This window comes from Flavobacterium tagetis (assembly GCF_016735615.1).
Taxonomy (GTDB): domain Bacteria; phylum Bacteroidota; class Bacteroidia; order Flavobacteriales; family Flavobacteriaceae; genus Flavobacterium; species Flavobacterium tagetis.
The window spans coordinates 1,095,756-1,153,426 of sequence record NZ_JAERSF010000002.1; the positions used below are offsets into that span (position 1 = coordinate 1,095,756).

Consider the following 57,671-nt stretch of genomic DNA (forward strand, 5'->3'; position numbering starts at 1 on the left):
CAATAATCACATTTGCCACTTTCTCTGGCTGAGAAATAAATACCACGTGGCTACCTTTAATTTCAGTGATTTTGGTGTTAGAACGTTTGTACATTGCTTGCTGAATACTCGGAACAATACTTTTATCTTCAGTCGCTACGATTCCGTAAGAAGGTTTAGTTCTCCAAGCAGCTTTAGTTATCGGAGTTAAAAAGCCTTGCGCATGAAAAGCACCTTGCGAACCATACATAAAATCGGCTTGTTCTTTGCTCAAGTCTCCCGCAAAACCAGCATGGAATTTAGCTTTGTCATAATACGCAATTCCTTTTTCATCTGGAGGCAATACACCATTTTCTGGAGCTGGAGGAGCAGTTTGCAACCACTGAACAGAATTTTCGCCATTATCAGGCTGTAAAGCCGCTACATAAACCAAAGCCGCTACTTTAGGGTGATTTCCAGCTTCTGTAATTACTGTTCCTCCCCAAGAATGTCCAACCAAAATAGTTGGTCCGTCTTGTTTGTCTAAAGCTAAGTTTGTGGCTTTAACATCATCTTCCAAAGAGCTCAACGGATTCTGAACTATGGTTACATTATAGCCTTTTTTAGTCAAAACCTTGTATAAACCTTGCCATCCAGAACCATCTGCAAATGCGCCATGAACCAATACGACATTTTTAATTTTAGGAGTAGTTTGTGCGTTTACGTTTGTGAATGCTAAACTAAAAATTAGTATTGCGAATGCTAAAAAGCTTTTAAATATTGTTTTCATTTTTATAAAATTTTAAATTGTTGGTTTTAGAATTAAAACAAATTCCAATTTTGAAATTCCAAATTCCAATTTTCCACCGAGAGTTGGAATTTGGACCCGAGCGATAGCGAACTGGCGAAGCAAATCTTCGCAAGAAACTCCACAAAGATTTGGAATTTGGAATTTATAAGAATTGGAATTTAATTAAGTGTAACTGATAAAGTAATCTCTGTATTCAGTAATTTAGAAATTGGACAAATTTCTTTTGCTTTTTGAGCAGTTTGCTGAAAGTCTTCTGCTGAGATTCCAGGTACTTTTCCAGTCAATTCTAACTGAATTAAAGTAATAGTTCCGTCTTCAAAAGTTACTTTAGCTGTTGTATCTAGATCTTCTGGAACATAACCAGCTTCAGACAATAAAAAGCTTAACTGCATTGTAAAACACCCAGAATGTGCCGCTGCGATTAATTCTTCAGGATTGGTTCCAACACCTTGCTCAAAACGAGTTTTGAATGATAATTGGGCATTGTCTAAAGTTGTGCTTTGTGTACTGATGGTTCCTTTTCCTTCCATTCCTGTACCTTTCCAGTTTGCGTTTGCTCTTCTTGTAAATTTCATGATTTCTATTTTTTAAGTTATTTTTTAAGATGTTCAAATCATTTCTTTGATTTTGATGAGACAAAGGTATAGGGAAGGTATTTATTAATCAAATTAATAATTTTTAGTATTTATAAAAATATTTTATAAGTATTGATTGTATTGAGGTTAGAACACAAAAGACCTTAAATAATAATTTTTTCTAAAACTTTCTTATGAAAACGAGAACTCCTAGCCCTGATAGGAGCGGCATCCTTTTGTGGCGGGGTTCGCCATAAAAGATATAGCGGATAGCAGGAAATAGCTCCTAATCAATATCAATGCTTCATTTTAGTTTTTATAAGGACAGATTAAAATCTAGGTTCGTAAAAAGAAGGATTATTTGGTTTCAAATTATAATCTGAAACAAAGTAAGCGGCTGATTTGTAGTTTTATTTATGCGGTGAATTTAATTTTATAGGAAAGAATTTTATACGATGATCGAGAAAATAAATTTTCAATGAATAATCTAACTTTTAAATTTATGAGAAATGCTTTTCTAATAATTGGAGTTTGTTTGAGTGCAATTTTGTTCTCCTGCAAAAAAGATAAAAATACGGAGCAGTCAAGTTCTGAAACTGGAAAGTCTGAAACTGCCGACTCGACATTAATTGCAGATCGGGGTTGGCCTCGTGAGGCTGAAAACAACGGTACAAAACTGGTTTATTATCAGCCTCAGGTAGACGACTGGAAGGATTTTAAAGAGATCACAGCTAGAGTAGCTTTTTCGCTGACTCCAAAAGACGGAAAACAGGTTTTGGGTGTGGCTTCTTTGAAAGCGGAAACATTGGTAGACAAAGATAACCGAAGCGCTTTTATAAAAAATCTTCAGGTAACCGATGTGCGTTTTCCGGCTCTTGAGGAAAAGAAAGTTCCCGAAATGGAAAAGCTGTTTAAAGAAACGTTGCCTCAGAGCGGAGATCCTATTTCGGTAGATCGTATTTTGGCAGATTTAAGTCATACCAAAAGTCCGCCAAAGGGAATTGCTGCTAAAAACGATCCTCCTGCGATTTTTTACAGTACAAATCCGTCGATTTTGCTTATCGTGCAAGGCGAACCGGTTTTGGTGCCTGTAGAAAAAACGGATATTCAGTATGTGGTAAATACCAATTGGGATTTATTTTTTGATAAAACCACAAAAGATTATTATTTATTGGTGGAGAATATTTGGCTGACTTCGAAAAATGTCGCGGGCAAATGGACTAAAACAACCAAATTGCCTTCGGGTTTGCGCCATCTGCCTTCGGGACAGAATTTTGATGATGTTAAGAAAATGATTCCACCTCCGTCTTCTGGTGAAGCTCCTGAGGTTTTCTACAGCAACAAACCTGCAGAGTTGATTGCGATAAACGGAAGTCCGAAATTCGTTAAAATTCCAGGAACTAAATTGTTATATATTGATAATACCGAGAATGATGTTTTTGCCGATGAAAACAAGGGTCAGTATTATGTATTATTGTCTGGAAGATGGTTTAAGTCTAAAGAATTAACTGGACCGTGGAGTTATGCTAGTAATAGTCTTCCTGCTGATTTTGCTAAAATTCCAAAAGATTCTCCGCGTGCCAATGTATTGTCGTCGATACCAGGAACTCAGGAAGCGAATGATGCGGTAATGTTATCACAAGTTCCGACAACAGCTATTTTGAAGAAATCGGATGCTGAAGCGAAAGTAAAAGTATCGTATGATGGCGGAACGCCTCAGTTTAAACCTATCGATGGAACGAAAATGCAATATGCAAGCAATACGCAAGAGAAGATTATAAAAGTAGGCGATTTATATTATTTGTGTTTTCAGGCGGTTTGGTTTATGTCGACAAGTCCGAATGGGCCTTGGAAAACCTGCGATTCTGTTCCGCAAGAAATTTATACGATTCCGCCAAGTTCGCCAGTGTACAATGTTACGTATGTAACGCAAACCACAACCGATACAACTGTTGAAAGCAGTGCAACGGCAGGTTATTTGGGCGCTTTTATTATTGGCGCTACATTTGGCGCTATATTATCGTACGGTACAGGATGGTATTATCCGCCGTATATGTATTATGGCGGACTGTATCCAATTTATCGTCCGTGGCCTTATGCGTACGGTGGTGGTGCGGTTTACAATCCGTGGACGGGAGGTTACGCTGCGGGAAGACGTGTTTACGGGCCTTATGGTGCAGCTGGAACTTCGGCTTGGTATAATCCTGCAACGGGAAGATACGGACGTTCTGCAAGTGTGCAAGGATGGTATGGCGGACGCACGGCTGCAAGCACATACAATCCGTGGACGGGTAATTATGCGAGAACCAATCAAGGGCATAACGCGTATGCACAATGGGGACATTCGGCAGCGACAAACGGGAATCAGTGGGCACAGACAGGACATATCACTACACGACGAGGAACAGCAATTGGTTATGAAACTTCGGGCGGAAATAAAGGTGTAATCACCCATAGAAGAGGCGGAGGAACTACGATTCATACCAATAATAATCTCTATGCTGGTCACGATGGACATGTTTATAAAAGAGATGCCAACGGAAACTGGAGCCATTACAATAACGGAAACGGCGGTTGGACGCAAGCAGGAACTCTAGGTTCATCTAAAAAAGCAGGTGAAGGAATTCAGAATAGAGCAAATAAAGGTGTTGGAGCAAACGGAGCTGGAGAACGAATTCAGCGCGATAATCAAGGACTCGGCGCAAACGGTGCAGGAGAGAGAATTCAACGCGATAATCAAGGGCTTGGTGCAAATGGAGCAGGAGAACGTATGCAGCGCGACAACCAAAATCTAGGAGGCGAAACTAGAATGGGTGACGGAATACAACGAGACAATTTCCCGAAAGCAGATCAAACGCTTGGACAGCCAAATAAACCGCTTGGTGATGCAGGTCGTCCTGATGTTACACATGATTTAGACCGTTCGGCTATTTCGAGAGATCGCGGAGAAATGCAAACCCGAAATTTCCAAAATATCCAAAGAAGTGGAGGCGGATTTAATGGAGGCGGCTTCGGTGGTGGAGGTTTCAGAGGCGGCGGCTTTAGAGGAAGAAGATAAATAAGTATAAAGGTTAATTTTAATTCGAAAAGATCAGGATGGTGGTAAAACACTAATCCTGATTTTTTTTTGCTCATTTTGCCACAAAGGTACGAAGTCGCAAAGTTTTTTATACGTTGTTTATTTAACCGCAAAGTTCGCAAAGGTTTTACGCAAAGCACACAAAGATATTTTTAGAGTAAACTTATTAAAAGTGTTAAGAGCGCAAAGATGTGAGAATAAAACTTAGCGATTTTGCGTCTTTGCGAGATTAAAAACTTAGCGAACCTTGCGTAAATCCTTGCGTCCTTTGCGGTTAATCTCTCAAACATTTCACATCTCACAATACACAACTTACAGCCTGTCCGTTTCACCCTGAAGTTTGTCCGTTTCGCCTATTTTCTGATTTCGTAAGAAGGGTTATCGAAATACTTTTGACGAAGAAATTAACAGAAAACAAATAATTTAAATCAAAAGTTATGGAAACGAAAAAACAAAAAATATGGGTTATAATCGCAATTATTGTTTTAGGAATCATTGCCTTTTTAGTTCCAAATCAAATTACAGCGCAAGGAGTAAAACGCATCGATTTACAAAAACATGATCTAAGTACTCCAGGAAAAGAAATGGTTCAAGCTCGAATCGATTTTGACGGACATTCAGCTTTCGGGAAACATTCTCATCCAGGCGAAGAAGTCATTTATGTGGTTGAAGGTTCGCTGGAATATCAAATAGAAGACGAAAAACCTGTAACACTAAAAGCAGGCGAAGTACTTTTTATTCCAGCTGGTGTAGTACATTCTGCTAAAAATAATACAAATGATAAAGCATCGGAACTGGCAACTTATATTGTGGAAAAAGGGAAACCGATATTGACTATGAAGAAATAGTTTCAAGTTTAATGTTTCAGGTTGCATGTTGAAATGCGTGTGGCGTTTAACCGCAAAGTGCGCAAGGTTTTTTGCCTATAAGACTTTGTAAAAAAACGCAAAGAGCGCAGAGCTATATGAATAAAACTTTGCGTCTTAGCGACTTTGCGAGATTAGAAAAACCTTGTGAACCTTGCGTAAAACCTTGGCGTGCATTGCGGTTAAATTATTTCAATATAAAGCATGTCCGCTTCACCTCAAACTTTGGCCACTTCACCTTTTTTTACCTTTTAAAACAAGCATTGTCAAGATACCTTTGACGAAGAAATTAACTGATAATCAAATAATAAAATAGAAATAATCATGAAAACACTATCAAATATTCTAATCGCTATTCTTTTTATGAATGCAACTTTCACTCAAGCACAGACTTCACAGAAAGAAACAATTGAAGTAAGCAGTTCACTTGGAACTTTAAAACAAATCAATGCTGGATTATTAAACGTTGGTTATACCGAAGCAGGTCCATCAAACGGAACACCAGTAATCTTGCTTCACGGCTGGCCATACGATATTCACAGCTACAACGAAGTGGTTCCAATTTTGGTAGCAAAAGGATACCATGTTTTCACTCCATATTTACGTGGATTTGGGACAACAACCTTCCTTTCTAAAGACACTTTCAGAAACGGTCAGCAAGCAGCTTTAGCAAGTGATATTATCGCTTTTATGGACGCGCTGAAAATTGACAAAGCTGTAATTGGCGGTTTCGATTGGGGCGCTAGAACAGCAGTGGTAGTATCGGCACTTTGGCCAGAACGCGTAAAAGGTTTGGTTTCTGTAAGCGGTTATTTAGTAGTGAATTTAGAAGCAAATTTAAAACCGCTTCCTCCAACAGCCGAATTAGGATGGTGGTACCAATATTATTTCGCTACCGAAAGAGGAAAACAAGGTTACACTCAGAACACTTACGATTTCAATAAATTAATCTGGAAAATTGCTTCTCCGCTATGGAACTTCGACAAAGCAACTTACGATCAAACGGCTCAATCTTTTGATAATCCAGATCACGTAGCAATTGTGATTCATAATTACAGATGGAGACAATCTCTAGAAGCGGGAGAATCTAAATACGATGCTTTAGAAAAACGTTTGGCAGCAAAACCGGAAATTAAAGTTCCAACCATTACAATAGGAAGTGATTTTGATGGCGCTTTCGCGGATGGAAAAGCGTATGCAAACAAATTCACAGGAAAATACGAACACAGAATTTTAAAAGGAATCGGACACAACGTTCCGCAAGAAGATCCAAAGGCATTTGCACAAGCGATAATTGATGTTTCTAAATAATGGTGAATAGTTAATTATTCTAGCGCATTTCACTTTTACATTCCACAAAGCAATAACATTAAGCATATAAAAATTTACAATTAATAATTTACAATTAACAATTAATAACATGAGCACAAAAATTTTATACACAGGAAAAACACACACAACAGGTGGTAGAGAAGGAGCTTCTCAAAGTTCAGATGAACAATTGAATATCAAATTAAGTTCACCGGGATCTTCGCGTCCGGGAACAAATCCGGAGCAATTGTTTGCAGCAGGATGGTCGGCTTGTTTTATTGGTGCTTTAGGCATCGCAGCTTCTAAACTCGGAGTTAGACTTCCAGCTGAAACCGCTGTAGACGCCGAAGTTGATTTATGCGTAACAGAAGGCGAATATTCTCTTCAGGCAAGATTAAATATTAGCCTTCCAGGAATTGATATTCAAACCGCAGAAGCTTTGGCGGCACAAGCGCATCAGACTTGTCCTTATTCTAAAGCTACTAGAGGAAATATAAACGTTGAGATTAATATTCTTTAAATGTAAGTTGTGAAATGTTAGATGTAAAAGGTTTGCATTTTACATCTAACATTTCACAACTTACATTCCACATCTAAAAAATCATGTTATGAAAAAAAAACTAATGGGCTTAATAATGTTGTTTTTCCTAAGTGTAAACAGCATTTTCAGCCAGAACTCAGATAAAAAAGGTTTTGCACTTTTAGAATTATATACTTCAGAAGGCTGTTCGAGTTGTCCGCCAGCAGATGAATTGCTGGGAAAAATTCAGAATGAATATCGAGATAAGAACGTTTATGTTTTGGCTTATCATGTAGATTATTGGGACAAACAGGGCTGGAAAGACATTTTCAGTAATGCTGATTTTACAAAAAGGCAATACAATTATGCTCAATTTCTAGGAAAAGAACCAATCTACACGCCTCAAGTAATCATTAATGGAAAAACAGATTATATCGGTTCTCAGGAAACGAGTCTGCGAAACGGAATTAAATCGGCACTTTCTAAAACAGCTTCAGCAAGTTTAAATTTAGAAGCAAGTCAAAATGAGAATTCAATTTCTATAAATTATAATGTTGAAGGCACTTCAAAAAACAGCCGTTTATTGCTTGCAGTTGTTCAGAAAGAAGCCAAAAGTAATGTTAGAAGAGGGGAGAATGCCAATCGGGTTTTATCGCATTATCAAATTGTGCGTCAATTGCAGACTGTTAATTTGAATAAAGGCAAGAAAGGAACGGCGACAATTTCTCTTCCTAAAAATTATAATGCACTTGGATTTGAAGTTATTGGCTTTGTTCAGGATGCGGATTCTGGTGTTATTTTGGGAGTTAAACGAGTTTAATTTTTTTATTTCACGCTCCCGATAGCTATCGGGATTAAATGATTTTAGCAGATTTTGCCGATGATTTCTGTTTGTTTTTAATCTCGCAATCCCGATAGCTATCGGGAGCAGAGACGCAAAGTTTTTATTCTCATTTTTTGTCATTTCGACGAAGGAGAAATCTTCGCGAGAAACTCCACATAGAATTTCGCCAATCTTTGTAGAGCTACTCGCGAAGATTTCTCCTTCGTCGAAATGACAAACTGTACTTGGAATAAGGAATAAAAAAGAAATCGAAATTCTGCTAAAAATCCTTTTCAAATCTGCGTGAAATCTTTTTCAAATAAAACTATCTTTGACTATATAAACTACAACTATGGAAAAAACAAAACGTTTTCAGGTTTCGCTCAAAGTAATTTGGGGAAGTTCGATTGCATTGGCAGTTATGGCTTCGATACCTAAATTATTTGATGCCGATTCTACACCTGGAGACCTTATTATAAATTCTTCGATTACGTTGTTGTTTTCCCTTTTTATATGGTATTACAACATTTATAGCTTACCGAAATTTTCTTCGAACAAAACAACCAAAAGTCTCTTTAATTGGAAACTTTTACTAAGTGTTGTATTAGGGATTTTGTTAATGGTAATTCTGGTTATTGCACATCAGGAATTGTTTCAGGTTTCTAAAATGGATGCACCAATTATGTTCGAACTTCGCGGAGTTTTGATCAATCTGATTGTGTATATGTTTCTGCATCTGCTTTTTCAAAATTATCAAACCCAGCAAATGGGAGTCGAATTGGAACGCACAAAAGCCGTTAATCTTGGCGCTCAGTACGAATTACTGAAACAGCAGATTAATCCGCATTTTCTTTTCAATAGTTTGAATACTTTGAAATCGATGGTGGATATGAACGATGAAAATAGTTCCGATTTTATTCTGAAATTATCCGATTTTTACCGTTTTACCTTAGAAAGCCGAAAATTGGATTTGATTCCGCTTCGCGAAGAAATTCAGATTCTCGATTCGTATGTTTATCTTTTGAAAGCCCGTTTTGAAGACGGTTTTGTTTTAGAAAATGAAATTGAAGAAAAACAATACGAATCGGTTATTCCGCCTTTTGCTTTGCAGTTGTTGATTGAAAACTGTATCAAACACAATGTCGTTTCTTTAGACAAACCTTTAAAAATTAGGCTTTACAGCGAAAAAGATTTTTTGGTAATCGAAAATCCGATTCAGTTGAAGAGAGGGGCTATAGTTTCTACAGGCGTTGGATTGGATAATATCAATCAGCGTTTTATGCATTTGGTTCACAAAGAAATCGAAATTGACAAAAACGAAACCACTTTTAAAGTAAAAATACCACTCATTTATGACCATCGTAATAATTGAAGATGAAGTAAAAACGGCCAAAGCTCTTGGTCAGCTTATTCTGAGCATCAGACCTGATGTTCAGATTTTGTCGTATATACAAAGTATTGACGGCGCTGTGAGTTATCTTTTAGAAAACGATCAGCCCGATTTGATTTTTATGGATATTCAGCTCGCAGACGGCCAATGTTTTGAGATTTTTAAGAATGTTGAGGTTTTGTCTCCTGTAATTTTCTGTACCGCTTTTGATGATTATGCCATCGAAGCATTCAAATCAAACGGAATTGATTATGTTTTAAAACCTTTTTCAAGAGAAAGCATTTTGCAAGCTTTGAAGAAGGCGGGAGAATTGAAAAACTTCTTTCAGAGAAATAAAAAAGCAATGCCCGATTTCGATTATTTGCTTACGCGAAATGGAGAAAATAAAGGGAAAAGCAGTTTTTTGGTTTTCAAAAACAATAAATACCAAACTGTTTTAACGGAGAACATTGCGTTTTTTTATATCAAAAACGAAACGCCAACAATTATGACTTTAGATAAAAACGAATATCCGTTAACACAATCTCTGGACGATATTCATAAACTTTTATCGCCTATTCAGTTTTTTAGGGTTAACAGGCAGTATTTGGTTAATTTTTCGGCTATTAGGGAAGCAGAACATTATTTCTCACGTAAAATAATTGTGAAGTTGAGCGTGCCTACAGAAGAAAAAATATTGGTTGGAAAAGAAAAAGCAACTGCATTTTTAAGCTGGCTAGAAAACAGATAAAACCAATTAACTTATCATTTTCTGAGATAAATTAATTGGCTTGGTTTTACAATCCAGGAAACATAAAACAGCTTATAAAAAACAAAGCTGAAAGTATAATGCAGAGAATTAGAATAATCTTTTTCATTTTTATTTGTATTAATAAGAATAATAAAATGCCTAATATTGAATTATTAGGCATTTTTATTTTGATGTAATTTTGTTTTAATTGATTTCTGATGGAGCGTAAGTCGCTGTGTATAATTTTCTATACATTGCATAAGTTACGCTTACCATTACAAAGGCGATTATAGCATCTGTTGCAGCGCCAAAACCTAAGACAGCGATTTTTGAAAAGAATGCAAAAATGATGTCGAAAAATACGCCTGCGAAAACCCATTCTTTCAATCTCAGTAATTTATTCGGAATTAAAAGTGTAATAACTCCCGCTAATTTAAAAACTCCAAGAATATAAATAAAATGCGCTGGATAACCCAATTGCTGTGTTATTCCCCAAACCAATGGATTATTTGTTAATTCGAAGAAACCGCTTGTGCCAAACCATAAAGAAGTTAATACTGCGCCTGTCCAATAGATAATTTTTGTTGTTTTTGAGTTCATGATTTTGATATTTAAAGTTATTTAACGGTACAAATGTGCGTTGAAAGCCTTAAAAATGAAATCAGAATCTTGTTGAAACGGACAAACTTCGGGGTGAACTGGACGCTGCTGGGCTTGGTATTTTTTAACGCAAAGTACGCTAAGTTTTTTTTTCTGTAGATTGTGTTTTAAGTTCGCAAAGTTTTGTGAAGAAAATCGATGTTTTTTTACGCAAAGTACGCTAAGTTTTTTTCTGTGAAATTCTCGCAAAGTCGCAGAGGCGCAAAGTTTTTTTATCTCTCGCTGATTTAACAGATTCAGCGGATTTTTTCATATTTAAAATATAATCTGCTCAATCTGCGAGAGACAAATCCTTTTAATCTTTTTAATCTGTGGCTTTAAAATAAAAATTCTTTGCGATTTCGCGACTTTGCGAGATTAAATAAACTTAGCGTACTTTGCGAAAATCCTCCGCGTACTTTGCGTTAAAAAAAACTACACCGACATTTCAGCAATTAGAGCCTGCATTAATTCGCTGGCTTTGTGGTATTTTAAATTACTTGTGTTTTGTCCCGACCAAAAACTAACCATATCGGTTCTTCCTTGAGCGAGTGAGGCGACTTTTAAAGGTGCAATCAATTTGGTTTGAAGCGGGAAAGGAAGTACTTCAGTTTCAAAAGGAACAGCATCTGAGATTTTGTTACTGATCATTCGACCCATTCTACCTGTAAGTGATTTTGAAACCGTAGTTGGAACGTTCGGATTCTTAAATAGCATTTCTTTATGAACAGAAGTCGCACCAGATTCATTGGTAACCATAAAAGCGGTTCCCAGTTGTACGGCATCGGCGCCTAAAGCCATTGCAGCTTTTATTCCTTTTGCATCTATGATTCCGCCAGCAGCAATAATTGGCGTTTTGGTTTTGGCTTTTAATTGCTGTACAAGTGTGAATAATCCAGTAAAAGAATCTTGAGCGGGTTTTAAGAACGATGGTCTATGACCTCCGGCTTCAAATCCTGCAGCGATAATAGCATCAACTTCGGCATCTTCAAGAGCTAATGCTTCTTCTAAAGTGGTTGCTGCGCCAATAGTTTTAATTCCGAGTCTTTTACTTTCTTGAAGGATTTCTTTAGACGGAATTCCGAAAATGAAACTAAAAACAGCGGGTTTGAGTTCGAATAAAACTTCGACTTGTTTTTCGAATTTCGAAGGAATGTCAGAAGAAAGATCAGGAAGCGGAATCCCTAATTCGTCAAAATAAGGTTTAAAGAGAATTTTGATTTTTTCTAATTTTTCAGAAGAATAATCAATCAGGGTTTTATCAACATCATTTACCCATAAATTGATATTATAAGGTTTTGATGTTGCTAGTTTTATTTCTTTTCCAGCTTCTCGAATTTCGTCAGGAGTTAAGGTATAAGCACCATAACTGCCCAATCCGCCTGCATTGCTTACAGAAGCCAATAAAGCGGCAGTTGAAAAACCACCGCCCATTGGACCTTGTAAAATTGGATACTCAATGCCTAGTAACTGTGTTATTTTGGTTGAATTCCACATTGTATTTTAATTTACTTTAGTTGCTAATTTGTTACTGATGACCCATTTGCCGTCAACAACGATAAGACTTAATAGGTCATAATAATTATACTCAAATATCGGAACTTGAACTTTCGCGACAGCGGTATTATTGATAATTTCTAAAGATAGGATTTTCATTTTGAATTCTTCTCCCAATTCCTGCGGACTTTTACGATTTTTTACACCTTCCAAATATTGATTTACGGTTTTAAAATGAGTTTCTCCATTTAGATCAAAACCTATTATCGCTTGAGGATGAAAAACACTTTGTAGTAAAGGAACATCACCGTTATAAATTCCGTTAAAATAATTCATGAGTACAGCCGTAATTAAAGCTGCGTTTGTACCAAAATTTTCCATGATTTTAATTTTTGAAGTTATCAAATGCTGTGTCCAGCAACATGTCCGCCATCTAAATTAATGATTTCGCCTGTTACAAAATTACTTTCAGCCAAATAAAGAGCCAATTGTGCTACATCACTGGTTTCTCCAATGCGGTTTAATAAATGCAATCCAGCCAAACTATCGGCATTGTCTACGCCAGTTTTAGCCTGAAGCGGACTTCTAATGATCCCTGGAGCAATTGCATTTACACGAATATTGTTTTTTCCGAATTCAGCAGCAAGTTGTCTGGTAAAAGCATGAATACCACCTTTACTTGAAATAGGTGCTGTGGCAGGAAATCCGTCAATAGCATGGTCAACCAAAACGGTTCCGATATTAATAATAGCCCCTTCACCTTGCTGCAACATTTGTCTAATCGCTGCCTGACTTGTAAAGTAAGTTCCTTTTAAATTAATGTTTAAAAAACGATCCAAGTCTTTTTCTTCCACATCTAAGAAAGATTGAGGTTGAAAAATTCCTGCATTATTGATTAATACATCAACGCTTCCAAAACGTTCTAAGGCCGTTTGCACTAATTGTTTTCCAGTAGCAATAAGGCTTACATCGCCATGTACCATTGCTAATTGATTAGTGTGTCCTAATTCTTGATATGTATTTTCAAGGTTCTTTAAATTTGCGGAGTTGATAACCACATTATAGCCTTTTTCTAAAAATAATTGTGCTGTTGCTTTACCGATGCCTGTAGAAGCACCGGTTATGATAATTGTTTTCATTTTTTCTAATTTTAAATTATTTCTTTTGAGCCGTGACGCCTTTTTCTCGCAATACCGAAACTTGTTCTCCTGCAAATCCCCAATCGTCTAATTCTATTTCCTGAATGACAATATGAGTTAGATTGGGATCTTTGTCTAATACTTCAGTGATGAGTTCTGTAATACCAGAAATCAACTGTTGTTTTTGCTCTCTGGTAACGCCTTCTCTCGTTAATTCAATTTTTACGTATGGCATGATTTCTAAGTGTTAAGCAAGTTTTGCTGTAAGGTTAACGTCTAGTTCAAATTCGTTGTAAATCAAAGTGTCGCCAAGATTGGTAAAGAAGTTTCCAGAACGGAATTTCATATCGTATTTAGTACGGTCAATGATGATTTTACCAGAAGCTTTCAGTTCATTGTTATTGTTTTTTACTTCCAAATTGAAATCAATTGGATGTGTAATGGCTTTAATCGTAAGATTGCCTTCAATAAAATAGTTAGATTCAGCTTGTTTAGAAACAGTTGTAATGTCTAAAGAAGCAGTTTTAAATTTGTCTGTAGAAAAGAAATCGTCTGATGCGAGATGTCCAGCAAATTGCTGATTTGTTGCGGAATCGGTTACGTCAAGAATTGCGATAGAAGTGGTGTCAATTACAACATTTCCTCCGGTTAGTTCGTCATTAGAAAAAGTAAAATTACCCTCTTCAATATTGATTGTTCCGTTGTGTTGTCCGGTAATTTTTTTTCCAATCCAGTTTACTTGACTTTCTGTATTCGAAATTTTAAAATTTTTAGTTTCCATTATTTTATACTTTTAAATCGTTATTAATTTATAGTACAAAGTAATGGCGAGATTCAAAATTGATTATGTGATGTAGATCACATTCGTCAATGCGGCTTAGAAGCGTTGTATAATCGGCTTAAAGTTTCTCTAGAAACACCAAGATAAGCGGCGATTAAATGTTTAGGTACAGTATTGTATAAGGCAGGATAGAGCGAAAGCAATTCTTCGTATCTCGTTTTAGTATCATTGTTCATAAAAGAAAGCAGCCTTTTCTGAGAAGCCACATAACCGCGATTGGTTCTCCATCTAAAGAAATGTTCTACTTCGTGTATTTCTCTGCAGATTTTTTCTCGGTCATTATTCGAAAGAGAAAGAATTTCAACATCCGAAATACAATCAACATTAATAGTGGCTTTGGTCTTGTTGTAAAGTGCTGCATAATCAGACGCCCACCAAGTAGACATTGCAAACTGCAGAATATACATTTTTACTTCATCATTAACATAGAAAGACTTTAGACAACCAGAAACGACAAAATATTCTTTATCGACATTCTGACCTTCAGTAATAATAGTTTGCCCTTTCTTAAAAGTTTCTGTTTTAAAATGAGAAAAGAAATAATCAAACTGTTCGTCTGTTAAGACAACTATTTTTGAGACATGTTCTTTTAAAAGGTTTTTGGCATCCATTATTGAAGTTTTAATGATAAGTAAAAATAGTAAATATTAAAACTGCCCGACTTGATTATTTGGATCGTTTTTAAAGTAAGAAACAAAAAAGGAAAGTCTATTTTTTCAGGAATGATATTTTACGGTTGGGTGGTGAAAAATGATTATTCAGTGATATAAAAAAGCTTTAAAGCATTAAAATGAGCAATTTTGCAAGAAAGCTTAATTACTATTTTATGATTTCACCTCTTACTATAATCGCCGCGACAAATTTTTCTGATATTGCAAATAACGCTGTTGCTTATGCAGCAGGACTTGCTAGAGCTACTGGCGCAAAATTGGTTTTATTTAATTCATTTTCTTTAAGTGTACACAGTGCAAACTCACACATAACTGCAGATGCCATGCAGAAGCAGATTGATAGAGCAATTGCTAGGTTAGAAAATTTGGCAAAAGAAACAGCCGATTTGTTTAGAATTGAAACCGAAGCAATCTGTACATATTCTTTTTTAGAAGACGAGCTTCCGAAAATTATCAAAGAAACAAATGCAGATGTTGTGGTAATGGGAATGGCGGAGCGTTCTTTTGAGCAAGAATTATTGGGAAATTCAACTACAACGGCGATTAAAAATTTGCAGATTCCAGTTTTAGCCGTTCCTGAAAAGGCACGTTTCCTTAATATAAGAAAGGTTTTATATGCTTGTGACAATTTAAGTTTTTCGGCTATTAAAAAATTCAGCTGGATAAAAAATGCTTTAGGAGATTTTGAAGCCGAAATTGAATTTTTTACTGTAGATGATAAGTTGGATGATTTGAAAGAAGAACAACACAGAATTTTATTGAATTCGAATATCGAAAAAGAATTTGAAGACGTAAAATATCTTTATAAAACGGTAAGATCGAATGCTGTTATTAATGAAATAAGAAAAGAAATTAAGAATTATGAGGCCAATCTTCTGATTATGGTGCCTCAAAAATACGGTTTTTGGGATTCTTTGGTTCATAGAAGCAAAACTAGGATTCTGGCAGCAGGGCTTGAGATCCCATTATTGTCGTTTCCGAATTATTAAAGATTGATTTGATTTAAAACTAATGATATAAAAATTATAAAGTTTTTTTGAGGAAATAGTATCAAAATAAAATTTAACAGTTTTTTTTTTGATTTTAGAGATTCAATAATTTTTTTGGCCTGTTGCCTAATTTCAAAATTATATTATAACATTTAAGCCAGTTTTGTTAATTATTCTTAATTGTCTGCTGGTTTCAGATTTTTTTAAATTAATTTTGTGGCACTCTAAAAACTTAAATGCAAATAGGTTTTTTTATCAGTATGGCAACAGCTATAATTGAGAATTATCTACAAACTGAAATAGCATTGTATGATTTTAAAAATAAGATAAATTAAAGATTTTATTCCACGTAAATACCGAGAGAACACTTGGTGTAGATTTTTAATTTATTTTAATTGGATTTTGTATAGTGTTTTTTAGCTTGTTCAGGTTTTAAAAACAATATTTCTCATAAAAAGTATTGTCAGCAGATTTAATCGGCTTTTTAAAGGAAGAGATTGTGTTCCTGCATCAGTTCTAAATGGACTATAAAAAGAAGAGAAAAGTAGTAAGCATTGGGTTCTAAGAGTACAAAGCTTAAAAAAAATAAAAACAATGAGCGCAGTTATTACAGCAATAGGTGGTTTCGTGCCATCATCAATTTTGACCAATAAAAAGATTTCAGAAACAGTTGATACATCGGAGGAATGGATCATCAAAAGAACTGGAATTAGAGAACGTAGAATCGCAGACGACGATACGGCAACATCTGATCTTGCCGCAGCAGCGATTGAAAATCTTTTCGAAAATTATAATGTAGATCGCAGTGAGATTGAAGCTTTGCTTGTAGCAACAGCAACTCCAGATCACATTTTAGCACCAACAGCAAGTATTGTTTGCGATAAAAGCGGACTTACAAATGCTTTTGGAATTGACATGAATGCAGCTTGCAGCGGATTTTTATACGCTTTGGAAATGGGTGCAAATATGATCGAAAGCGGACGCTACAAAAAATTGATTATCGTTGGAGCAGATAAAATGAGCTCTATCGTAGATTATGAAGATCGTAATACTTGTATTCTTTTCGGAGATGGAGCAGGAGCAGTTTTATTAGAAAAAACTGAATCTGATGCAGGTTTAATGAAAACGATTTTGAAAACAGACGGAAGCGGTGTTTCTTCTTTGGCTGTACCAGCTGGAGGTTCTAGAAACCCAACTTCTATGCAGAGCCTTTTGCACAGAACGCATTATTTGAAACAAGATGGTGCTTTTGTATTTAAAAGAGCCGTTGCAGCAATGAGCCAGGTTTCTCAAGATGCTTTGGCAAAAAATGAATTAGAATCAGACCAAATTGACTGGGTAGTTCCACATCAAGCTAATTTAAGAATTATTACTGCTGTGGGCGAAAGCTTAGGTATTGATTTCGAAAAAGTAAAAGTAAATATTGACCGTTACGGAAATACAACATCAGCAACAGTTCCGTTGTGTTTATGGGATTTCAAAGACGATTTTAAAGAAGGACAAAATGTATTGATCACTACTTTTGGCGCAGGATTTTCTTGGGGTGCAACGTGCTTAAAATGGGGCGTTATGCGTGAGAAAAATCCAGTTGCTACAATTAAAGCAGACAAAAAAGAAGAAGGTGTTCTAGTAGAACACTAAGATAGGATTTTTCAATTTTACAGTTGAGGGAATAAATGGGTAGAAAGAACCAAAATAAAAAATCAGGCAAGAATTTTTTCTATAAATACTACAGGGTTATAGTAATTCCAGCCGTTTTTTTGGTCTATCTTTCATCGTATTATTTTCTAAATCCGTATAGAAATTTTGAAGAAGAAGGTTTGCTCGATTTAGACCAAACCTTCGATATCTTCATTATTTTGTTGTATTGTGCCATACTTACAGAGTTGACTTTGTTTGTTGGCCGAAAATTAAACTATTATATAAGTTGGGAACAAAATCCAGCTTTTAGGGCTATTGCCCAATTTATCTGCTTAATTGCAGGAAATATTCTTTTAAACTATTTTTTTTCTTGGCTTTGGGATTATTTATATCCATGTACGGCCTTAGAAGTAAATGATTTGGTTACCATTTGGCAGTCTAAGATTATGGCAGCCATTATATCATTGTTTATAAGTGCCATTCATACCGGAATATTTTTGCTAAACAGATGGCGTTTAAATGCAATAGAAACGGCTGAATTAAAAGTTAGAGCGTCGGAATTGCAGGAAGCAGTAACGCGTTCTAAGTTAGAATCTTTAAAAATGCAGTTAGATCCGCATTTTGTGTTCAATAACTTTAGCACTTTGACTGAATTGATTTATGAAGATCAGAAAGAAGCGGCTTCGTTCTTAGAAAATATAACGAGAGTATATCGTTATATGATTTCAAATTCAAATAAAGATACCATTACTGTAAAAGAAGAAATAGAATTCCTAAATGCTTATTTTTACTTATTAAAGAAAAGGCTAGGCGATAAAATCGCTTTAAAAATTGAAATTGATTCTTCTGCCTTAGCACTTCATTTACCGCCTTTAACATTACAGTTGTTGGTAGAAAATGCCGTAAAACACAATATGGCAACTTTAGCAAATCCGCTTACGATTACAGTTTTTTCTGATTCTGGTGATATTGTTGTTCGAAATAACTTGCAACGAACTGCTGGAAAGGCTTTGGTTTCAACAGGAATTGGAAATAAAAACATCAAATTCCGTTATAAAATTTTATCTCAAAGAATGCCGATTTTTACTGAATCAAACGGTTATTATGACGTACGTCTGCCATTAATTTAAGAGTTATGAAGATTTTAATTGTAGAAGATGAAAGTATTAACGCCAGCCGATTAAAAAGGCTATTGGAAGAATTGGAACCCAATTGTGAGATTTTAGGCATTATAGACACTGTTGTAGATACTGTTGCGTGGCTGAAATCGAACCCATGTCCAGATTTAATTACAATGGACATCCGCTTAGCAGACGGACTGAGTTTTGCTATTTTTGATGAAATCAATATTACTTGTCCTGTAATTTTTACTACAGCTTATGACGAATATGCTATTCGTGCATTTAAGGTAAACAGTATCGATTATTTGATGAAACCCATCGAAAAAAACGAATTGGAATTCGCCTTAACAAAATTCAAATCTTTAAATAAAAACGAATCCAACGTAACCAATATAGCTGGAATTCTAAAAGAACTGATTCAGAAACCCGTATTCAGAATGCGCTTTTTAGTAACCTATCGTGATGGCTATAAAAGCGTAGATGTTTCAGATATCGACTTTATATATTCTGAGTTTAAAACCAGTAATTTATTCCTTAAATCTGGTGTAATTATCTCTATTCCGCAAACCATGGAAGAACTAGAGCAGGAACTAGATCCGAATCTCTTTTTTCGTGCCAATCGCCAGTTTTTTATTCGCGCGGAAAGCATTAAATCTATTGCGAACTACTTCAACGCAAAGCTTAAAATCCAACTTAAACTAGATCCAGAACGCGAGGTGATCATTAGTCGTGAAAAAACACCTTTCTTTAAACAGTGGATGGATAGATAAAGTAGCTAAGGTTTTTGTTTTGTCGCAAAGGCGTTAAGACGCGAAGTTTTCTTTTATTATATTTTATGATAATGCTTGTCATTTTTACTGATAAAAATTCGAGAAATTATATCTACAGTATTTCACACAATAATTTTAATTAGAGAAAATTCGTGAATTCGTGGCAGAAAAAAACTTCGCGTCCTAGCGCCTTCGTGGCATAAACCCAAGCCAACGTTTCAGTATCAAAATATGTCGTTTGGGTAAATTTCTTTCATAAAAAAGCGGTTTTGCGCTGTTATTTTGCTGCCAAATTTGAGGTAATTCATTTAAAAATGAAAAGTAAAATGACAAAACAGTTTTTTAAAAATAATAACGCAATTGCCAAAATTGCAATTTTATTGATAATGATCTCCCTTTCTTCATGCGGGAAAAGCGGAGATGGACAAATGGCTCCTCCAAAGCCAGAAGTAGATTTTCTTCAGACCAATTCGGCAACAGGAGAAGTAGAAAAGAAATATCCAGGAACAGTCGAAGGTTCTGTGAACGTTGATATAAAAGCTCAAGTATCAGGTTATCTTGAAGCTATTTATGTAAAAGAAGGAGACTATGTAGCCAAAGGACAATCTCTTTTTAAGATTAAAGGCGATGTGTATGCTGAACAAGTAAACAATAGCCGTGCAGCTTATAAAAGCGCTTTAGCCAATCAGGCCAATGCTAAATTGGAAGTGGAAAAAATCAAACCTTTGGTTGAAGGAAAAGTTTTCTCAGACATGCAGCTAAAAACCGCACAAGCCAATTACGAAGCCGCAACTGCACAAGTAGCACAAGCAAAAGCCGCTTTGGGATCATCTCAGTTAAATGCCGATTTCTCTTTGATTAAAGCTCCAGTAAGCGGCTATATTAGCCGTATTCCAAACCGTATCGGGAATTTAGTTACACCAAACGATGCCGTTCCATTAACTACACTTTCGGAGATTAATAGCGTATTTGTATATTTTTCTTTGACAGAAGCAGATTATTTGGCTTTCTCTAAAGATGCAAAAAGCAATCAGACCGTGAGTTTAATTATGGCCGATGACAGCGAGTACGATCAAAAAGGAAAACTGGAAGTTGCCAGCGGAAACATTGATCGTGCAACAGGAACAATTGCCTTAAAAGCCATATTTCCAAATCCGAAGAAAGTATTGCGTTCTGGTGGTTCGGCAAGAATTGTCTTAAATAAAAGTTTATCATCTGTAATTACAGTTCCAATGGCAAGCGTAAAAGATATCCAAGATAAATTTTTTGTTTTTGTTCTAAAAGAAGGTAACAAAATAGCCATGGTTCCAATTGAAATCGCGGGAAGCGCTGGAGCAGATTATTTTGTGAAATCTGGATTGAAAGCCGGAGATAAAGTGGCGCTAAATAATATCGATGTCCTTTATGATGGAATGGAAGTCGTTCCAAAAATCGCTGCTGCAAATACAGGCAGTAAATAATTTTTCATTTAATAAAATAACATTTCCATGTTAAAGAAAATAATAGACAGGCCAGTATTGGCCACAGTTATCTCTATTGTACTGGTTATACTGGGGATTATAGGTCTTACCCGATTATCTGTAACGCGATTCCCAGATATTTCGCCGCCAACAGTAATGGTAAGCGGTTCGTATCCAGGAGGAAATAGCGAAACCGTTATTCGTTCGGTAGTAACGCCTTTGGAAGAGCAGATTAACGGAGTTGAAAACATGCAGTACATCAAATCTACTGCAAGTAATGACGGATCTTTTTCGATCAGTGTCATTTTCAAACAAGGTGTGGATCCAGATCAGGCAGCGGTAAACGTGCAGAACAGAGTGCAGCAGGCGACTCCAAAACTGCCTCAGGAAGTTATCCGTATGGGATTAACGACTTCGAAACAGCAGAATAGTATGATTGTTATTTTCAACTTGTATACAGATGATAATAGCAAATATGACGAGTTGTTTCTGCAGAATTACGCGAATATCAACTTAGTGCCTCAAATGAAACGTGTTCCTGGAGTAGGACAGGTTCAGATTTTTGGGGTGAAAGATTATTCGATGCGAATCTGGCTAGATCCGCGTAAAATGGCGAATGCAGGTTTGGTTCCGTCAGATGTTACTCAAGCTATTGCGGAACAGAGTTTAGAATCGGCTCCAGGAAAACTGGGTGAAGAATCTTCTGCGGCTTTAGAATATGTAATTCGTTACAAAGGAAAAAAGAACAAACCAGAGCAATATGAAAATATTGTCGTTAAAAACGTTGGTAGCAATGTCTTAAGACTTAAAGATGTAGCGAGAGTAGAATTTGGCTCTATTTCGTACAGCGGGGACAACAAATCGAATAGTAAAAATGCCGTTACAATGGCCATTTTACAGACTTCCGGTTCTAACGCAAATGACATCGAAATCGGAATCAATAAAGAAGTAGAACGATTATCTAAATCTTTTCCTCCAGGTATTAAATACGTTAACGTAATGAGTACCAAAGAGAGATTGGACGAAGCTACAGGACAGGTAAAATCAACCTTGTTAGAGGCTTTTATTCTGGTATTTATTGTAGTATTTATTTTTCTTCAGGATTTTCGCTCGACGATTATTCCGGCTATTGCAGTTCCGGTTGCGATTGTGGGAACGTTTTTCTTCCTGCTCGTTTTCGGATTTACAATTAACATTCTAACGCTTTTTGCTTTAGTATTGGCGATCGGAATTGTAGTCGATGATGCCATTGTAGTCGTCGAAGCCGTGCATAGTAAAATGGAAGAAGACGAAGGAATTTCAGCCAAAGAAGCGACTCACAGCGCGATGGCAGAAATCACGGGAGCGGTAATTTCGATTACTTTGGTGATGTCCGCGGTATTTATTCCGATTGGATTTATGACGGGATCTTCGGGGATTTTCTATAAACAATTTGCTTATACGTTGGCCATTGCGATTATTATCTCAGCTGTAAATGCCTTGACGTTAACGCCTGCATTATGTGCGCTTTTGTTAAAAAATCACGGACATAAACATGGAGAAAATGAACATAAGACTAGCTTCAAAGACCGTTTTTTCGTCGGATTTAATACAAGTTTCAACAATTTAACGGGAAGATATATTAAAGGCGTTCGTTTCTTAATTGGCAGAAAATGGCTTGCTGCAGGAGTAGTTACAGGAATTACTGCCATTGCGGTTTATACCATGATGTCTACGCCAAAAAGTTTCGTGCCTCTTGAAGATGACGGTTTTATGGTGTACAGTTTATCAATGCCACCAGGAACAGCACTTGACAGAACTACGGCGGTAATTCAGAAATTGGAAAAAGAATTGGCTCCTTTAGAAGCAATTGATGTCAATACGAGTATTACAGGATTTAATATTTTGAGTAACAGTTCCAGTCCAGCGTATGGATTAGGTTTTATAAAACTGAAACCAAAGAAGGACAGGGGAGCAGTTAAAGATATTGAAGAAATCATGAACATCGTAAGCGGAAAACTGGCTAAAATTAAAGAAGGCCAAATTATGGTTTTCAGAATGCCTCCAGTAGAAGGTTTTGGTGTAACAAGTGGTGCCGAAATCGTGTTGCAAGACAGAATGGCGAGAAGCCCAGAAACTTTAAAAGCGATGTCTGATAAGGTTATTGCACAGATTATGAAACAACCTGGAGTGCAATACGCGTACACGACTTTTAGAGCCGATTATCCGCAATTGGAATTGGAAGTTGACGAAGATAAAGCGCGCCAAATGGGTGTGAATATCAGAGAGCTTTTAGGCAATATCCAAACTTATTTTGCTGGAGACCAATCAGCTGACTTTTCGAGATTTGGTAAATTTTACCGTGTGAATGTCAAAGCTGATGGTATTTTTAGAATGGATGAAGATGCGTTTAATGAAATTTTCGTGAGAAATGCTGATATGCAAATGGTTCCAGTAAAATCAATCGTGAAGTTCCATAAAGTTTACGGACCAGAATCTGTAAATCGTTACAATCTTTACAATTCGGTAAATATTACAGCTATGGCGTTGCCTGGTTATAGTAACGGACAAATTATGGAAAATCTAGAACAAGTTTTAGATAAATTGCCTTCTGATTACACTTACGAATGGACAGGTTTAAGTTTGGAGGAAAAAGCAGGAGGAAGCCAGACTGTTGCCATTTTTGGATTATGTCTATTGTTTGTATTCTTTTTATTGGCAGCACAATACGAAAGTTATTTATTGCCGCTTGCCGTATTGCTTTCAATTCCAACAGGAATTTTAGGAGCTTTTGCTGGAATTAAAGCGGTTGGTTTAGATAACAATATCTACGTTCAGGTCGGATTAATTATGCTTGTCGGACTTCTTGCGAAAAATGCGATTTTGATTGTGGAATTTGCCTTACAAAGGCGTCTTGCTGGATTAACAATAATCGAAGCCGCAATTGAAGGTTCAAGATCAAGATTACGTCCAATTATCATGACTTCGCTGGCATTTATTGTAGGTATGATTCCGTTGATGTTTGCTTCTGGAGGAACTGCAGTCGGAAACCGATCTATTAGTGTAAGTGCTGCGGTCGGAATGTTTAGCGGTGTTGTTTTGGGAATTTTTGTGATTCCGTTGCTTTTCATTGTATTCCAATATTTACAGGAAAAAGTATCAAGAAAGAAGATCGCAACTCATGTTCAAACGATAAAAGAATAAGAATGAAAACATTATATAAAATTGGAATGGTTTTACTTACCGCAACGATCATGACATCGTGCGTGGTAGGAAAAAAATATTCCCGTACAGAATTAAATGCTCCAGAAAAATACCGCGAAGAGGTCGCGGTTACTGGAGACACGGTTTTGCTTCCGTGGAAAAATTATTATAAAGATCCTTTACTGGTTGCTTTGATTGAAAAAGCTTTAGTAAAAAACAATGAAGTTATCATTGCCATGAAAAGCATGGAACAGCTCGACCTCAGTTATAAACAAGCCAAATTATCGTTATTACCCACACTAGATTTCGATGCTGGAGCGAGCCGTTCTTATCCGTCTAAAAATTCCCTAAACGGATCTTTGAGCCAACAATTTATTGGTAAAGATTATATGGATGATTACAGCGCAAATCTGCGTCTTTCTTGGGAAGTAGATATTTGGGGAAAAGCAGCGATGCAGAAGAGAGATGCTAAAGCGGCTTATTTTGCTCAAAAAGAGAATCTTTCAGCATTAAAAACCCGAATTATTGTTCAGGTTGCGCAGTCGTATTATAATCTTTTAGGATTGGATGAGCAATTGAAAATTGCAGAGAAAAACATCGAATTGAGTACCAACACTTTGAGTATGATGCAATTGCAATACAAATCGGGTTCAATCAGTTCTTTGGCAGTAAATCAGACCGAAGCTCAAAAGAAAACAGCTGAATTGCTAGTGCCTTTAGCGAAAGCTAATATAGCTGTTCAAGAAAATGCTTTGCAGATTTTATGCGGAGAATATCCCGATAAGATCGAGAGAGCAGGAAATATAGATGCTGCGGAAGTTTCGGTACTTTTTGCAGGAGGAATTCCAGCTTCGCTTTTAAGCAGAAGGCCAGATGTAAAATCCAGCGAATATGCTGTTATGTCTGCTAACGCTAAAACTGGATTAGCAAAAGCGACGATGTATCCGACTTTAAGTTTAAACCCGTCAATTGGGGTTAACTCTTTTGAATTTGAAAACTGGTTCGATTTTCCAGGTTCAATCACCAAAACTATTGCGGCCAATTTAGCACAGCCAATTTTTAGAAAAAAAGCATTAAGAACTGCTTATGAAGTTGCCGTTTTAGAACAGGAAAAAGCTGTTGTACAATTTAAGCAATCTTTTATAACGGCAGTTGGTGAAGTTAACGATGCAATGTCTAGATTAAAATATGCCGACGAACGCATGATTTTGGCAAAAGACAAAGCAGAATCTTTAGAGAAAGCGACTTCAGATGCTTCTTTGCTTTACAAGAGCGGAATGGCCAATTATCTTGAAGTTATCGCAGCTCAAAACAGTTCGCTTCAAAACGAATTGGATTTGGTAACAATAAAACTCGAAAAACTGAATGCAGCAATTAACCTGTACCGTGCTTTAGGAGGCGGAGTAGAGTAGTACTTAATTTTTCTTAATTCACCATTTCTGTAAGCAATTATGGAGATGGTGAATTTCCTTTTGAATTGATTCATGGACAAAATTACTTTTACTAGATCAGAACTTTATACTTTGGTTTGGAAGTTTCCAATTCTGCAGATCGCAAAACATTATGAAGTTTCCAGTATGGGAATTAAAAATGCATGCGAAAAAATGAATATTCCGCTTCCTAAAAGCCGACATTGGATCGGCCCCGAATACAAGAGAAAAAATGTTCCACAGCTTTCGTTAGATTATAATGGAAATAATGAGATTGCAATTTTAAAAAAGACCTACGAAATGCAACTTAGAGTTCCTTTAAAATCTACACCTTTGCTTGATTTGACTCAAAGTATAAAAAACGACGTTCATGCTCCTTTAAGCGTTAGCGATACATTAGAAAAACCAGTTGAGATTATTGCGTCCACAAAGCAATATTGGGAAAGCAAAACCGTAGATCAAGATATTCTGCTAGATAAATTGGAAATTTTGGATTTATATGTTTCTAAAGAAAACTTGGATCGGGCTTTACGCTTTATGAATACTTTAATTAAACTCATTCAATATCGCGGACATGAATTTAGAAAAGGCCTAGACGGATTGGATACTGTGGTTTTTAAAAATGGAACTGAAATTAAAGTTGATTTAAGAGAAGCACAAAAAAGACTAACCAAAAATAGTATGAGAGAAACTTGGGGATATGTTTTTACAGGCGATTTCATTTTTAGAATATCTAGAGGTTCAAATAAAAAAGAATGGCGCGACGGAAAAATTATTCTAGAAAATAATCTTGCATTAATTATGGCAAAATTAGAATTAATGGCAGCCGAAGATTAGTTTTTTATCTAAAATCTTTTTTAAACACCAATTGAAAGCTAAGCCCATTTTCATTTTTAACAACTAAATCTCCTTCAAGCGTATTGCTTAAGCCATTTATAAGTGTCATTCCGAACGAATTGCTATTTTGCAATTCTGCAGTGTCCGGTATGCCAATTCCGTTATCAGAAATCTCGAGCATATAGCAATTTTCACTTACTTCAGATAATTTGAAGCAGATATTGCAATTTGAAGTATCCTTAAAAGCATATTTTATCGAATTGGTTATAATTTCGTTTGTAATTAGTCCAACAGCAATTGCTTGAGAAATATCCAATTCTATAGAGGCAATTTTAATTTCAAAATGAATGTATTCGGCATTAAAAGACTCTTTTAAATATTCAATCAATTCATTGCAATAATCAGGCATATTGATCATAGAAACATTATCTTCCTGATATAATCTCTGATGAATCAATGACATTGCATAGATTCTATTCTGACTATTTTTTATAGTAGAAATTGCCAAATCATCTTTCAAATAAGAAGACTGCGAATTAAGTAAACTGATGACAGTTTGAAGATTGTTTTTTACGCGATGGTGAATTTCTTTCAAAAGCCATTCTTTTTCTTCGACCAGACGCTCCAATTTTACATTTTTAAGCTTAATTTCTTTTTCTTTCAATTGTAGTCGGCTAGTATTGCGCTGTTTAATTTTTGCTCTATTGTACAACAAAATAATAATTATCAGTAGCAAAAATAAACTGCTGACAGAAATGGTGTTTAAAAGTTTAGACGAATGCAGTTCACGTTTCTGAAGATCGGTTTGCTGTTTTAGAGATTTTATATTTTGTACTTTGGCACTAGTTTCAAACTTGAATTTCAAATTTTCATAATCATGGTTTTTAGTAATGTTATCCATTGAATCCTGAATTCGAGTATAACTTCTCATGTGTTCGATCGCTGAAAGATAATTGCCATTTAGCGAATCAATTTTAAACAAAGCAAGTTCTAAAACATAACGACTATAACCTTCTGTTTTACTAGATGTTGATATGATTCTGTCTGTAATTTCTTTTGCTTTGTGCGGTTTATGAATTTTGATGTAAAACAGCGCCATAATCGAGTAACAGTCTGCAACATCTTTGATTGTTTCAGTTGTATTTAGCTTTTTTGCAAAAAAATCAAGTTTTTCATAGCAAGTTTCGGCTTCTTTCAACTTTCCTAATTCTTCATAACAGCGAGCCTTAAGCTGATTCAGGATCATATTATCCAAATTGTTTTTTGGCGGATATTTTTTAGAGTTGGTTTCTAGGTATTTTAAAGCTTCAGAGTATTTAGAATTATTCATTAATGATCTTACAGCACCAAAAAAGCTTTTATACCAAGTTCCTGCATTAATCTCCCTTTGATTGTATTCAATTCCTTTTTGGTAAAATTTGATAGCATCTTTATAATAGCCTGTACTGCTGTAAATATTCCCTAAACGAATGTAGAAGCTGTCAGCAAAAGCATAATCTTTCGTTTTTTCCATCGAACTAACGCTTTCCAAAGCATAATAAAGTGCATCTTTATAATTGTTGTGGAATAATTCGATATACGAAATAGTAGTTTCGGTGTACTGTGTGTATAGAAAACCTATTTTTTTCTGAAGGCTAAGACTTGTTAGGAGTTCTTGTTTCGCCAATTTCATATTCCCAGTCCAAAAATGAACTGGAATAATTTTCATGTAAGTTTCAATTTCTTTTTCCTTGTTGCCCGTCTTTTTATAAATGGCCAAAGCTTCAGATAAAATACTTGCTTTTTCCTTGTTGCTGTCAGGCATAAAAGTACCTCGATTGTCAATAGCTTCTGCTAGTATTTTTTCATTTTGTGTCTTTCTTGCTGCATTAACCAGCTGCAAAAAAATCGTACTGCTCAACTCAGGCTTGCCTGCCTGATAATAATATTTGGCAAGAAGATATTTAGATTGAAAGTACCATTTTTTAATTCGAGATTTTTCTGCCAGTTTTTGAGCTTTATTGATATATAAAAGCGCATTTTTGAGATCCTCTTTTTTGGCACCAGCTTTAAAAAGATAAAAACTCCCAATTTGCAACGCCAGCTTAATTTGATCTGTTGTATTTAATCTCGGCAAAAGCAATTCTGCTCCGCGAGCATAATTATTGGTAATTAAATTATTTCCCGGAAAGTTAGATCCGTCATTAAATCCTTCATCGTTGGCAAGCGTGTACGGAAGTTTGTGCGCTTTGCAGGCTAAAATCATCGCGCTGTCAATATCTATAGATCCTTGATTAACGTTGCGAAGATAAATAGCAACGTTATGTAACATTAATCTATCTTTCTGAAGCTTAAGTTTATCGGTTTCATTTTGGCAAAAAGAGGGTGTGGTAAAGAAAGTTAGTAAAAGTAAGAAGATTACTTTTTTCATGTTTAGGATTGTTTGGAGACGTAAAACTAAGTGTTTTGAAAGTGTTTAAAAAACATTTTTCAAGCTAATTTTTTACTTCAAAAAAGAATTATGTGATGAAAAGGTCATAAAAAAAAGCTGTCTAGAATGTAGACAGCTTTTTTTTATTATTTGTTTTTGATATGCCAGTCGCAGGTTTTACTGTTCTGAAATTAACTGTAGCTTTTTCTTTTTACATTTATTTTTTCTTTTTCTATTTTATTGTTTTTCGATTTTGAATACAAGATTGTTTCAACTTGATTTTGATTGAAAGCATACGAAACGGTTAATCCATATTTATATTTATAATCAGTATCATTCATAAACGCTTTAACTTTTTCAATATCATGATCAGAGGGTTTGCCTTTTTTTGCTTCGATTATAAGTAAATGTGAATCTGACTCTGAAGTTTTCATTCTTTTATGAATTAAAATATCGGGTCTTACAGGAATTTTTATGCCTTCCATTTTTACAGATTTTGGATTTGAAAAGTTTCTATTGTATTCAATATCGACATTATAAGTTGTTAAGTTTTTATTTATCAAACCGTTTTCCAGATAGAATGCGAATCTATGATTTAAAGCTGTTTCGTGTAATTCTCTATTTAATTTTCGTTCTTTTTCAGTAGATTTTCCTAGTTTAGGCAATTTTTGTTTAAAAATTTCATCATCTTTATCTACTAGTTCTTCAAGTGCTTTTCTAATTATATTTCTAATAGTTTCTATTTCCACGCGATTTTTTTAAGAAGTTTATTGTCTGTTATCTATTTTAGGATTAAGTGTAAATATGTAAACTTTTTTCAGGACGAGACAGGGGTCTATATTTAGACAGCTTTTTTAAAATATTATATGTTTGTGAAAAATCAGTTTAACTTTTATTGTTCTGAAATTTCTTTTAATTTATCCATAGCTTTTGGATAAGTACTGTTGAAATAATCTAAATATTCATCAATTGTATCCATTTCTACAGTTACGGTTGTAATGCCGTTATTCTCTTCAAAGGTATAATTTTCGTGTCCGCCTGCCCATTTTTCAACTTGTTCGCCTGTGGTTACTTCAGTATCTCCATCCAAAAAACCGTAATGGCGAATGGAAACAAATTGAGCAGGTTTATTTTCTACGATTTCCGAAACCATTCCGGCTTTATTACCGTTTTCATCTGTTCCAACAAAACGTATTTTGCTTCCTTTATCCCAACTGCCTTCATAAGTAGAAGTTGGATTAAAAGTGGCAACCCAATATTCGTAAGTAGCTTTATCCTTTAAGCCTAGCATCGTTTCATATACTTTTTGAGCAGATGCATTTATTTCTTTTTTAAATTGTAATTTTTGCATGGCTTTTTTGTTTTTATATGCTTAAAGTTACATTTTTTTGATCAAAAGTACCAAAACGCTCTACTATGAATTTGATTATACATATATTCTTCATCAAAAGATTCAATAAAATAATCGGCTGTTTGGGGTGCAAAGCCTTCAACATTTTCTACCAAAAAATCCTTATTCGCAGCTATGTACTCTTTTGTTGGTTGAAGACCCAATGGATAAAAAATCATTTCACCATCAAATCCACACCAAGTGTCAAAATCAACCATTTTAGCTTCTAAAATTAAATGAAGATCAATTGCCTCTTTATTTTTACTAGCAAAGTAGCTAAACGTTAAAAGGTCTTCACACATACAGTCAAATTCTCCTAGTTCATCATCTCTTCTGTAAGCAATAGCAGTTTCTAATAGATATCTTGACAGTTCGGTATTTTTGTAATTTTTGACATAACCAACAAATTCATCTCTTTCAGGTTGGTCACTGTAACTTAACAACTTCTCAAAATTTGCTTGGGAGATTGTTTTTTTATCATTGAATTCCGAAATTATTCCTTCTACAAATGGTGAGTGAAATACTTCTGGAATTGAAAATTTATTTTTTAAAGCGCTGTTGACTTCAATTATGGACTCATTCATTACGTAAAACCATTCGTCTCCGCTATCAATTTTCGCTTTTTGTTCTTTTACAAAAGCGGTAATATCTTGGATTGATTTTATGAACTCGTTATTGAATTTTTGTAACGCCTCATTTTTAATTCCGATTTGAACGGCTCTACGTTTTAGCTTTTCTCCTTTAAAATTGTGGTCTGGATCCCACTGAATTCTAACATTGCTATTGTTTAAATTTTCCCGCCATGTTGATTCATCTCCGTATGATTTGTCGTAACTTGTCAAAACACCATTAGTTAGAAGTTCTTCGAAACCTTCAAAAGTCATCTCAATAGCCAAAATACGACTTTGATTGCTATCTTTTTCTGCCCAATCACTTCTGTACATCATCCACAAAAAGTTGGGCTTTATCCAAGTCATTCTCTCGAAGCTGTAATCTGTTCCTCCGAATTTCTGATTTTTTATGGCATAATCTGCAATGCTATCATTGAATGCCTGATATACAATAATATTGGAGCCATTTTTTTGTCCGAGTATAAAATTTCCTTCTTGCGGAAGTCCTTTCTCATAGCTATGATGTTGAATTGTGTTTAGGTTCATTTTTATTGGGGTTAATGCAAATGTATAGCAAGTTTATTTTTGTCATATTGGGCTAGGAATCCGCGTTATCGGGTTTAATAATCCTCACTGTTTTTTATGTTTTTTTTGTCTGCCATTTCATCAGATAAATCACCATCTTCATAATTGATAATTATTTGCATATCTTCTGTGATTCTCAATGCGATAAAATCATCTTTACCTCCATTTTGATCTGTAAATTTCCAATAACTTTCAAAACTTATCTTTCCAACTCGAATTCCTGTTTCTGTATATCCATCATCTTCATAATAAGGCTCTTCAAAAATTTCAAAGTCATCTTCCGTTTTGTAATATTTTGAATTAATCTCAGACTTTATTTCCTTATACAAATTAATCGTAAACGCGTCTAATTTAGGAGTAATGACTACAGATGATTTGGTGAATTTGTTATTTACAAATAATAGGAGTACATATGAAGTTTGTCTGCCTCCAAATTTTAAACCATCAAAGAAAAGAGCATCTTCGGAGCTATTTACTTCATCAAGAATTGCACCCTCTCGCGATAGTAGTTTTTCTCTCGAAATTTCTTTGCTGGAACCAAATTCAATTCCTAAAAAACTAGTTAGTTTTAGTTCATTCATTTTTTATTTTTTATAATTAATAGAAATATAAGTTTTCCAATTACTTTTTATTTAGATTCAGAAATTTGCTTACTCCTCAATTCTGCGGCTTTGGCTAGTTTTGCTTTTCTTACAAATAATTGATATACAACGTCTTTTATTAATTCTAATAATATCTCTGCTCGTGCTTTTGATAAAGTTGGTAAATGAGGATGAGCCCCGTCATGTCCATCTATAATAATTTGTTTCAAAACATCAAATGTTTCATCATCTATATCAGCCATTTCTTTCAAGTCTTCCAATTGTTTTTGAACTTTATCTTTTCCCTTTGTTCCAAGTTGAGTTGCTGATGACTGTATAGTTCTTCGACACATTGCTGCAAATGCGTTATAAGCCTTTAATGAATAACATAATAAAGCTTCCTTTAAATCATTTTTTACAGCTCCCTCGAGGTATTCATATTCGAAATCCTCCATTGAGCTTTCAATAATTTCATATGAATCAGAAATTGATATTCTTTGAATACTTAGTTCCCATTTTATTATTTCAAACTTTAAAAAAATTGGTTCATCACAACCATTGCATTTGTATGCTATACCTACTTTTTTGGGTCTAAATCTAACTAATACGTTGTAATTAGGAACTGAAATAGCAGAAATACTTACAGCATTATTACAATGAGGACACTTTAGGGCAAAATGTTTATCAAAAATGTCCTGACTAGATGAATTCGATAAAATCATATTTCATTGTTTAGTAGTTAAAATTGCTTTTATGTGTTTATTATTAACTGGGTAGCTGTTATCATTTTTTAATATTGATGTCATGATCTTTTATTTCATCAATAATAATTTTAATCCCGTTTTTGAATGTCTCTCTTTTAAATAGTACTTCTTCATGTAAAGGTTTTGGGGTAGCGGATATCATTATTAAAGCGAAAAATTCCTCTGTATCAAGATATTGTAAAAGTCTTTTTTCGTTAGCTAACTCAGCGGAAATAGTTATAGATTTTGAAGGTTTAATCTCTAGGACATAGGTTTTTGGAGGAAATTCAAATTCAATTAAGCCAGAAGTAATTTGTCTATTAGTTCCTGGAGTTTCCGGTGCATGTATATAGAATTCTCCCAAATTATTTAATGTAATCGGTTCTTCCAGGTTATTAATAAAGGTAACATTAAAAGCGCCTAAAGGTTTAGGTCTTTCTGGAGTTGCATAATGTTCTTTTATTAGATTAAATGCTGGATAAGCAACAAGAAAAAGTAATCCAACTATAATTATCTTCCAATTTTTTGCGACCATAAATTTCAAGCCATTTGATTTGTTTTAACAAACTTGGTGCTTCAGGCTCTAAATCGTATTTTTCTTTTTTCTCAGCCATTTTTTATAATTTATTTTGGTAATTTTATAATAACTCAAATATAAAATATTTCCCTATAAAAAATCAAAATCCATTCACTTCCCGAAACAAAAAAAGCCATCCCAAATCAGGACAGCTTTTCAAAAAAAATAGTTGTGTGTTTCGGGATTAACCCCAGTTTTAGCATTTAAATTAGTTTATTTTAACCAAATGCTTTTCAATAGCTTCTCTTTGAGGCTCGTACTGAGCAGGAAGTTTTAAGTTTTGACCTAATTCTTCTAAGCTTTCATCTACAGTAAATCCAGGATTATCAGTTGCGATTTCAAACAAAACTCCTCCTGGTTCTCTGAAATATAGAGAGTGGAAATATTGTCTGTCGATTTGCGGTGTAATCTGCAATCCGTATTCTTCGATTTTTTCTCTGAATTTCATTAAGATTTCATCGTTCTGTACACGGAAAGCTACGTGGTGAACAGTTCCGTTAGCATTTAAGCCACGTTTTTCTTCAGGTAGTTCTACCAAGTCAACAATCGCAGCATTTTCTACAGCATCTGTTGCATAACGGTAGCGGTTAACATCCTGATCGATCAGTTTGTAACCAAATATGTCTGTTAAGATTGCAGCAGTTGCTTTGATACTGTTTAAAGTCAAAGTAATGTTATGAAAGCCTTTTGTCGCAACATCTGCTTTTACTTCGTCAGTTTCCCAAGCTTTTCTGTTATCATCTGTTTTAGATTCTATTAACTCTAATTTTAATCCGTCTGGATCTAAGAAAGTCAAATATTTTTCACCAAATTTTTCAGCTGGTTTATTGTAAATTACATTATACTGCTCGAAACGTTTTTGCCAGAAATCAAGGCTTCCCTTTGGAACAGAATATCCAATTTCAGTTGCCATTCCAGAACCTTTTCTTCCTTGCTGAATTCCTGCTCCCCAAGGAAAGAAAGTTAAGATAGTTCCTGCGCTTCCTACTTCGTCTCCAAAGTAAAAGTGGTAAGTTCCTGGATCGTCAAAGTTCACCGTTTTTTTAATGAATCTTAACCCTAAAACTTTTGAGTAAAAGTCAAAATTACGTTTAGCGTCACCTGCAATTGCAGTAATATGGTGTAAGCCTAAAATTTTATTTTCCATGGTATTTTTTATATTAAATTGTTATTGATTTTTCTTTTACAAATTTACGGCGGTTATGCTTCTGCATCGATTAACCTAGATTAAGAAATAAAAACGCGCTGTTTTTTGAAAGCTTCAAAAGCAAACCAAATAACATTCCGATTTTAAAAAGCATTGAAAATAAGGCTTTTGGATAAATGCCGAATTTTTGAACCTACGATATATCGCAATTTTATGATTTGAAAATGGCATATTTAGAAAATCAATACTTGTTTACTAAATGCTATTCCTTATTTTTACGCTATCACCGCCAAAATACCACAATAAATACCGTTTATGGAAAAGCCTATAGATAAAGCTGCGATCACAATAAACCGATTGCAGGAAAGAGAAAAGGAACAAATGCTTATTATGTCTATTTGTACAGCACTTTCTCGGGCTTTGAACAAAAAGGAATTTGAATCCATTGTCAGCGGAATATTAAAAAATAACTTTCAATTTGACGATTTTATTTTGGCTTCTTCTGATGAAAGTAAAAAGGAGTATTTTATTTTTCATTCAACAGATAAAAATATAGATGTAAAAAGTTATGCTATAAATGATGGCTTTTTTGATGAGTGCATTAATTCTGCTGATGTAGTTTCTTTCGATTTATCAAATTTAAATTATCCAGATTACCTTCAGAACATTTATAAAAAAGGTTCTAAAAACGCTTTTGGAATTGGTCTTCCTTATATAGAAGGAAATCGAAATGTGCTTTTTCTTTTCTTTAAAAACGTCAAAACTTTCAGCAGAGAATCTAATCGCGTTTTGAGAGGAATTTCGATGCAGTTTTCTATTACGCTAAGAAACATAATGCTTACTCAGCAAAATGAAAATACTCTTGCCGAGTTGGAAATACTAAAGAAGAAGATTTCAGGGAAAAAGCAAGAAAAAAATACTCCAAAAAATGAAAATTTTCATGGAATTATCGGAACCAGCAATGCGATGAAAGATGTTTACGAATTGATTTCGCAAGTGGCATCATCTAATTCGACTGTTTTAATTTTGGGCGAAACAGGAACAGGAAAAGAACTTGCAGCAAATGCAATTCACAATTTATCTGAGGTTTCAGATCAGAAAATGATAAAGGTTAATTGCGCTTCGATTCCCGAAAATTTGATTGAAAGTGAGCTATTCGGACATGAGAAAGGTGCTTTTACAGGAGCAACCGAACAGAGAATAGGTAAGTTTGAACAAGCTGAAAACAGCACCATTTTTCTAGATGAAATAGGAGAGTTGCCATTAGAATTGCAAGGAAAACTGCTTCGTGTTTTGCAAGAAAAAGAAATTGAAAGAGTGGGCGGAAGCAAAAGCATAAAAGTGAATGCTAGAGTTATTGCCGCAACCAATAAAATTCTTGAAAAAGAAGTTTATGGGGAGCGCTTTAGAAGTGATTTATATTACAGATTAAATGTTTACCCCATTAAACTTCCTGCTTTACGCGACCGTAAAGAAGATATTCCTATTTTGGGACATTTTTTCTTAGAAAAACACGCTGCAAAAATGAACAGAACCGTAAAACGTTTTTCTAAAAAAGTACTCAACAGCATGATGGTTAATGCATGGCCGGGCAATGTGCGTGAACTAGAAAATATGGTTGAAAGGAGCATTTTGTTTGCCAAAGATGAAAAGATCAAAGAAATGATTTTTCCCGAAATTGTAATTGCTAGTTCAGATGCTTTAGTAAATGAATTTTATACAAAAACACTTCAAGAAGTAGAGAAGGAGCACATTCTAAAAGTCATAAAAAAATGTAATGGACGAATTTCGGGCCCGCAAGGCGCGGCAGTTTTACTCGGTTTGCCGTCTACAACATTGAGCTCTAGAATGAAGAAGCTAGGAATTAAAAAAGAACATTTTTTGGATTGATTTTTTTGAAAGTGTAAAAGTGTTTTAACACATAGAAACATAGATTTAGTTTGTGTAATAAGGCGTTTCACTTGCATAAATACACATAGTGCTATGTGTTAGAAACTAGTTTCTTTCTTTATTCTTTTCCAAATCAAAGAAATCTATGTTTCTATGTGTTTAAAAAAATAGTATCAACTTTGTCAAAGTTTAAAACTTTGACAAAGTTCGACAGAACTTGAAACTTGAAACCTGAAACTATTTTAAACCAGCTTTATAAAAATAGATTTTCTCAGTTTAGGTTCTATATTTTTGGTTTTGTGACCTTTTCCTGTGGTATCTTCTACCAATAAAATAGACCCCGTATTAAATGTCCTTTTTTCTCCTAACGAAGTTTCAATTTCTACGCCTCCTTCTAGCAAAACAATATACTGGCGATCTGGAGCATTATGAAAATCGTAATCGTAAGAAGGGCTAACTTCTCTAAAAACAATTGACTTAACAGGTTCATCATCCGATAAGAATCCGATATCGCCATTGTTTTTCAACGGAACTTCAAAGTCTTCAAAATGACTTTCTCCATTCGCATCGCTATAAACACGAGTAATCGTAATCATTATTTTTTGTTGAAAATTAATGCATTGGCACAATTTATCTCATCTTGACTGATGGTATGTCCCATATTTGGGTAGATTTTTTTAGTAACATCTGCACCCATTTTTTCCATAAGAGCTTCAGTCTCATTGACTCTTTCTACAGGAACGTGAAAATCTGGATCACTTGTTCCAATAAAAACAGGTGTATTTTCGAAATTCCCTGAATAATGATTTTCATAAACTTGATCGCCAATTAATCCGCCTGTAAACGCTACGACGCCGCCATATTTTGCTGCGTTTCTTGTTGTAAATTCTAGTGCAAGACAAGCCCCTTGAGAAAATCCTAAGAAATAAATGTTTTCTTTTTCGATTCCATTTTGCTGTATAGCCACCACAACTTGATGTATCGCTTCTAATGATTTTGAAAATGAAGGTTCGTTTTCGTTTAAAGGAGCTAAAAATGAATAAGGATACCAAGTTCTGTTTTCTGCCTGAGGGGCAACCAATGCAAAATCTTCAACCTTAAGATGTTTAGCAATGGAAAGAATATCATGAGCGCTAGCACCGCGTCCGTGAATCATAATGAGAGCTTTTTTAGCTTCATTTAAAGGAATTCCGTCTGTTAAAATATCTGTATTCATGATTGTTTTGTTTTTAAATTATTTGACTGGCGAATGATTGTTTCGCACAGATTCACACAATCTTGTCATTTCGACCGAGGAGAAATCTTCACAAGTAACTCCGTAAAGAAAATCCAATCTTTGTCGAGCTTCTCGCGAAGGTTTGCTTCGCCTATTCGCTATTGCTCGAGTCTCCTTACGTCGAAATGACAAACTTTGGCGATATACTTTGTTTAGAATTAATTATTTCTTCCAAATATCTTCATATTCGTCTGGATGTCTTTTGAATTGTGCGTGAACGTAAGGACAAAGCGGTAAAACTTTCAAATTATTGGCACGAACATACGATACCATTTCGTCTAAAAGTTTCTTTGCATAACCTTTTCCTTCTGCTTCTGGTTCAACTCCTGTGTGGTAAACGGTTAATAAATCTGGCTTAATGCTTACTGTCATTTCTCCCAGTTTTTTGTCGTCTACATAAAGGTTGAAGGCTCCATGTTTTTTTTCGTCTAATTCTAATTTTATTGTTTCCATATATTGTTTTTTTTACTATGTGAGATTTAACCGCAAAGGCCCAAAGTCAGCGCAAAGTTCGCAAAGATTTAATTTTAGCTTTGCGGACTTTGCGTAATTTCTTGCGCTCTTTGCGGTTAACCTACACATTTAATTATATTCTTGTTTTATACCTAATTTTTTCATTTTTGAATACAAAGTCTGTGGCTGCAGTTTTAAAAGTTCGGCGGCACCGCCAATGCCAGAAACTTTGCCATTGCAGATTTGAAGCGCATTCATAATATGCTCTTTTTCCATTTCTTCCATCGACTTTATTTTGTTTGTACCGATTTCTAAAGAGGCGGCAGGAGCAATTGATGGTAAGTCAAATTTTTCGATTTCGCTTGTTTTGGCGAGAAGTACATTTCTTTCAATCAAATGTTCTAATTCACGTACGTTTCCTGGCCAATTGTAACTTTTTAACTGTTCTAAAGCTTTTACGCTTATACTGATAACATTTCTTTTAGAGCTAGTGGCATATTTTTTTAGAAAATAATGAGCCAATATTTCAATATCTTCTTTGCGTTCTTTTAAAGATGGCATTTGTATCGGAAATACATTTAATCTGTAATATAAATCCAATCTAAAACGGCCTTCGGCAACTTCTTTTTCAAGGGTTTTATTGGTCGCAGCTACAATACGAACATTGATTTTAATAGTTTTATTGCCTCCAAGACGCTGAATTTCTTTCTCCTGCAGAACACGCAATAATTTTACTTGAGAGTCAAGCGGTAATTCGCCAATTTCATCAAGAAAAATAGTGCCATTATTGGCTTGTTCAAATTTACCGATTCTTAAGGCATTAGCTCCTGTAAAAGAGCCTTTTTCGTGTCCAAAAAGTTCAGATTCTATTAGAGATTGCGGTAAGGCGGCACAATTTACAACCACAATTGGATTTGGTTTATTTGCCGAAAGTTCATGTATAGCATGTGCGGCTCTTTCTTTTCCTGTACCGCTTTCACCCAAAATCAATACCGAAGTTTCAGCTGGAGCTACAATTTTTATTTTTTCAATAGTTTCTTTTAGAAGAGGGCTTTGACCAATGATTCCTTCTATTTCTTGAATTTCTGGATTTACTTGATTTATTGCCAAATCTTCTTTTTCTTGATTAAATCGATATCTAGCAATATCAAGCATCACAACAAGATCTTTTTCCCTAAAAGGCTTTACGGTAAAACCGTACGGATGGGTAGCTTTTACAGCCTCAAGGGTACTTTGATTGGTGTTTGCCGAAATATATAGAAAAGGCAGATTCATTTCTCGCAGTTCCCAAGCCAGATCAATTCCCGTTAAATTGCCTTTTAAGATGATATCCAACAAAATCCAATCAGGTTTTTTTTCTTCGATTAATTTTCGAGCCTGAGCTACAGAAGCAGCAATGCCAACAACTTGATAACCTGCTTTCTGCAGCATGATTTTTAAATCATTTGCAACTATAAATTCATCTTCAACAATTAGTAGTTTCTCCTTCATTACATTGTTTGTATAATTTCAAGAATAGCCAAGAATTTGGAGCTTTTTAGAAATTTATTTGAACGGATTTTAGAATTCTTTTTTAAGAAAAAAGCGCTAAAATCATTTTTTAAAGATACTATATTATCAGAAATCTGCAATCTGAAAATGGTCTTTTGCTTAGTTATCTCGGTGATATAAGTAGCAAATAATCATTGCCAATCCTGGAAGAATTAAAGTCCCTAATCCGAAAAACTTTCCTGCAATTGCTCCTAGAAAACACCCGACAAGGAATCCGATTAAGGTAACAAGCTGTTTTTTAAAACTTAAAAATACTTCAGCATCTTTAAGTCCGTTTTTTAATAAATTCCCTAAATCAAGAGAAGCTTGAGTTACATTTCCTGTCATCATAGTAGTTGGGCCATGCGTTTCTTTAGCATAAAGCTTTCCAAAAGCATTCTGAAGTCCCATTGCAAAGACTGTTGTCATGGCAACCGTATACATGGTCCATTCTTCGAAGTTCTGCAAATAGCCAAATACATACGATGCAATGCCACTTAAAACCAAAATTATGCCTTCCCAAAATAAAATAGTATAGCGATTGGTTGCTTTTAATGCAATTCTGCCGCCCGTAATTACAGCAATAATAAAAATAGGAAAAGTAAGCAGTTTTACCCACGCATGAAGGTCTGAACCTTTGACAATTTGATAAGCAAAAACGATAAAGTTACCTGTTACGTGAGCCGAAAATATCGAATCGGCTGCGACAAAAGTCACGGTATCGCAATACCCTGCTATCATGGTGAGAAGCAGGGTTACGTACCAAATATTTTTTTGTTGAATTTCCATAATTTGTTTTTAGTTTAAATGTGCGCGAAGCATCCACGCCATTTTTTCATGGTTTTCTACAAGGCCTGTAATAAAATCGCTAGTTCCTGCATCTTGCAATTCATTAGCAATAAAATTAATGTTTTCTCTCAGATAAATAATGATGCTTTCGTGATCTAAAAGCAATTCTTTGATAAAACCATTGCTGTCATTTTTCTCTTTAAGTTCTTCTGTAAGATGAGTTAGTGCTAAGAAATCTTTTAAAGTAGCTGGTGTATAATGTCCTAAAGATCTGATTCTTTCTGCAACTGTATCTACAATCTCATCAATTGCATCGTATTGTTGTTCAAAGAAAAGGTGTTTGTTATAGAAATCCGGACCTTCAACGTTCCAGTGTGCTCTTTTTGTTTTGGTATAAAGTACGAATTCGTCTGCAAGAACTTTAGTTAATACATCAACAATTTTTGAGATGTTTTCTTGTTTAATTCCGATGTTTGTTTTCATTTTTAAATTTGGTTTGATGAATAATATTAATTGTGAATTATTTTAACACATAGAGACATAGATTTTTCTTTTGCTTTGAAAAGAATTAAGAAAGAAACTAGTTTCTAACACATAGATTGTTGTGTTTAAAAGGCAGATGAAAAATTAAAAATTGAAAAATCTGCCTAATCTGCGAGAGAATAAAACTTACTATGTGTATTAATGTAAGTGAAACGTCTTTATGCTTACCAAAAAGCTATGTTTCTATGTGTTAAAAATTATTTGTGTTTAAATTAATTGTTTAGCAATTCTAGTAAATAATAATCAAGTGAATAAGTTCCTGCGCCTAGGGCAAGAAGCAGTAATAGGGATAAAGTGTACATGTATGGAACGTCGCGCACTTCAAGCGAATCGTTTTTGTGAACCACAAAATAGCCAATTGCCGTTACACCAATTGTAGGCAAAACAGCGAGTCTTGTTCCAAGTCCCAGAATAATGAAAAACGGAATTACAGTATCTGAAAATGTAGCAACCAAGCCGTTTAATTTTTCAGGTAAATGCAACGGATTAGGAACGTGTTCTTTTTCTCCATTTTCGACTCTAAATTTTTTCATTCCGTGCACTCTAAAAAGTTCAATTGCTAAGAGCACTCTAAATATTAAAAGAGCTGCATTATTGAATGAAGTTCCTAAATCGGAATGCAATATTTGTTTTATAAATTCGATCATTTTTTTAAAATTTAGAAAGCAAAACAAGAACAGCCTAAAGCGCCCCAGAATGCATTATAATTGTTTACAGGAACATTGCTCATTCTTGCGGCATCGTGATTGTGTAAATGAACATCGCAACTTCCGGTACAGCTGTGAATCTGCGAAGTCAATTTTGGTTTTGCATCTGCTTTTGCGTTTTTTTCAATCGCACTCTGGAAACTGCTTCTTGCAGGATATCCGTTGTAAATATTGGTTGGCGACCAATCTGGCAAAATCGGAATGTGAGGCGGCGAGAACGAAGAAAAATCTCCATTAGCATACACAATTTTTCCATCCACAATCGTTAGATCGGCTTCGATTTTTTTGATGTCTTCGTCGTCAATGGTAAAATAATCACGATCTAAAACCACTAAATCGGCAAACATTCCCACTTTAATATCTCCTTTTTTAGTTTGTTCCTGCGAAAACCAAGCGCTTCCTCTGGTGTATAATTCTAAAGCAGTTTGTCTGTTCAATCTCGTTTCATTGTATAATTGCAATCCTCCAATAGTTTTTCCGACGGTCATCCAATACATTGAAACCCACGGATTGTAACTGCTCACACGTGTAGCGTCTGAACCTGCACCAACAGGAACTTCCATTTCAATCATCTTTTTGATTGGCGGTGTGTTTTCAGCAGCTTTTGCTCCGTAACGATCGGTGAAATATTCCCCTTGATACGCCATTCTGCTTTGAACTGCGATTCCTCCGCCTAAAGCTTTTACACGTTCGATGTTTCTTTCGTCAATCGTTTCAGCGTGATCAAAAATCCAAGGAAGTCCGTTGAAAGGAACATCTTGATTGATCTTTTCAAAAACATTCAAAAACCTTGTAATGCTTTCGTTGTAAGTCGCGTGAAGTCTAAAAGGCCAGCGATTTTCTACTAAAAGGCGAACTACTTTTTCCAATTCAGCTTCCATGTTTTCAGGAAGATCTGGTCTTGGCTGAAGGAAATCCTCAAAATCGGCAGCAGAAAAAACCAACATTTCACCAGCTCCGTTATGACGGTACATATCGTTTCCTTGATATAATTTTACGGTGTCAATCCAATCGGAGAAATCCTCAAATTCGTGTTTTGGTTTTTGAGTGAAAAGATTGTAGGCAATTCTTACGGTCAATTGTTTCTTTTCGTTCAATTCGTTAACCACTTTATAATCATCTGGAAAGTTCTGAAATCCGCCTCCAGCATCAATAACACTTGTGATTCCGAAACGGTTTAATTCTTTCATAAAATGACGCGTCGAATTGATTTGATGCTCGTAAGAAAGCGTCGGACCTTTAGCCAAAGTCGAATACAAAATCATTGCATTTGGAGTCGCAATAATAAGTCCTGTAGGTTCTCCGTTGGAGTCACGTTCGATATGTCCTCCCGGAGGCGCAGGCGTATTTTTGTTGTAACCAACGGCTCTCAATGCTGCTCGGTTCATAATGGCTCTGTCGTACAAATGCAGAATAAAAACAGGAGTATCGGGTGCAATAGCATTGATTTCTTCTAAGGTAGGCATTCTGCGTTCTGCAAACTGAAATTCTGACCAACCGCCCACAACACGAACCCATTGCGGATTTGGAGTGCGATCTACTTGTTCTTTCAGCATTCGAAGCGCATCTGCCAAAGAAGGAACGCCATCCCAACGTAGTTCAAGATTATAATTTAATCCGCCTCGAATAAGGTGAATATGCGAATCGTTAATTCCAGGAACGACTCTTTTATTCTGAAGATCAATTATTTTGGTTTCTTCAGATGCAAAATCCATTATATCGCTGTCATTTCCTACTGCAATAAATTTTCCGTCTTTAATGGCAACAGCTGTAACGTTTGGAGTTTCAGCGTTGAAACTATGAATTTTCCCGTTGAATAAAATTAAATCTGCTTTCATAGTTCGATTATTTAGCGTTCAATTTGGTAATTGCTTCTTTTATTCCTTCTCCGGCAACGGTATAAAAAGCAGGGCCAGCAAGCAAGATAACTTTGGTTAGAGGCTTATAATCTGTTAGCTTTTTTTCTTTTAAATAAGATTGAGTTCTATATGCTTCAAACGAACCTAAAACCACATTTTCGGCTACTAAGGCAGTTGGAGAATCGATTCCTGCATCTTTAATATCACTTGCAAAAGAATAGTTTGAAACCCCTAAACGTAAAGCTTCGCGCATGGCAGTGCTTCCAACACTAATCATTAAATCGGGTGTAAACTTATTGCGATCTCCCAATCCGATTAACAGTAATTGTTTGGATGCTAAAGTTCCTTTTGGAGGCGTAATCAATAAAGTTTCAAGAGAATGGCCAGTAAATCTTCCACTTTTACGTAATTCTGTAATAATGCCTTTTAACGCGTCGTCTAAGTGCACCATTCCGTTTAAGTTGGCAGGAAGGGCAGGAGGGTTAAAAATATCACCTTCTGTATATTCAAAAACGCAGGCAACTTGCAAGTCAGCTTCTGCTGCAGATGGTCCTTGAACCAATCCGTTTACTGCAATTCCGTCTACTTTCCCCCAAGTTACCGTAGAACCAATTGAAGCTGTTTGTGCAAAAGCATTGTTGCTAAGAGAGCCTGCAAATGCTATAATTAGCAGCATTAGATGGGAAAATCTAAAACTGTATTTTGAAGTGTTTGTTTTCATTGTTAAGGGTTTAGTGTTGTTAAAATTTTTTAAACACATAGAAACATAGATTTTTTTACTTTGAAAAAGAGTATAGAAAGAAACTAGTTTCTAACACATAGCTCCTTTAATGCTTTGTGAGAACTTTGTCAAAGTTTTAAACTTTGACAAAGTTTGTAATGCAAATAGTGCTAGTACACCTTTTATGTGTAGTATTGCAAGTGAAACGCCTTTTCACGCCTCAAAAACTATGTTTCTATGTGTTAAAAATTAATTTATGTATTTGATTAAAATTTGAATCCAAGACGAGCGTTAAAGAAAACCCCGTCTTTTGAGTTCGGAATCATGTCATCGATAAAAGCACCTGTTTTGAAGTACTGAATACCGCTGACAACCGAAATATATTTGTTTACGCTATAGGTAAAATTGGCGAGATAGGCAGTTCCGATATATCTTTCGTCAGAATCGCTTCCGCGAAGATTTAAAATTCCGCTTGGCCTATAAACTCCGTCTTGTGTTGAAAATCTCCAGTTTAAAACCACATCGACCTGCATCTTTAGCTGTGGCAATAAATCCATCGTAGCATACGGATGAATATCGATAAGGTTTACTGGTCCAACTTGCGGACTAAAACCAAAATATCCTCCTTTTGGATACAGCGGATTAAATGTTTGAAGATTTCCGTTGCCTTGATTTTTATCTCCTGAGATATAATCGTTTCTAAGATTTATGGTAGGTTTAAATTTTACGTTTTCAAACATATACCCAATATCAACAGAGCCAGTCCAGGCATTGATATTTCCAGAACCAAAAGTTCCAAATTGGTACGCTGCTTCGAGGTTGTAAATAAAACCGCCACCGTATTTCCATAATCTCGAACCGATTGTATGCCTTCTTTCAGGAGCAATTCCTTCTTCAAAAACAGATTCATCTCTTCTGAATCCGAGATAATACAGATCAAGATTTCCTGCTTTTGGAAAAATTATTTTAGAATAGGCTCCCCAAAGATTAAGCTGTTTAGACATTTTATTATCGAAAACACCTGTGTGAACTGTATCAGCCATCATGGCAAAGGCATCTATCGATACTCTTGACGAAGTGTACATCAATTTTCCTCCTGTAAAATAAAGTCTCGCATTTGGACCTTCTCTAACAGAAATTAACCTTCCAGAACCATAGTCCAACTCTTGTCTTCCGGCACGAATGGTTATTTTTTTGTCTTTTTGCTGCCAAAAATTCACATCTACAAAAAGATTCTGAACATTCAGCTGATCTTCGTCAATACCGCGAGCGCCATTTTCACGGCCATCTTCTAGGGCGCTTCTTAATTGGGCAAATATTCTAATGCGTTTTCCCAAATGCACATCGGCATGAAGATCGTAACGCTGCAGTAAGAAATTGTTGTGTCCAATATTGAATCGTCCCCAGTCTTCATTGTTGAAATCAACATATTCATATCTGGCTTCGCCACCAATTGACATGTAAACCTCCTTATCTTGATTTAAGGGAATGAACTTTAATCGTTCGTAAAAGTTTCTATTTGAGTCTTTTAAGAATTCATAATTTTCATCGTAACGGAGCAGCTTAAAACTTTGAGCCGATGCCGTGTTTCCTATCAAAAGAAAAGAAACGATAGACATGAAAAGGATTTTTGATAATATGGATTTTGATGATTCCAACATAATGAAGCGTAAGAGATTTATAATAAAATGAATTAGTCCGATTAGTGTTTCAACATGTTATGTGCGTAGTGAATACCAATTCCGTAAGAACCGCCATATTTTTTCATTAAAGAAGTAACAGGACCGTAAGTTGCTTCGCGTGCCCAGTCTCTTTGAAGTTCTAATAAATATTGAATAGAAGTTACCGGAATTGCTCCAGCTTGAATCATTCTTTGTACAGCACGTTCGTGAGCTTCAGCAGTAACATCACCACACGCGTCTGTAATAATGTACACTTCGTAACCTTCTTCGATTGCAGACAATGCAGGCCCTACGATGCAAACGCCTGTCCAAAGTCCAGCAAGCACAATTTTCTTTTTGTTTTTTGCTACGATAGCTTTATAAGCATTTTCGTCTTCCCAAGTATTCATGCTAGTTCTGTCAATGTACCCAGAAGTAGCAATTGGATAAAATTCTTCTAATTCTGGAAAAACAGGTCCAGAAAAGCTTTCTTCTGCAACTGTAGTTACCACTGTTGCTACGTTAAAAATTTTCGATGCTCCAGCAACAATTGCCACATTCGTGCGTAATTCGCTTACTGGAATATTGTGCGTTGCGAAGGCCATTTGTCCTTCAAAATCGATTAATACTAATGCGTGATTATCTGGTGATAATAAGTTAACTGATGGTTTCATACTATTTATTTTTAAGATTTTTAATTGGTTAGGCTAATGAAATACAATAATCATTAGCGATATTTCGTGTTTTTTTTAAGATTAGTGCGTAGACAATTTCTTAATCATTTCAGAAGAAATTGAATCGGCATAAATTCCAAAAGCGCTGGTTAAAACACCTTTGATATTGTAGATTTCAGATTTAATCCCGTAGATAATATCTTCATCTCCTGGATCGGTATCTCCTTCAAAACGGAATAAATATTCGATTTTGAATTCTTCTGGCGACATGCTCTGCGTATTGTTATTGTAGCGAATACAGTTAGAATCCAGATTAAAGTTTTCTGTAAAACCTTGTGTACTTAACCATTGCAACGCTTCTGTAACCGTATCAAAAGAGGGCTGTTGGAAAAAACTCATAATTTGAGAAGATTAAACTACCTGCAAAGGAACCTTTACAGGCAGTGGTTATGGATTATTTGATGAAATCTAGAATATCGTTGTTGATCGTTTCTGCCTTTGTTGTAGGCATACCATGAGGAAATCCAGGATAAGAAATTAATTTTCCGTTTTTCAACAATTTTGCAGCTCTTGGCGCTTGACCATAAGGAACGATTTGGTCATCTTCTCCGTGCAATACTAAAACTGGAATATCTAAACTTTTTAAATCCTCTGTAAAATCAGATTCAGAGAATGCTTTAATTCCTTCGTAGTGAGACAATACAGAACCCATCATTCCTTGACGCCACCAATTTGCTTTGATGCCTTCTTGAACAGTTTGCCCTTCGCGGTTCCATCCGTAGAAAGGAATAGGGAAGTCGTAGAAATATTGTGCTCTGTTGAATCCTGTTCCTTTTCTGATTTCGTCAAAAACTGACAATGGAACTCCTTCTGGATTAGATTCGTTTTGAATCATTATTGGCGTAACTGCGCTTATGATTACCGCTTTTGCAACACGACCTTTTCCGTATTTTGCAGCGTAACGAATAACTTCACCACCACCTGTTGAGTGTCCAACATGAATAGCGTCTTTTAAGTCTAAAGCTTCAGCCAATTCAGCGATATCAGATGCATAAGTTTCCATGTTATTTCCTTCAGAGGCTTGACTAGAGCGACCATGTCCGCGTCTGTCGTGTGCAATAACTCTGTAGCCTTTTTGAAGGAAAAACATCATTTGTACATCCCAGTCGTCACTTGATAAAGGCCATCCGTGGTGAAAAACAATTGGTTGTCCTGTTCCCCAGTCTTTGTAATAAATTTGTGTTCCGTCTTTTACTGTAAATGTGCTCATGATTTTTTGATTTTAGGATTAATTTTATTTTGAAATATTTGAATACTTAACAATTATGTTTAATTTTTTAACAAATGGTTTAATAGATGTTCAATGTTGTGATGTTTCTTATGCAAACTTATTACGGAAAAGCATCTGCATCGATTAACCTAGATTAAGAAGTGAAAAATGATGTTAAAAAATTTAGTTTATTGGAATCTTTCCTAGAGAAATTTGCTTTTACTTTTCTACAAAAAGCTGGATCTTGACCTGAAAATGGCTGTAGTTTTGGTCTCATAATGTGTAGCATTTTTAAGTGATTTACTAGAATGCCTAACTATTGCCAATTAACGTGCCTTATTCGCAGTGCCTTTATTTTAAGGGGTTTGTTTAAAAATGGACGTTTTTTTATTTACGATATTTCGTTATTTTATGAATAAACCGTTTTTGTACATAAAACGGATCTGCCTTTTATTAAATAAAAAATCGGAATTAGTTAAAATAAATACAAAATAGTATGTACTTTTGCCACCAAACTATTTGAACAAGCACTTGAAAAGGTTAATCATCATAGCACTTTCTATTTTACTTATGTCGCCATCTTTTGGCAGCTTGTTTATTTATGCTTCTTTTAAAATCAATCAGAAAGAAATTGCTAAAACGATTTGCGTTCAGCGTAAACAGGCTTTTAACAGTTGTAACGGTCGATGCGAACTTCAAAAAAGCATTAAGAAATATTCTGATAATGAACGAAAAATGCAAGACAGTCTAAAAGACAAGTTAGAGCTTGTGTATGTTCAAAATACTGCTGAAATCACTTTTGGCGCAATTCCAGTGATGGAATCAAAAAATAACACTTCAATTTTGTTTGAGAAGAAACCAATCGGTGCTTCTAATCTTACTTTTCACCCTCCTCTCTATACAGTTTAGAGATCAACATTTAGTTTTAAATTCCAATATTTTTAAATTCCAAATTCCAATTCTGAAATTGAATGGTTTGGTTCACTTGCTGGGATTAAAAATTCTAAGTTTAGGCTAGGATTATATAATTTATTATTCTAAAAACTGATTTTGATCTTCTTTGTAATTGAAAAGGAAAACTCTTCCATTTTTATTTACGTCGCCATTTTTTTTGGCTCACTCACAGCATTTTGGCCCTTTTTCTGGTATTCAAAAATTTATGGCAGGGTGCTATATTTTAAACGTTTTTTATAACATCATCAAATGAAATCTTTTAATTTTTGGATAATCGCAATATTGTTTGCGGTTACTTCCTGTACAATTGATAAAACAGATTACGAAGCTGAAATAGGTTCTGAAGTTCCTGAAAGTCTAGAATTTAAAGAAGCAACATCTCTTACAAGCGGTAACTATAAGATTAGTATAGAAGCTTTAAACGGAACTTTTTATAAAGGATATAATGAGCTTCATTTTAAAATTATCAATACTCAAAACAACCAAGAATTAACGACAGCTGCGGTAACTTTTTTACCCATAATAAGTAATGCTGACGGAAGCAAAAGTTCTTGCCCGCATGAGTATAATGTGTTATATGATTCTACCAATAAATACTACAACGGTTATGCTGTTTTTACGGGAGAAAGCACTACAACAGCAAGCTGGAAATTGTACATCAGTTTTACCGCTGATAACCAAAAATATGAGATCAATAAAGATGTTACGGTTGAAAAACAAAGCAATAAAAACCTCAATATGACTGCTTTTGCAGGAAATGACGGCGAGCAATATGTAATTGCCTTGATTTCGCCTCAAAAACCGACAGTTTCAGAAAACGCTTTGGTTGCTGGTGTTTACAAATACAACAAACCAACAACACCTGCAGGAACTTTTCCAGATCCGTCACAGTTTTCTTATTCTAAAGTTGTGGGATACACTTTAAAGTTAGATCCTAGAATGCCAGAACCTTCTATGGGAAATCATTCTTCGCCAAATAATAAGGATTTGACACAAGAAAATGATGGTTTGTATCACGGTGTTGTTAATTATACGATGACAGGAAACTGGACCTTAAACTTAATTATGATGAACCAAAACGGTTTAATCGTAAAAGGAACTATAGTTCCAACCGATCATACGCCAGGAGTAGAAGGCGTGAAAAGTGAACTTTATATTGATACTTTATTTTAAAAACATGAAATATATTATAATGCTGCTTTTCTTGGGTTTTTCAGTTACAGCTCAAAATCAGCATGCACATCACGATAGCATAAAAAACTTAGAAGAAGTAACGGTAAAAAACGCGACGAAAAAGAAAATAGAAACCGAGATGAAAATGGCAGTTTCTGTTGATGAATTTTTGTCTTCATCAGATAATATTAGCTTTATAAAACGTGGAGCTTATGCTTGGGAGCCTTTATTAAACAATATGAGTACAGAACGCTCTACGGTTACGATTGACGGAATGCATGTTTTTGGTGCTTGTACCGATAAAATGGATCCGATTACGTCTTATGTAGAAAGTAATAATCTAGCGGCAATCGATATTAAATCGGGACAGGAAGGAAGTCTTCACGGATCGACTATTGCGGGAAGCATCGATTTAAAAAGAAAAAGCACGCCATTTGGTCTTCAAAAGAAATGGAATGGAGTGTATCAAACAGGTTTTGAGTTTAACAATAAGCAGTTTTTCAATTTAGGAAATATCTCGTATTCAGGAACTAAATTTGTGGCAGACGGAAGTATTTCGTACCGAACTGCCGATAATTATTCTGACGGAAATAACAATGAAGTAAAACATTCGCAATACAATAAATTCAACACTTCATTGGGGTTAGCGTATAAAACAAGCGATTTATCTTCTTTACGATTAGATGCTATTTTTGATGTGGCAAAAGATGTAGGTTATCCTGCTTTGCCAATGGATTTGTGGCTTTCGCGCGCGCTGATTACTTCGGCTTCGTATAAGCAATTGTTTGAAGAAGGTTTGGTAAGAGTGGTAGATACAAAAGTATATTTTAATGCAATCGAGCATTATATGGATGATACTACACGTCCTGAAAACTTGGTTCATATGGATATGCCAGGCTGGAGTACAACGTACGGATTAGTCTCTAAAGCCAATTTGAAAAAGAATAATTATTCGTCTGAAATTCAGTTGAATGCTTATGATAATTTGTCCATCGCAGAAATGCGCATGTATCCGCAAGATCGAAGCGAAAGAACGATGTTTGCTTACAGTTGGCCTTGGGTTACGACTCGTTATGCTGGACTTTCTATGAATAATTCTTGGGAACTTTCGGAGAAAAGCACGGTGAATTTGGGTGGTTCTTTGGGAGTAAATTACAATTATTCTAAATACATAGAGTTCAATTGGATTTTTCATCCTGGAGCACCTCAAGAGAAAACGAGATTTTTACCAAGTTTAAATGCTAGTTATCAGTTAAATATTGACCAATTTAATTTTTCTGTTGGAACAGGTTACGGTCATAGAGCGCCTTCTGTTTCTGAAGGTTACGGATATTACATTTACAATAGTTTTGATCGTTACGATTATATCGGAGATCCAAACTTGAAAAATGAAATTTCGTATGAAGGAAATGCAAGCGCAGGTTTTAAAAACGAAAGATTAAGCATTCAGGGAAAAATAAACTATTTCTACATTGACAATTATATCATTGGTAAAATCTTGAGTTTAGGAAGTCCGATGAATTATCAGTCTGTTGGTGTAAAAGGATATACTTCTCTAGATTATGCTACACTTTTAAACATGTCTGCCAATGTGAGCTATGATATTTTGGAGCACTTGCACTGGAAAGGGACGCTTATGTATGCACGCGGAATGGACAATAAAGGTGGAAATCTACCATTTATACGTCCGTTAAGCTATCTGACTTCGCTTCATTATATGTATAAAAATTTTGGAATTCAGACTTCTGTCAATGGCGATTTTGAACAGATTAATTACAGTCCGGAATATGGTGAAGATTTGACTGCAGCTTATGCAATCTGGAATATTTCTGCCGATTATTCTTTTACAATCAATAAAGTAAGAAGCACAATCCAGATTGGCGCAGAGAATTTATTAAACGAATATTACAGCACATATGCTGATTGGGGAAATATCCCAAGAATGGGACGCAATATTTTCACGTCTTTAAAATTGAATTTCTAATCAGCAAAACATAAAAATTAAATTTAAACACAATAAATTAAAATCACAAAATGGAAACTTTAAAAAAATACCTTTTATTGTCAGCGGTTGCTTTAGTATTTGCATCATGTTCAAGTGATGATGATAATCCCGCAGCAAACAACCTAACATTGGAATTCAATAATACCTTCAAAGACAAGACAATCGTTTTAGGAGATGCAACTTCGGCTTCTGCAACTACAAATACTTCTGCAGCAGGACAAATTCATCATTTTTCTGAGGTAAAATATGTAATCAGCAATATTCGCTTAATAAAAGATGACGGAAGCGAAGTGCCTTATAACGTAAATGATTTAGATAAAGGCGCAACGGTAATTGATCAAGCAAAAGCAGCATCATTGAGCTATGTTTTGAGTAATGTGCCATCTGCTACTTACAAGCAGATCAAATTTGGTTTGGGTATCAAAACAGAACAAAACACTCTGGATCAGACAAGATTTCCTAAATTCTATGCAGCAGCAGGAGCAAATGATACAGCAATGATGTGGGAGTGGGGAACAGGATACCGTTTTACAAAAGTAGAAGGTTTTTATGATACAGATAATAAACCAATGTCAATTCATACAGGGAGCACTGTTGCCGGAGAAGAGGGCGCATATAAACAAGGTGTAAATGCCTATAGGGATGTTACACTAAACTTTACTGTAAATGCAGTTGTGGGAAAAAATGCTCCAAAAATTAAAATCAAAGCAGATTTCGACAAATTATTGAGCGGAAAAATCAATACAATTACATTATCAACAGGAACAGGAATGAGTGATAATGCAACTCCAAATGTGCATACTGCTGCGCAAATGGTAAAATTTGTGGATAATCTAGGAGGAAACGGAACAAATGATATTTCAGGAATGTTTTCTGTAACTAGTGTAGAAAACTAAGTCATCTTTCAGAACCGTCTGAAATTAAAAAGACGGTTCTTTCTTAAAATTCATTAAAATGCAAAAAATATTTGGCTTTATCATAATCGTAATCTTTTTCACTTCTTGCAGCAGTGATTCAGATGAAACTTATTTTGATAATCCTGAGCTTTCATTACGAATTCCGATTGATTTTCCTGAAGTAAATAGTTATGTGAGTTTGAACAAGCCTACAAAATATGGTACTGAATTAGGCGAAAAACTTTTCTCTGATAAGAGATTTAGTGCAGACAATACTATTTCGTGTTCAAGCTGTCATATTCAAGGAAATGCTTTTGCAGATCATAATGCGCGAGCAATTGGTGTTGAAGGAAGAGTTGGACTTAGAAATACACCACCGCTTCAGAATTTGATGTTTTTAAAGTTTTTTAATTGGGATGGAAGCAGACTCCAGTTGGAAACACAGCCATTAGTGCCAATTATTACCCACGAAGAAATGGACTCTTCAATTCTGGAAGTGATCGGAAAAATTAAAGAAGATGCTTCTTATAAAGAATTATTTAAAAAAGCATTTGGAGATCAAGAAATTACTGCTGACAGGATTTATAAAAGTATTGCTCAGTTTGAATATACTTTAATTTCTGCTAACAGCAAATATGATAAAGTAAAACGAAAAGAAGGTCAGTCGTTTACAGAAAGCGAAGCAGCAGGTTATGTAACGTTTCAGCAGAAATGTGCCAGCTGTCATAGCACAGAATTGTTTACAGACCAGAGTTTTAGAAATATTGGATTTCCGTTAAATACAGATTCTAATGAAGCAGGAAGAGGCAGAGTTACCGGAATTCCGACTGATTTTATGAGTTTTAGAGTTCCAAGTTTGCGTAATGTTGAATATACAGCGCCTTATGGAAGTTTTGGTCAGTTCGCGACTTTAAGATCTGTTTTGGATTATTTTGACAATGGTGTTTTGGAAGCAGAAAATCTGGATCCAATTTTTAAAAATAATGGTAATAGAATTCCGCTTACAGAACAGGAAAAAGAAAATCTTATTGCGTTCATGAAAACTTTGAGTGAAAAAGATTTTACTGGGAACTAATCTCGAAATGCTTGATTTTACTGGCATTTGGCATTTCTTTTATAAAAAAGAAGAAATGTTTATAATATGTTGATAAATAATACGTTGCGGATAGTGTTAAAATCTGATTTCGATAGATTAAATGTTTTAAATTTAGTAACTGAATGATAGTTAATTATTTAAAAGTATTTGAATATGGAAAGAGCTATAAAATTACAGGTTCGCAAAGAACTTGACGGGAAGCAGCAAGTAAACGTAATTAAGCTGAAAGGCAGTTTAATCACCAAAGGCTACACAGAAATTATCCATATTAGCGATAAGGACGATGAATTTTACATTAATTCGTTTGCAACAAAAACAGAAGCAAGTAACGAAGTAAAAGAATTTATTCTGGATTTTATAAACAAAGAAAATTTAAGCAATACAATTAGTGTTCTAGCATAATTTGATAGAACTGTACAATTCTAGTGCTTAATATTTGGCAGATTTAAACTGCACTTGTAAAACTTGTATTTTGATCCAGATAAAGTGGCTTGTCTTGTATAGCATCTTCTGGTTTCTCGTCCCAATCTCCCCAATCTCCTACATAAGTTTTACGAAATATTAATTCGTTATTATCACCATTACAAACCAAAGTTCGGTCTGTACAGGTTTCATTGTTAGGACTGAAATTTATTTGTAAATTTTTCATGACGTGATTTTTTATAATTGTTTGTAAATGAGATTATAAAATTAGAAATATCATATGTGATTTAGTTATAAAATAATATTAAATTATTGTTTAATTTACATGTATGTGATTGAAAAATAATGTTATACAAAAAATGCTAAACATATTGTTTAGCATTTTTTGTATAGTCTTTGATCTTTTGTCTTTAATCTCTCTTTCTCTTAAGACATCTCCCTCTAGGTTCATCGCCTTCTTGAAGTATAATTTCAGAATGCAAGAACTGAGCAGCATCTGCAGAACCTTTTACTTTTGCGGAACTTCGTTCAAGCATTTCAGCTTCAAATTCGTTTAATACACATTCTCTCAATCCTCTTTCTTTCCATTTCGATTTAGCGTTACAGCCTTTCGAAATTTTTCTGGCCAATTTTAAAGCGTCCAATAAAGCCTGATTCGCACCTTGCCCTTTAAACGGACTCATCGGATGTGCTGCATCGCCAATTAAGCTAATATTCTGATTCTTTTCTAATAATGCTGAACTCAATAATTCGCGGTCATAAACAGGATATCCAGAAATTAAATTTTCCTGCGTTGCTTCCAAAATCTGTGGAATAGGAGCGTGCCATTGCGTTCTTCGGCAAGCTTCCTCTTTCAAGGCTTGTGGTCCTTTTGCACTTAATTCTTTTGCCTCTTCTTCAGACATTGGAAAACTTAATTGCCACATTACAGAATCTGCTGTATAAGGCATTACGTAAATACGTTCATTTCCGTTGGCAGTCTGAAAAATCGTTTCTCCATCTAATAAGTCACTTGTAAGTCCATTGAGGGAACTTAAAGGACAAATTCCCAAGATTACAATACAATCCAAATAACGAAGCGGTGTAATTTGGTCTCCAATTGTTAGTTTTCTAACAGCGCTTCTAATACCATCTGCGCCTATAACAAGATCGGATTTTACTGTTTTTATATTTTCGTTTGTCTGAAAGTCTAGTTCAACACCATCTTCAGATTCTCTTAGATTTACTAATTGATGTCCCCATTGTACAGTATTATTTCCTCCAAGCTGTTCCAAAAGCGCCAATCGAAGCGATTGTCTTGCGATATGTATGTTGGTGCGTTTTGTAGGTGATTTAGTGGCGGTTTCCAGCCATTTTCTGGTTCCCCATTCGCCTAATATTTTTCCCTCAGTATTGTGTACGATATGTTTTGTCGAAATTACGCCGTCTAGAGAAGTAATTCCTAAACCTTTCATGGCTTTACTGGCTTGTTGTAAAGTAAGTCCGTAGCCCTGAGATCTGGCATTGAAATCGCTGTCTCTTTCATAAATGGTAAATGGAATTCCGCGGTGTAAACAGGCTACGGCTAACGCGACACCGCCTATACCAGCACCAATAATGGCAACATGCGGTTTTGTGAGATCAGGTTCAAGATACTTTTCAGATTGAATTAATCCTGATCCTGAACAATTTGCGCACAAATGCAAATGTGCCTTTGGACGTATTGGAGCATTATTACTTTGCTTACTCTCGTATGCAGCCAATTCCGTTTTATAAAGACGTTGTGCTTTTTTACTGAGTCCGCGATTTATTTTGCCCTGTCCTTGGCATTCATGGCATATAGTCCACATATTCTGTTGTATAATTTTTTTGACATTGCAAAAATAAAAAAATGATGCCAAAATAAATCGTTAATATTTATAGTGAATGATTTCCAGTGTTTTATAGGATTATTTTATAATTTTTAAAAATGATTATATAACCCAGACCATTGCATTTGGCTTAATTTTAATAATTATTTAAAAATGAAGGAACTATGGAAAAGAATAATCAAACCCAGAAAAACCCGAACCCTAAAGAGCAGGGCGGAGGAGATCATCGAAACGATACAAGAAAACATCAATATAAAGAACATGATGAAGTGTTGACAAATGATGAAAATTATGATGCTGACACCAAAAAGTTCAAAGGGGAAGAACCCGAACTCGATGATAAATTGAATAATGAAGAAAAAAAATAATGAAGAAACGCCCTGAAGTTTATTTGGGGCGTTTTTTTGTGCTTCTTTCTTCGTGGAAAAATCCATTTTACATGTTTATAATGACTTTTTTCACGAGATAAAAGTGAAGAAGTGAAAAATATGACATGATTTTTATAGATTTGTAAAAATCTAATACAATCTCTCAATAATAATTGGGAAGCTATATATAATACAAGGCATGAAATCGGTTACTTCAGTTTTTTTACTTTTAATGTTTGTCTGTTCAAATGCATTCGCTCAATTGAGTTCTGATAAAATATTCGAAAGTTTTAAACAAGGAGAACGCACCAATTGTTCTTCTATAGCTTTTATCAAAGCTTCATTAAATGTTTACGGATTAGATAATCTTTTTGTGAGCGAAAAGCTAAATGACGATTTATATAAAATTACCTTAAAAAACAATGCCTCATTCAATCTAAACAGCAGTGAAATAAATAAAGCCAAAGAATCTGCGGGTTTTGTTTATATAAAGGACAATTGTGATAGCGAAAAAATTACCGATTATGCAGAGCTAACTTATGCTGTAATGGCAAAATACAAACAGATAATAGATAAAGAATCTACTTTTGACAAAGCTCTCGAAGATTTAGAAGACGGTACAGTTTATACTCCAACTATCTATAAATATCTAGGATTTGCATTAGGCAAGCAGATCCAAAAATTAAAAAAAGAATCAGGAACAGATTACTGCGGTGTTGTTGCTTGGTCAAAAGTACATGCTGTTTTTGTCTGCGGAGAATTTATGGACTATTATGGAAACAAAAAGAGCTTATGGATTAAATATCCGAGCCGTTTCAGGATAATTAAGTCGTAAACAATAAATTAACTTTAGGGAAAAATGTGCTGAAATAGCCCTAAATCCCTGCTTTTGCTGTAATCTTTTACTTATCGCAACGTAACAATTATAATTTTATTGTGAAAAAGAAATTATAAAAGTTGCTTTTTAACATAATTTATATATTTTTGTTTTTATTCAAGAACCAAATCTATTAAGAAAATGAAGAGCAAGATTATTTTATTATGTGTCCTTTTCTTCTTGACGACTGCTGCCGTTTCTGCACAGGCAAAAAATGCACCAAGAAGTATCATTAGTACAACTGCGTTAATCCGTAAATACCATGACCAAAAAGAATTAAGTGGTATGCAAAAAGGAGAACTTTTAGAATTGTACATTGAACGTATTAAAG

Annotated in this window: 57 protein-coding genes (2 of these 57 cut by a window edge); 25 read left to right on the forward strand and 32 right to left on the reverse strand. The window is 35.0% G+C overall.

The genetic code is table 11. The annotated features are described in order from the left end of the window. Positions 1–748 carry the 5' portion of an alpha/beta hydrolase gene (locus JI750_RS12145; RefSeq protein WP_202002056.1) on the reverse strand. The gene continues 17 nt to the left of window position 1, outside the view, so only the first 748 of its 765 coding nucleotides appear in the window; the start codon lies at positions 746–748; its stop codon lies beyond the left edge, outside the window. Positions 749–927: 179 nt separating this feature from the next. Next, positions 928–1,344: an OsmC family protein gene (locus JI750_RS12150; RefSeq protein WP_202002059.1), complete on the reverse strand. Its 417-nt coding sequence runs from the start codon at positions 1,342–1,344 to the stop codon at positions 928–930. Positions 1,345–1,846: 502 nt separating this feature from the next. On the opposite strand from JI750_RS12150, the gene JI750_RS12155 reads away from it, so the two are divergent. From JI750_RS12155 to JI750_RS12185, 7 genes are all read left to right on the forward strand, one after another. Beyond that, complete coding sequence (locus tag JI750_RS12155) at positions 1,847–4,402, forward strand: dermokine domain-containing protein (protein ID WP_236673029.1); 2,556 nt, start codon at positions 1,847–1,849, stop codon at positions 4,400–4,402. Between the two features lie 458 nt (positions 4,403–4,860). Further along, complete coding sequence (locus JI750_RS12160; protein WP_202002065.1) at positions 4,861–5,271, forward strand: cupin domain-containing protein; 411 nt, start codon at positions 4,861–4,863, stop codon at positions 5,269–5,271. Positions 5,272–5,613: 342 nt separating this feature from the next. Next, complete coding sequence (locus tag JI750_RS12165; RefSeq protein ID WP_202002068.1) at positions 5,614–6,600, forward strand: alpha/beta fold hydrolase; 987 nt, start codon at positions 5,614–5,616, stop codon at positions 6,598–6,600. Between the two features lie 109 nt (positions 6,601–6,709). Next, the gene (locus tag JI750_RS12170; RefSeq protein WP_202002071.1) at positions 6,710–7,120 is read left to right on the forward strand and encodes an organic hydroperoxide resistance protein; all 411 of its coding nucleotides are present in this window, start codon (positions 6,710–6,712) and stop codon (positions 7,118–7,120) included. An 88-nt stretch (positions 7,121–7,208) separates the two neighbouring features. Next, entirely contained in the window at positions 7,209–7,940 is a 732-nt protein-coding gene (locus tag JI750_RS12175; protein ID WP_236673030.1) for a DUF1223 domain-containing protein, read from the forward strand. Positions 7,941–8,295: 355 nt separating this feature from the next. Then, the gene (locus tag JI750_RS12180; RefSeq protein ID WP_202002074.1) at positions 8,296–9,315 is read left to right on the forward strand and encodes a sensor histidine kinase; all 1,020 of its coding nucleotides are present in this window, start codon (positions 8,296–8,298) and stop codon (positions 9,313–9,315) included. Continuing rightward, on the forward strand, positions 9,296–10,063 hold the full coding sequence (locus JI750_RS12185; protein WP_202002077.1) for a LytR/AlgR family response regulator transcription factor: 768 nt from the start codon (positions 9,296–9,298) through the stop codon (positions 10,061–10,063). Before JI750_RS12180 ends, JI750_RS12185 begins: the two co-directional genes overlap by 20 nt. 204 nt (positions 10,064–10,267) lie before the next feature. On the opposite strand, the gene JI750_RS12190 is transcribed toward JI750_RS12185, so the two are convergent. From JI750_RS12190 to JI750_RS12220, 7 genes are all read right to left on the reverse strand, one after another. Continuing rightward, positions 10,268–10,663 (reverse strand): DoxX family protein, encoded by a 396-nt coding sequence (locus tag JI750_RS12190; protein ID WP_202002080.1) that lies wholly within the window; start codon positions 10,661–10,663, stop codon positions 10,268–10,270. A 474-nt stretch (positions 10,664–11,137) separates the two neighbouring features. Continuing rightward, entirely contained in the window at positions 11,138–12,199 is a 1,062-nt protein-coding gene (locus tag JI750_RS12195) for an NAD(P)H-dependent flavin oxidoreductase (RefSeq protein ID WP_202002082.1), read from the reverse strand. Between the two features lie 6 nt (positions 12,200–12,205). Beyond that, positions 12,206–12,580 carry a nuclear transport factor 2 family protein gene (locus JI750_RS12200; RefSeq protein ID WP_202002085.1) on the reverse strand — a complete coding sequence of 125 codons (375 nt, stop codon included), beginning with the start codon at positions 12,578–12,580 and terminating at the stop codon, positions 12,206–12,208. Between the two features lie 20 nt (positions 12,581–12,600). Continuing rightward, positions 12,601–13,338, reverse strand: coding sequence for an SDR family NAD(P)-dependent oxidoreductase (locus JI750_RS12205; RefSeq protein WP_202002088.1), 738 nt, complete (start codon positions 13,336–13,338; stop codon positions 12,601–12,603). Between the two features lie 16 nt (positions 13,339–13,354). Then, the gene (locus JI750_RS12210) at positions 13,355–13,573 is read right to left on the reverse strand and encodes a tautomerase family protein (protein WP_202002091.1); all 219 of its coding nucleotides are present in this window, start codon (positions 13,571–13,573) and stop codon (positions 13,355–13,357) included. 12 nt (positions 13,574–13,585) lie between these two features. Then, positions 13,586–14,119, reverse strand: coding sequence for a YceI family protein (locus JI750_RS12215; RefSeq protein WP_202002093.1), 534 nt, complete (start codon positions 14,117–14,119; stop codon positions 13,586–13,588). 86 nt (positions 14,120–14,205) lie between these two features. After that, on the reverse strand, positions 14,206–14,790 hold the full coding sequence (locus JI750_RS12220; protein WP_202002095.1) for a Crp/Fnr family transcriptional regulator: 585 nt from the start codon (positions 14,788–14,790) through the stop codon (positions 14,206–14,208). A 179-nt stretch (positions 14,791–14,969) separates the two neighbouring features. Here JI750_RS12220 and JI750_RS12225 point away from each other — a divergent pair, with 179 nt between their 5' ends. The 8 genes from JI750_RS12225 (at position 14,970) to JI750_RS12260 (ending at position 26,281) form a co-directional block, all read left to right on the forward strand. Beyond that, a complete protein-coding gene (locus JI750_RS12225) occupies positions 14,970–15,839 on the forward strand; it encodes a universal stress protein (protein WP_236673031.1) in 870 nt (289 codons plus the stop codon). 594 nt (positions 15,840–16,433) lie between these two features. Next, positions 16,434–17,480, forward strand: coding sequence for a beta-ketoacyl-ACP synthase III (locus tag JI750_RS12230; RefSeq protein WP_202002097.1), 1,047 nt, complete (start codon positions 16,434–16,436; stop codon positions 17,478–17,480). 35 nt (positions 17,481–17,515) lie between these two features. Next, the gene (locus tag JI750_RS12235; protein ID WP_202002099.1) at positions 17,516–18,610 is read left to right on the forward strand and encodes a sensor histidine kinase; all 1,095 of its coding nucleotides are present in this window, start codon (positions 17,516–17,518) and stop codon (positions 18,608–18,610) included. A gap of 5 nt (positions 18,611–18,615) precedes the next feature. After that, positions 18,616–19,371 carry a LytR/AlgR family response regulator transcription factor gene (locus tag JI750_RS12240; protein ID WP_202002102.1) on the forward strand — a complete coding sequence of 252 codons (756 nt, stop codon included), beginning with the start codon at positions 18,616–18,618 and terminating at the stop codon, positions 19,369–19,371. Positions 19,372–19,697: 326 nt separating this feature from the next. Beyond that, a complete protein-coding gene (locus tag JI750_RS12245; RefSeq protein ID WP_202002106.1) occupies positions 19,698–20,831 on the forward strand; it encodes an efflux RND transporter periplasmic adaptor subunit in 1,134 nt (377 codons plus the stop codon). A 27-nt stretch (positions 20,832–20,858) separates the two neighbouring features. Further along, entirely contained in the window at positions 20,859–24,014 is a 3,156-nt protein-coding gene (locus JI750_RS12250) for an efflux RND transporter permease subunit (protein ID WP_202002108.1), read from the forward strand. Between the two features lie 2 nt (positions 24,015–24,016). Continuing rightward, a complete protein-coding gene (locus JI750_RS12255; protein ID WP_202002111.1) occupies positions 24,017–25,426 on the forward strand; it encodes an efflux transporter outer membrane subunit in 1,410 nt (469 codons plus the stop codon). A 72-nt stretch (positions 25,427–25,498) separates the two neighbouring features. Further along, positions 25,499–26,281, forward strand: coding sequence for a hypothetical protein (locus JI750_RS12260; RefSeq protein ID WP_202002114.1), 783 nt, complete (start codon positions 25,499–25,501; stop codon positions 26,279–26,281). A gap of 4 nt (positions 26,282–26,285) precedes the next feature. Here the strand turns inward: JI750_RS12260 and JI750_RS12265 are convergent, their stop codons facing one another. The 8 genes from JI750_RS12265 to JI750_RS12300 all read right to left on the reverse strand — a co-directional run bounded on the left by JI750_RS12265 (position 26,286) and on the right by JI750_RS12300 (position 34,325). Next, entirely contained in the window at positions 26,286–28,691 is a 2,406-nt protein-coding gene (locus JI750_RS12265; protein ID WP_202002117.1) for a sensor histidine kinase, read from the reverse strand. Between the two features lie 191 nt (positions 28,692–28,882). Then, a complete protein-coding gene (locus JI750_RS12270; RefSeq protein ID WP_202002120.1) occupies positions 28,883–29,440 on the reverse strand; it encodes a hypothetical protein in 558 nt (185 codons plus the stop codon). Positions 29,441–29,583: 143 nt separating this feature from the next. After that, positions 29,584–30,042 carry an SRPBCC family protein gene (locus tag JI750_RS12275; protein WP_202002123.1) on the reverse strand — a complete coding sequence of 153 codons (459 nt, stop codon included), beginning with the start codon at positions 30,040–30,042 and terminating at the stop codon, positions 29,584–29,586. Between the two features lie 41 nt (positions 30,043–30,083). Further along, complete coding sequence (locus JI750_RS12280) at positions 30,084–31,238, reverse strand: DUF4291 domain-containing protein (protein WP_202002126.1); 1,155 nt, start codon at positions 31,236–31,238, stop codon at positions 30,084–30,086. A gap of 74 nt (positions 31,239–31,312) precedes the next feature. Beyond that, entirely contained in the window at positions 31,313–31,858 is a 546-nt protein-coding gene (locus JI750_RS12285; RefSeq protein ID WP_202002129.1) for a hypothetical protein, read from the reverse strand. A gap of 47 nt (positions 31,859–31,905) precedes the next feature. After that, the gene (locus tag JI750_RS12290) at positions 31,906–32,580 is read right to left on the reverse strand and encodes a DUF4145 domain-containing protein (RefSeq protein ID WP_202002133.1); all 675 of its coding nucleotides are present in this window, start codon (positions 32,578–32,580) and stop codon (positions 31,906–31,908) included. 61 nt (positions 32,581–32,641) lie between these two features. Next, positions 32,642–33,136 (reverse strand): hypothetical protein, encoded by a 495-nt coding sequence (locus JI750_RS12295; protein WP_202002136.1) that lies wholly within the window; start codon positions 33,134–33,136, stop codon positions 32,642–32,644. Between the two features lie 250 nt (positions 33,137–33,386). Further along, on the reverse strand, positions 33,387–34,325 hold the full coding sequence (locus JI750_RS12300) for a ring-cleaving dioxygenase (protein ID WP_202002138.1): 939 nt from the start codon (positions 34,323–34,325) through the stop codon (positions 33,387–33,389). A 315-nt stretch (positions 34,326–34,640) separates the two neighbouring features. On the opposite strand from JI750_RS12300, the gene JI750_RS12305 reads away from it, so the two are divergent. Beyond that, complete coding sequence (locus JI750_RS12305; protein WP_202002142.1) at positions 34,641–36,215, forward strand: sigma-54 interaction domain-containing protein; 1,575 nt, start codon at positions 34,641–34,643, stop codon at positions 36,213–36,215. Between the two features lie 242 nt (positions 36,216–36,457). Here the strand turns inward: JI750_RS12305 and JI750_RS12310 are convergent, their stop codons facing one another. The 13 genes from JI750_RS12310 to JI750_RS12370 all read right to left on the reverse strand — a co-directional run bounded on the left by JI750_RS12310 (position 36,458) and on the right by JI750_RS12370 (position 47,698). After that, entirely contained in the window at positions 36,458–36,811 is a 354-nt protein-coding gene (locus JI750_RS12310) for a cupin domain-containing protein (RefSeq protein WP_202002145.1), read from the reverse strand. Next, entirely contained in the window at positions 36,811–37,431 is a 621-nt protein-coding gene (locus JI750_RS12315; protein WP_202002148.1) for an alpha/beta hydrolase, read from the reverse strand. The genes JI750_RS12310 and JI750_RS12315 overlap by 1 nt, the downstream gene beginning before the upstream one ends. A 222-nt stretch (positions 37,432–37,653) precedes the next feature. Then, complete coding sequence (locus tag JI750_RS12320; protein ID WP_202002151.1) at positions 37,654–37,944, reverse strand: GNAT family N-acetyltransferase; 291 nt, start codon at positions 37,942–37,944, stop codon at positions 37,654–37,656. 129 nt (positions 37,945–38,073) lie between these two features. Then, positions 38,074–39,435: a sigma-54-dependent transcriptional regulator gene (locus JI750_RS12325; protein WP_202002154.1), complete on the reverse strand. Its 1,362-nt coding sequence runs from the start codon at positions 39,433–39,435 to the stop codon at positions 38,074–38,076. Positions 39,436–39,594: 159 nt separating this feature from the next. Then, complete coding sequence (locus tag JI750_RS12330) at positions 39,595–40,263, reverse strand: YoaK family protein (RefSeq protein ID WP_202002157.1); 669 nt, start codon at positions 40,261–40,263, stop codon at positions 39,595–39,597. A gap of 9 nt (positions 40,264–40,272) precedes the next feature. Then, the gene (locus JI750_RS12335) at positions 40,273–40,746 is read right to left on the reverse strand and encodes a Dps family protein (protein WP_202002160.1); all 474 of its coding nucleotides are present in this window, start codon (positions 40,744–40,746) and stop codon (positions 40,273–40,275) included. A 272-nt stretch (positions 40,747–41,018) separates the two neighbouring features. Then, positions 41,019–41,453, reverse strand: coding sequence for a DoxX family protein (locus tag JI750_RS12340; RefSeq protein ID WP_202002164.1), 435 nt, complete (start codon positions 41,451–41,453; stop codon positions 41,019–41,021). Between the two features lie 11 nt (positions 41,454–41,464). Continuing rightward, a complete protein-coding gene (locus JI750_RS12345; protein ID WP_202002167.1) occupies positions 41,465–43,351 on the reverse strand; it encodes an amidohydrolase in 1,887 nt (628 codons plus the stop codon). Positions 43,352–43,358: 7 nt separating this feature from the next. Then, entirely contained in the window at positions 43,359–44,093 is a 735-nt protein-coding gene (locus tag JI750_RS12350; protein ID WP_202002170.1) for a M17 family peptidase N-terminal domain-containing protein, read from the reverse strand. A 266-nt stretch (positions 44,094–44,359) separates the two neighbouring features. Next, positions 44,360–45,712, reverse strand: coding sequence for an alginate export family protein (locus JI750_RS12355; protein ID WP_236673032.1), 1,353 nt, complete (start codon positions 45,710–45,712; stop codon positions 44,360–44,362). A gap of 83 nt (positions 45,713–45,795) precedes the next feature. Beyond that, the gene (locus JI750_RS12360; RefSeq protein ID WP_202002176.1) at positions 45,796–46,428 is read right to left on the reverse strand and encodes a hydrolase; all 633 of its coding nucleotides are present in this window, start codon (positions 46,426–46,428) and stop codon (positions 45,796–45,798) included. Between the two features lie 81 nt (positions 46,429–46,509). Beyond that, positions 46,510–46,827 (reverse strand): phosphoribosylpyrophosphate synthetase, encoded by a 318-nt coding sequence (locus JI750_RS12365; RefSeq protein WP_202002179.1) that lies wholly within the window; start codon positions 46,825–46,827, stop codon positions 46,510–46,512. 55 nt (positions 46,828–46,882) lie between these two features. Beyond that, positions 46,883–47,698 (reverse strand): alpha/beta fold hydrolase, encoded by an 816-nt coding sequence (locus JI750_RS12370; RefSeq protein ID WP_202002182.1) that lies wholly within the window; start codon positions 47,696–47,698, stop codon positions 46,883–46,885. A 531-nt stretch (positions 47,699–48,229) separates the two neighbouring features. On the opposite strand from JI750_RS12370, the gene JI750_RS12375 reads away from it, so the two are divergent. From JI750_RS12375 to JI750_RS12400, 6 genes are all read left to right on the forward strand, one after another. Beyond that, positions 48,230–48,607 (forward strand): hypothetical protein, encoded by a 378-nt coding sequence (locus JI750_RS12375; RefSeq protein WP_236673033.1) that lies wholly within the window; start codon positions 48,230–48,232, stop codon positions 48,605–48,607. Positions 48,608–48,901: 294 nt separating this feature from the next. After that, the gene (locus tag JI750_RS12380) at positions 48,902–49,825 is read left to right on the forward strand and encodes a hypothetical protein (protein WP_202002185.1); all 924 of its coding nucleotides are present in this window, start codon (positions 48,902–48,904) and stop codon (positions 49,823–49,825) included. Positions 49,826–49,829: 4 nt separating this feature from the next. Beyond that, a complete protein-coding gene (locus JI750_RS12385) occupies positions 49,830–51,809 on the forward strand; it encodes a TonB-dependent receptor plug domain-containing protein (protein WP_202002188.1) in 1,980 nt (659 codons plus the stop codon). 50 nt (positions 51,810–51,859) lie between these two features. Then, a complete protein-coding gene (locus JI750_RS12390) occupies positions 51,860–52,726 on the forward strand; it encodes an MbnP family protein (protein WP_202002192.1) in 867 nt (288 codons plus the stop codon). 58 nt (positions 52,727–52,784) lie between these two features. Further along, the gene (locus JI750_RS12395) at positions 52,785–53,801 is read left to right on the forward strand and encodes a cytochrome-c peroxidase (RefSeq protein WP_202002197.1); all 1,017 of its coding nucleotides are present in this window, start codon (positions 52,785–52,787) and stop codon (positions 53,799–53,801) included. 174 nt (positions 53,802–53,975) lie between these two features. Further along, on the forward strand, positions 53,976–54,224 hold the full coding sequence (locus JI750_RS12400; protein ID WP_111369468.1) for a hypothetical protein: 249 nt from the start codon (positions 53,976–53,978) through the stop codon (positions 54,222–54,224). A 43-nt stretch (positions 54,225–54,267) separates the two neighbouring features. Here JI750_RS12400 and JI750_RS12405 read toward each other — a convergent pair whose 3' ends face one another. Further along, complete coding sequence (locus JI750_RS12405; protein WP_202002200.1) at positions 54,268–54,471, reverse strand: hypothetical protein; 204 nt, start codon at positions 54,469–54,471, stop codon at positions 54,268–54,270. A 184-nt stretch (positions 54,472–54,655) separates the two neighbouring features. Continuing rightward, on the reverse strand, positions 54,656–56,074 hold the full coding sequence (locus JI750_RS12410) for an FAD-dependent oxidoreductase (RefSeq protein ID WP_202002203.1): 1,419 nt from the start codon (positions 56,072–56,074) through the stop codon (positions 54,656–54,658). A gap of 185 nt (positions 56,075–56,259) precedes the next feature. Between JI750_RS12410 and JI750_RS12415 the strand changes: the two genes are divergently transcribed. The 3 genes from JI750_RS12415 to JI750_RS12425 all read left to right on the forward strand — a co-directional run. Next, positions 56,260–56,463: a hypothetical protein gene (locus JI750_RS12415; RefSeq protein ID WP_202002205.1), complete on the forward strand. Its 204-nt coding sequence runs from the start codon at positions 56,260–56,262 to the stop codon at positions 56,461–56,463. A gap of 199 nt (positions 56,464–56,662) precedes the next feature. Beyond that, positions 56,663–57,298: a hypothetical protein gene (locus JI750_RS12420; protein WP_202002207.1), complete on the forward strand. Its 636-nt coding sequence runs from the start codon at positions 56,663–56,665 to the stop codon at positions 57,296–57,298. A gap of 183 nt (positions 57,299–57,481) precedes the next feature. Continuing rightward, positions 57,482–57,671 carry the start of a hypothetical protein gene (locus JI750_RS12425; protein ID WP_008463513.1) on the forward strand. It continues 254 nt past the right edge of the window, so the window shows 190 of its 444 coding nt (coding positions 1–190); the start codon lies at positions 57,482–57,484; the stop codon falls past the right edge of the window.

Bases quoted from the DNA above. Each gene is read 5' to 3' on its own strand.
- JI750_RS12150 (WP_202002059.1), bottom strand. From the start codon at position 1,344: ATGAAATTTACAAGAAGAGCAAACGCAAACTGGAAAGGTACAGGAATG.
- JI750_RS12155 (WP_236673029.1), top strand. From the start codon at position 1,847: ATGAGAAATGCTTTTCTAATAATTGGAGTTTGTTTGAGTGCAATTTTG.
- JI750_RS12160 (WP_202002065.1), top strand. From the start codon at position 4,861: ATGGAAACGAAAAAACAAAAAATATGGGTTATAATCGCAATTATTGTT.
- JI750_RS12165 (WP_202002068.1), top strand. From the start codon at position 5,614: ATGAAAACACTATCAAATATTCTAATCGCTATTCTTTTTATGAATGCA.
- JI750_RS12170 (WP_202002071.1), top strand. From the start codon at position 6,710: ATGAGCACAAAAATTTTATACACAGGAAAAACACACACAACAGGTGGT.
- JI750_RS12175 (WP_236673030.1), top strand. From the start codon at position 7,209: ATGAAAAAAAAACTAATGGGCTTAATAATGTTGTTTTTCCTAAGTGTA.
- JI750_RS12180 (WP_202002074.1), top strand. From the start codon at position 8,296: ATGGAAAAAACAAAACGTTTTCAGGTTTCGCTCAAAGTAATTTGGGGA.
- JI750_RS12185 (WP_202002077.1), top strand. From the start codon at position 9,296: ATGACCATCGTAATAATTGAAGATGAAGTAAAAACGGCCAAAGCTCTT.
- JI750_RS12190 (WP_202002080.1), bottom strand. From the start codon at position 10,663: ATGAACTCAAAAACAACAAAAATTATCTATTGGACAGGCGCAGTATTA.
- JI750_RS12195 (WP_202002082.1), bottom strand. From the start codon at position 12,199: ATGTGGAATTCAACCAAAATAACACAGTTACTAGGCATTGAGTATCCA.
- JI750_RS12200 (WP_202002085.1), bottom strand. From the start codon at position 12,580: ATGGAAAATTTTGGTACAAACGCAGCTTTAATTACGGCTGTACTCATG.
- JI750_RS12205 (WP_202002088.1), bottom strand. From the start codon at position 13,338: ATGAAAACAATTATCATAACCGGTGCTTCTACAGGCATCGGTAAAGCA.
- JI750_RS12210 (WP_202002091.1), bottom strand. From the start codon at position 13,573: ATGCCATACGTAAAAATTGAATTAACGAGAGAAGGCGTTACCAGAGAG.
- JI750_RS12215 (WP_202002093.1), bottom strand. From the start codon at position 14,119: ATGGAAACTAAAAATTTTAAAATTTCGAATACAGAAAGTCAAGTAAAC.
- JI750_RS12220 (WP_202002095.1), bottom strand. From the start codon at position 14,790: ATGGATGCCAAAAACCTTTTAAAAGAACATGTCTCAAAAATAGTTGTC.
- JI750_RS12225 (WP_236673031.1), top strand. From the start codon at position 14,970: ATGAGCAATTTTGCAAGAAAGCTTAATTACTATTTTATGATTTCACCT.
- JI750_RS12230 (WP_202002097.1), top strand. From the start codon at position 16,434: ATGAGCGCAGTTATTACAGCAATAGGTGGTTTCGTGCCATCATCAATT.
- JI750_RS12235 (WP_202002099.1), top strand. From the start codon at position 17,516: ATGGGTAGAAAGAACCAAAATAAAAAATCAGGCAAGAATTTTTTCTAT.
- JI750_RS12240 (WP_202002102.1), top strand. From the start codon at position 18,616: ATGAAGATTTTAATTGTAGAAGATGAAAGTATTAACGCCAGCCGATTA.
- JI750_RS12245 (WP_202002106.1), top strand. From the start codon at position 19,698: ATGACAAAACAGTTTTTTAAAAATAATAACGCAATTGCCAAAATTGCA.
- JI750_RS12250 (WP_202002108.1), top strand. From the start codon at position 20,859: ATGTTAAAGAAAATAATAGACAGGCCAGTATTGGCCACAGTTATCTCT.
- JI750_RS12255 (WP_202002111.1), top strand. From the start codon at position 24,017: ATGAAAACATTATATAAAATTGGAATGGTTTTACTTACCGCAACGATC.
- JI750_RS12260 (WP_202002114.1), top strand. From the start codon at position 25,499: ATGGACAAAATTACTTTTACTAGATCAGAACTTTATACTTTGGTTTGG.
- JI750_RS12265 (WP_202002117.1), bottom strand. From the start codon at position 28,691: ATGAAAAAAGTAATCTTCTTACTTTTACTAACTTTCTTTACCACACCC.
- JI750_RS12275 (WP_202002123.1), bottom strand. From the start codon at position 30,042: ATGCAAAAATTACAATTTAAAAAAGAAATAAATGCATCTGCTCAAAAA.
- JI750_RS12280 (WP_202002126.1), bottom strand. From the start codon at position 31,238: ATGAACCTAAACACAATTCAACATCATAGCTATGAGAAAGGACTTCCG.
- JI750_RS12285 (WP_202002129.1), bottom strand. From the start codon at position 31,858: ATGAATGAACTAAAACTAACTAGTTTTTTAGGAATTGAATTTGGTTCC.
- JI750_RS12290 (WP_202002133.1), bottom strand. From the start codon at position 32,580: ATGATTTTATCGAATTCATCTAGTCAGGACATTTTTGATAAACATTTT.
- JI750_RS12295 (WP_202002136.1), bottom strand. From the start codon at position 33,136: ATGGTCGCAAAAAATTGGAAGATAATTATAGTTGGATTACTTTTTCTT.
- JI750_RS12300 (WP_202002138.1), bottom strand. From the start codon at position 34,325: ATGGAAAATAAAATTTTAGGCTTACACCATATTACTGCAATTGCAGGT.
- JI750_RS12305 (WP_202002142.1), top strand. From the start codon at position 34,641: ATGGAAAAGCCTATAGATAAAGCTGCGATCACAATAAACCGATTGCAG.
- JI750_RS12310 (WP_202002145.1), bottom strand. From the start codon at position 36,811: ATGATTACGATTACTCGTGTTTATAGCGATGCGAATGGAGAAAGTCAT.
- JI750_RS12315 (WP_202002148.1), bottom strand. From the start codon at position 37,431: ATGAATACAGATATTTTAACAGACGGAATTCCTTTAAATGAAGCTAAA.
- JI750_RS12320 (WP_202002151.1), bottom strand. From the start codon at position 37,944: ATGGAAACAATAAAATTAGAATTAGACGAAAAAAAACATGGAGCCTTC.
- JI750_RS12325 (WP_202002154.1), bottom strand. From the start codon at position 39,435: ATGAAGGAGAAACTACTAATTGTTGAAGATGAATTTATAGTTGCAAAT.
- JI750_RS12330 (WP_202002157.1), bottom strand. From the start codon at position 40,263: ATGGAAATTCAACAAAAAAATATTTGGTACGTAACCCTGCTTCTCACC.
- JI750_RS12335 (WP_202002160.1), bottom strand. From the start codon at position 40,746: ATGAAAACAAACATCGGAATTAAACAAGAAAACATCTCAAAAATTGTT.
- JI750_RS12340 (WP_202002164.1), bottom strand. From the start codon at position 41,453: ATGATCGAATTTATAAAACAAATATTGCATTCCGATTTAGGAACTTCA.
- JI750_RS12345 (WP_202002167.1), bottom strand. From the start codon at position 43,351: ATGAAAGCAGATTTAATTTTATTCAACGGGAAAATTCATAGTTTCAAC.
- JI750_RS12350 (WP_202002170.1), bottom strand. From the start codon at position 44,093: ATGAAAACAAACACTTCAAAATACAGTTTTAGATTTTCCCATCTAATG.
- JI750_RS12355 (WP_236673032.1), bottom strand. From the start codon at position 45,712: ATGTCTATCGTTTCTTTTCTTTTGATAGGAAACACGGCATCGGCTCAA.
- JI750_RS12360 (WP_202002176.1), bottom strand. From the start codon at position 46,428: ATGAAACCATCAGTTAACTTATTATCACCAGATAATCACGCATTAGTA.
- JI750_RS12365 (WP_202002179.1), bottom strand. From the start codon at position 46,827: ATGAGTTTTTTCCAACAGCCCTCTTTTGATACGGTTACAGAAGCGTTG.
- JI750_RS12370 (WP_202002182.1), bottom strand. From the start codon at position 47,698: ATGAGCACATTTACAGTAAAAGACGGAACACAAATTTATTACAAAGAC.
- JI750_RS12380 (WP_202002185.1), top strand. From the start codon at position 48,902: ATGAAATCTTTTAATTTTTGGATAATCGCAATATTGTTTGCGGTTACT.
- JI750_RS12385 (WP_202002188.1), top strand. From the start codon at position 49,830: ATGAAATATATTATAATGCTGCTTTTCTTGGGTTTTTCAGTTACAGCT.
- JI750_RS12390 (WP_202002192.1), top strand. From the start codon at position 51,860: ATGGAAACTTTAAAAAAATACCTTTTATTGTCAGCGGTTGCTTTAGTA.
- JI750_RS12395 (WP_202002197.1), top strand. From the start codon at position 52,785: ATGCAAAAAATATTTGGCTTTATCATAATCGTAATCTTTTTCACTTCT.
- JI750_RS12400 (WP_111369468.1), top strand. From the start codon at position 53,976: ATGGAAAGAGCTATAAAATTACAGGTTCGCAAAGAACTTGACGGGAAG.
- JI750_RS12405 (WP_202002200.1), bottom strand. From the start codon at position 54,471: ATGAAAAATTTACAAATAAATTTCAGTCCTAACAATGAAACCTGTACA.
- JI750_RS12410 (WP_202002203.1), bottom strand. From the start codon at position 56,074: ATGTGGACTATATGCCATGAATGCCAAGGACAGGGCAAAATAAATCGC.
- JI750_RS12415 (WP_202002205.1), top strand. From the start codon at position 56,260: ATGGAAAAGAATAATCAAACCCAGAAAAACCCGAACCCTAAAGAGCAG.
- JI750_RS12420 (WP_202002207.1), top strand. From the start codon at position 56,663: ATGAAATCGGTTACTTCAGTTTTTTTACTTTTAATGTTTGTCTGTTCA.